Here is a 55,808-nt window from a genome sequence, read left to right as displayed (position 1 = left end):
ATTTCGGCAATGATCCCGAGCAGGAATCCTTCGCGGACGGGTTGACCGAAGACCTGATCACCGACCTGTCCAGGAACGCGGGACTGTTCGTCATCGCGCGCAACTCGGTCTTCGTCTACAAGGGAAAGCCGATGGATGTGCGCGCGATCGCCGAGGACCTTGGCGTGCGTTACCTGCTTGAGGGGAGCGCAAGGCGCGCCGCGGGGCGTGTGCGCATCAACGCGCAGCTTGTCGACGCGGTGAGCGGTGAACATCTGTGGGCGGAACGCTTCGATCGCAGCCTGGAAGATATTTTTGCCGTCCAGGACGAGGTAACGGCCAAGATCGTGGAGGCGCTGCTCGGCCGGCTGCGCACGCAGCCGCCGCGCAATCGGCCCAAGAATCTCGAGGCCTACGATTTGTGCGTGCGGGCGCGAAAACTGATCGACGACTCGCCTCAGACGGCGCGGGAGGCGCATCTGATGCTGACGCGCGCGGTCTCGCTCGATCCGGAATATGCCGAGGCCTATCGCTGGCTCGCCATGAACCATTGGATGGGATGGGTGCATTGGGGCGAGCCCGTCGACCCCAACCGGAGCATTGCCCTGGAGCTGGCCCGCAAAGCCGTGACAATCGACCCAAACGACGCCGGCTGCCGCTGGGTGCTTGCCAACCTGCTTGCCTATGAGCATCGCTTCGGCGAGGCGGATGCCGAATTCGCCAAAGCGTTCGAGCTCGATCCGAACGAGGCCGACGCCTGGGCGACATTGTCCGACATCGAGGTCCTAGCCGGGCGGATCGAGGAAGGCCTTGAGCACATTCGCAAGGCGTTCCGGCTGAACCCGTTTCCGCCGAGTTGGTACTATCTCACGCTCGGCGCCGCGCAATATGCGGCCCGCGACTATGAAGCCGCCATCGAGACGCTGCGCCGGGACGAGACCTATCGGACCAGCTCACGCCGTTTCCTGGCGGCAAGCCTTGCGCAGCTCGGCCGGTTCGAAGAGGCGCGCGCGGAGGTCGAGATGTTCCTTATCGCCAACCCGCATTTCACGACCAGCCACTGGGTCTGGACCGAGCCGTTCCGCGACGACGCGATGCTCGAGCATTTCGTTGACGGGTTCCGCAAGGCCGGGCTTCCGGACTGACGGCCAGAATGGAATGGCGCGACCTATTCTTCGAAGCGGCTCGTCGCCTCGCGATCGCGCTCGTATCGCTTGCTGACTGGAAACGGCGGCAGCCACGACTCGCGACGGATGATCCAGCTTTCGTAGGTCGGGGCTAGCTGGTCTGGGGCGTCCAGGGTCCCGAGATGCACTTCGATCTCGTCCGCGGTGCGTGCGAAAACGGACGAACCGCAGCGCGGACAGAAAAACCGCCCGGCATAGTCGCGCGTCTCACCGTCGATCGTAACCGCGTCCTGAGGGAATACCGCCGAAGCATAAAAGAGCGCGCCATGATGTTTGCGGCAATCGAGACAATGGCAGATGCAGACCCTGTATGGGTGGCCCGACGCCACAAGTCGGACATTGCGACACAGGCAGCCGCCGGTGAATCGGTCCATGTTGCGTCTCCTTCAAATCATGTGGCCGGAATGTTTACAACGAAGCGTGTTGCGCCGTCGATGCAAGCTGCGCCAGCCTTTCGGCTGGCGCCCTGCCCGTCGGCGCCGCATGTTTTCGGCGGCCGTCGCCATCAAGGTTGATACAGTCTCATTTTGCAACCTTTGATTTTATCGCTGTGCGACATAATCGTCACAGCTTAGCCGGCGATACCTTGCTATGATCGCGCTCTCAATGGGGTCTGATTTGGGTCGGAGGAACATTCAGTGAGAACTTTTCTTGCAATCGCCGCGCTGGCTGGGCTCAGCGCGACTGGGGCTTCGGCTGCGGACATGACCGGTCCGGTCGCCGGCTCGGCTTACGACTGGAGCGGCTTCTATGCCGGCGCGCATATCGGCGTCGCCAATGGTGATATCACAGCCACCGACGTCGCGCAGCCGAACGGCGGCTTCTTCACGGATCTGGTCCCCGCCGGAACCGAGGGGTTCCATTTCCGCGACACCAACATAGCTGGCGGCGTGCAGGTCGGCGCTCAGTACCAGTGGAACCAGTTCGTGTTGGGCGGCGAAGCCTCATGGACCGCAACGGGGATCAGGAAGACGATCATCAGTCCATACTTCCCCGATAGCGATACCGAGACGGGCCGGATCCAGCATTATGCGACGGTGGTCGGCCGGATCGGCTACGCGTTCGACCGTGTCTTGGTTTATGCGAAGGGCGGCTACGCCGGCGGCGAGGTCGGTTTCAAAGCGCGCGACAACGACGCCCTAGTCACATACGAGCAGAACGACTGGCACAACGGCTATGCGCTGGGTCTCGGCATCGATTACGCCCTCACCGACAAGCTGAGCCTTGGCGTGGACTACACTCATATTGATCTCGGCTCCAAGACCAGCACGGGCCCCAATGTGTTCGACGACGGTTCGCTGGGGGCCAATCCCGAAACTTACAAGGTCAAGGCCAGGGCCGACGTGGTCATGGCACGGCTAAGCTATAAGTTCGCCGCAAGCGAACACAACTAATCGACTGAATTAGCTGAGGTTTCTTGCTCGGCTAGCGCGCCGGGCCTGTCCCGCGATTAGAAAAACCCATCGAGAAAAGCCGCCGCCTCACGCGAGATGCCGACGATCTTGTTCGTCGCCTGGCGATAGAATTTGAAATTGAGCTCCGTCTCCGGCCGGCCATCGTTCCAGTCCTTAAACCGCTTGAGCTCGTCGCGGCCCAACCGCCTGGTCGCCAGGGCGGCGCGACGGATGGAAACGCTAACACGGGGCGTCTGCCGTTCAAGATCGGGTCGTTTCGCAATTGCCTGCGAGGACGTGACGACACCTCGCGCGATGAGCCCCTGCCCGCCTTCGTTTTCGCTGGCGAACACGAAGATCGTGTCGCCTTCGGCGATATGCTTGCCGCCATACATGGTTTTCTGCGCCGCGAATGAGAATGTCTCGGCCAGCGGATCCTTGACCTCGGCCTTGATCGCGAACGCCATGCCTCACGCATCCCGGCTGATGGTGATCCGGTAGGTCAACTTGCGCTTGGCGGCTGGCGGGATCAGCATCACGCCCGGCTTGTCGGCGAATTCGCCGTCGAAATCGACCGGGCTTGCAACCCCATGCCAGGGCTCGATGCAGAGGAACGGCGCGCCGCCGGGCTTGGACCAGATGCCCAATTCGTTGAATCCCTGCCACGACATTTCGATCGCCGGCCCCCGCCCGGCGGCATAGCGCACGCTGGTGCTGGCGGGCCGGTCCAGAATGACGGCGTCGTCATCGAACAGCCGCTCGGAGAGGGCAAGCGTCTTGCCCTCGACGGGCGTTGGCTGCGGCGTCGCCAGCATGAGCCCGTCCTTCAGGCGCCGTATCGGAGCGGGTTCATCGTCGGCAAAGGTCAGCCGGTAGGCTTCCTTGGGCAATTCCGGCAGCAAAGGCCAGTTGAAGGCCGGGTGGGCACCGACCGAGGCCGGCAGCACCTCGTCGCCTGTGTTGGCGACCTCGAAGGTCACGCCAAGCTGGCTGGGGCCGAGGCTGTAGCTTATGGCCAGCCGAAAGGCGAATGGGTAGCGGGTGCGGGTCTCGGTGTCATCGGTCAGGACCAGCGTGCAGGAGGAAGGTCCCTGCTCCACCCAGGCAAAGCGCCTGTCGCGGGCGAAGCCATGCTGCGTCATTGGATAGGCTCTGCCGCGATGGCGCAACTGGTCGCCTTTCAGCCGGCCGACTATCGGAAACAGCACCGGCGAATGACGCCGCCATTCAGGCCCCGCCTGCCACAGAAGTTGCGTGCCTTCGGCATCGCGCAAGGAGACCAACTCGGCCCCCTGCCCGACGATGGTCGCCGAGATGCCGTCACCGTCAAGCGTCAGCTGTTCCATGCGTCCTCGCGACTGGCTGGTCGGGCCGGCAGGCTAGCAAAAGGCCTCGCCTGAACTCAAGGGCAGCAGGCAGTGCGGCACCCCCTCAAGCAGCCGCCGCAAACGACCGACAGCGTTGCCACGCCAGACACGATGCCAAAAGACAAACCGTGGCCAGCGGTTTACCCGTCGGCCACGGTTCGAAGCTGTTGCCTGCTACGGTCCGGACTATTCGCGTTCGCCGGTGAAATTCAGCAAAAGCTGGAAGATGTTGATGAAGTTGAGATACAGCGAGAAGGCGCCGAAGACGGCGAGCTTCTGTTGCGATTCCGCGTCGAAATTCTCGGCATACTGCTCCTTGATCGTCTGCGTGTCCCAGGCGGTCAGGCCGATGAAGACGGCGATGCCGATCACGGAGATGGCGAACTGCAGCGCGGTCGAGCCGAGGAACAGGTTGACGAGGCTCGCGATCACCACGCCGATCAGGCCCATGATCAGGAAGGACGAGAACTGCGCCAGGTCGCGCCTGGTCGTGTAGCCGTAGAGGCTGGTGGCGCCGAACATGGTGGCGGCGATGAAGAAGGTGCGCGCGATGCTGGTGCCGGTGAACACCAGGAACACGGAAGCCAGCGAAAGGCCCATGACCGCGCAGAAGGCCCAGAACATCGCCTGCGCGCTCGCCGCCGACATCGTCTGCATCTTGAAGGAGAAGAACATGACGAAGGCGAGCGGCGCCAGCATCACCACCCATTTCAGCGGCGTGGAGAAGATCGGGACGTAGAGCGCCGGCGTCGAGGCCACAACAAGGGCGACGAGGCCGGTGACGACGAGCCCGAGGCCCATATAGTTGTAGACGCGCAGCATGTGCCGGCGCAAGCCCTCGTCATAGACGGCACCGGCCCGGACGCCGGTGCCCATTCGGTATCCAAGATTAGGGCTGTTCATTTCGTTTCTCCTTGGTTGGTCGGTTCGATTGGCTGCTTCAATAGAGAGTGCGGGCGAGCTTTTCGGCGGCCCGGTCGAGATCGCCGGCATCGCCTTGTCCGACGACGGCGTAAGCGACCTCGCCGATCTGGAAATAGGCGGACGAAATATCGCCCAAGGGCGCGACGCTGGGCTTCACGACGTCGAACGTGCCTGGCCTGATCGCAAACAGCGACACCAGCCCGAGGTCCTTCGTTTCGAGTGCCATCTCGACGCTCGGCCCGAACCGCGACGGATAGATCTGAACATCGCGGATCCGCCAGTCGTCGGGCAATGACGGCATGACGATCGCGGTCGCGGCGCGGATCTCGTCGGCATTGTAATTTGGCGCTTCGGCCTGGGACGGCATCGTCTCACGCACCAGCGTCGTCCGGTGCGCGCTCACCGCTTCCTCGACATAGGCGGGCGGCTGCGTCGACGCGACCACCTTGCTGACAGCGATCGGCCCGAAGACGCCGTTCGCAAGCCACCCCGCCGCCACCAGCACGGCGGCGGCCGCGGCGCGCCGCAGCACGGAAAAGGCACGGTCCCTGACAAGCACCCTCTCCAGCCGACGCGCCGCGTCGGTCGTCGCCGGGCGCGCCATTGCGCGTGGCCCGGCCAGCGCCACGCGCAACTCGTCGCGCGTTCTGAGATCCGACATCACACGCGCAGCCACTTCGGGACGAGCGGACAGGAACGCCTCGACCTCGATGCGGCGGGCGACGTCGAGCTGATCGTCGACATAGGCGTCGAGATCGGCATCGGTCACCGGATCGACGATGGCGGTCATGATTCACCTCCCACGATCCTCAGGTGATTTTTGCCGCGCGCCGGAGCGCCCTCCTCCATCTCGCGCAGCGCCGCACGAGCGCGGCCGATGCGCGACATCAGGGTTCCGAGCGGGACGCCACTGACGTCGGCGGCCTCCGCGTAGCTCAACCCTTCGATGGCGACGAGATGCAGCGCGGCGCGCTGCTCTTCCGGCAGCGACAGGAAGGCTTCGCGCACCTGCGAAAGGCGCACCGAATGGTCCTGGGACGCCGGCATGTTTTGCTCGGCGAGACGGCCTGCCTGCTCGATGCGCGCTGCCTCGGACCGCCGCGAGCGCATGCGGTCGATGAAGATGTTGTGCAGGATCGCCAGCAGCCAGGCGCGCGGGTTGCCGCCCGACCGAAAGGTGCCGCGCCGCTCATAGGCGCGCACCAGCGCGTCGTGGACCAGATCCTCGGCATCGGCGCTGTCGCGCGTCAGCGAGCGTGCGTAGCGCCGCAGCGAGCCCAACTGCCCGACGATATCGAAGCGTGCCATCGACCGTTTCATGCGCTGTTTACGGAGCATGTGGGGATTTTAATCCCTGGCTGCCGTTTCTTTCTGCGATTCCCGCGAGGAGTTGCGCCGGCCTGGGGTGAGCCAGTAACCGAGCGGGCAAACGGAGGAAACCGCTGGCGAAGCGCGGCCGATTTGCGTATCACTCCGCCGCCACTGGAGCCCTATCGATGTTCGAGACCCTGCAGCCCGCGCCCGCCGACAAGATCCTTGCGTTGATCGGCCTTTACCGCGCCGACACGCGCCCCCGCAAAGTCGACCTCGGTGTCGGCGTCTACAAGGATCGTGACGGCAGGACGCCGGTGATGCGGGCCGTGCGCGAGGCTGAGAAGCGGCTGCTCGCGGGCCAGGACACCAAGACCTATCTCGGCCTCGCCGGCGACACCGGCTTCAACGCCGCCATGATCAAGCTTGCCTTCGGCGAGAGGGCCGATCATTCGCGCATCCGCGCAGCGCAGGCGCCGGGCGGATCGGGCGCCCTCAGGCTGGTGGCCGAGCTTCTGCAGCGCACGCGCCCAGGCGCGACGGTGTGGCTCTCCGATCCGACCTGGCCGAACCACCTGCCGGTGATGCGCGCCGCCGGCCTACAGGTGCGCGACTATCCTTATTTCGACGCTGTTTCCGGCGCTGTCCGTTTCGACGACATGCTGGCGGTGCTCAAGACCGCCAATAGCGGGGATATCGTGCTGCTGCATGGCTGCTGCCATAACCCGACCGGTGCCAACCTGGATGCTGCGCAATGGGCGAACGTTGCCGACGTTCTGCTTGAGCGCGGCCTGCTGCCTTTCGTCGACATCGCCTATCAGGGCTTTGGCGAAGGGCTCGACGCCGATGCCGCCGGCCTGCGGCTGCTCGCCGGCAAGGTGCCCGAGATGGTCGTCGCCTCGAGTTGCTCGAAAAATTTCGCCGTCTATCGCGACCGCGTCGGTGCCGCCATGATCATGGCCAAGGACGGCGCACAGGCCGACGTGGCGATGAGCCAGATGCTGGCAGCGGCGCGAGCGCTCTATTCGATGCCGCCGGACCATGGCGCTGCGGCCGTACGCATGGTGCTGGAAGACGCCGATCTGAAGAAGGTCTGGGAGACGGAACTCGAGGAGATGCGGCTGCGCATGCTCAGGCTGCGTGTCGCCTTCGCCGAGGCGTTGCGTCGGCAATCCAACTCCGATCGCTTCGATTTCGTCGCCAGCCATCGCGGCATGTTCTCCCGCCTGGGGCTCACCGAAGCGCAGGTTGAGCGGCTGCGCACCGAGCACGCCGTCTATATGGTGGGTGACAGCCGCATCAATGTGGCAGGTCTGCCTGAGGACGGCATGGACGAGCTCGCCAAGGCGATCGTTTCGGTGCTCGACTGAGCGCCGGCGCAACTGTGGACAATCGGCTTTTGCCAGCCGGCGGGATTGGTTGCCCGCCGCGGCGCGCGCTAGGGTTTGTTGCATGAAACCCTCCAAAGACATCTCCCGTCTGATCGAGATCATGGCGGCACTGAGAGCGCCGAAGACCGGCTGCCCCTGGGATATCGAGCAGAACTTTTCCACCATCGCCCCCTACACGATCGAGGAAGCCTATGAAGTGGCGGATGCGATCGCGCGCGCCGACTTCGACGATCTGCGCGAGGAACTGGGCGACCTTCTGCTGCAGGTCGTCTACCACGCGCAGATGGCGCAGGAGATTGGCGAGTTCGCGTTCGGCGACGTTGTCGAGGCGATCACCACCAAGATGATCCGCCGTCACCCGCATGTCTTCGGCGACGAGAAGGCGCGCAGCGCCGGCATGGCCAAGGGCATGTGGGAGAAGATCAAGGCGGTGGAGAAGGCCGACAAGCGCAACGCCCGCATCGCGCGCGGCCTCGACCCGGAAGATCACGGCAAGGGCTATCTCGATAGCGTGCCGGTTGCGCTCCCTGCGCTGACCCGCGCGTTGAAGCTGCAGGAGAAGGCTGCGCGCGTCGGCTTCGACTGGAGCGAGGCAGCACCCATCCTCGACAAGATAGAGGAAGAGATCGGCGAGCTGCGCGAGGCGCTGGTCACGGGCGACGCGGCACCCATCAAGGATGAGTTCGGCGACATGCTGTTTGCCGTCGTCAATCTCGGCCGCCATTTGAGACTTGATGCCGAAGCCGCGCTGAGCGGCACCAACGAGAAGTTCCGCTCGCGCTTCCATTATGTCGAGCGGGAGTTGGAGGCTTCCGGGAGGTCGTTGGAACAGGCGACTTTGGACGAGATGGAAACCCTCTGGCAGCAGGCCAAAAACGCAAGATAAGCAGCGGTCTAGCCGTGGTTCCTGCGGTTCAGCCGGGTCTCGATCTCCTGGCGGGCGCTGTGCGTGGCCGTCAGTGAGATGGTGACGCTGCCGTCCTCATTGTCGCTCCGCGAGACGACATCGCCATTGCGATAGAGCCAGTCGACCTGGCCGAGCTCAGCAGGGCTCAACGTCACCGTCATCGTTTCCAACTCGCCCGACACTCTGGCCTCGATGAGCGCCTTGAGCGCATCGATCCCCTCGCCGGTCGCTGCCGATATCGCGATCGGCGGCGCCTTGCCGCCGGCGCTCTCGGCAAGCAGGCGCTCGCGATTGCCTTCGTCGAGCAGGTCGATCTTGTTCCACACCTCGATCACGCGGCTGGTGTCCGCGGCATCGACGCCGAGATCGCCAAGGATGCGCTCGACATCCTCGGCCTGCGCTGCCGTGTCCGCATCAGAGATATCGCGCAGATGCAGCACGAGATCGGCCTCGACGACCTCTTCCAGCGTCGCCCGGAAGGCCGCGACCAGATGAGTCGGCAAGTCCGAGATGAAGCCGACCGTGTCCGACAGGATGATCGGCGTGCCGTGCGGCAGGCGCACGCGGCGCAGCGTCGGATCGAGCGTGGCGAACAGCATGTCCTCCGCCAGCACCCCTGCCCCGGTCAGCCGGTTGAACAGCGTCGACTTTCCGGCATTGGTGTAGCCGACGATCGCAACTACCGGAAATGGCACCTTCTTGCGTTTTGCGCGGTGCAGGTCGCGGGTGCGGCGAACCGTTTCCAGCTCATGTTTGAGCTTGGTGATCTTGTCCTGCAGGATCCGCCGGTCGGATTCGATCTGCGTTTCGCCGGGACCGCCCAGGAAACCCGCGCCGCCGCGCTGCCGTTCGAGGTGGGTCCAACTGCGCACCAGCCGACCCTTCTGATAGTTGAGATGCGCCAGCTCGACCTGCAGGGTGCCTTCCTTGGTCCTGGCGCGCTCGCCGAAGATCTCGAGGATAAGCCCGGTGCGGTCGAGCACTTTGGCGTTCAGTTCCTTCTCGAGATTGCGCTGCTGCACCGGCGTGAGCGGATGGTCGACGATGACCAATTCCGCCTTGCGTTCCTTCACGATGTCGGCGAATTCCGCCACTTTGCCGCTGCCGAGCAGCGTTGCCGGGCGGGGATCGGTGACCGTCACCACCGCGGTGTGGACCGGGTCCAGGTCGATGGCGCTGGCAAGCCCGACCGCCTCGTCGTGGCGGGCATCCGCCGAGCGGCTCAGGCGCGGGCGGCTCGAATCCTCATCGCCGCGCGGCTGGCGCGCAAGCACCGGCACAATGACAACGGCCCGGGTCGGATCCTTGGCTTCCGGCCCGAGTTGATGTCCTTGTTTCCCGCGAACTCTGCGGTCCGCGTCCTGCTCACGTGCCAATCAGGCGCCCTGGCCTTCCTCGCCATCAAACATCTGAACCGGCTGGCTCGGCATGATCGTGGAAATGGCGTGCTTGTAGACGAGCTGGGAATGCCCGTCGCGCCGCAACAACACACAGAAATTGTCGAACGAAGTGACCACGCCGGTCAGCTTCACACCGTTGATGAGAAAGATGGTAAGTGGATTTTTGCTCTTGCGAACTGAATTCAGGAACAGGTCCTGAAGGTTTTGCGATCGTTCCGCCATTGTTTTTGTCTTTCGCCGATCCCCTTCGGTCTGCAGGCCAATGCGCCAAATTACGCGGCGCCTGTCAAGCGCGCAAACCCCCTCTTGCCGCCTAAACGACAAGCAGAACGAGATAGTTGAGGTTCATTCCACCTTTGCGGTTATCAGGCTGGACTTTTTTCCGCAATGTCAAAAAATGCCTGCCGCAACGAAAGTGTCATGGAGCCGGGGTGGCCGTTTGCGATCGGCGCGCCGTCGATTTCGACTACCGGCATGGCGATCGTGGTCGCGGAACTGATGAAAGCCTCGCGCGCTGCCTTGGCTTCGGCGATCGAAAACCCACGCTCCTCGATCTTCAGACCGAGCTTTTCGGCGACGTCGAACAGTGTCGTGCGCGTGATGCCGCGCAGGATGCCGTGTTCGGCCGGCCGCGTCACCAGAACGCCGTCGCGGGTGACGATCCAGGCATTGGACGAGCCGCCCTCCTTGACCGTGCCGTCGGAGTCGACGAACCAGGCCTCCTGGGCGCCGGCTTCCTTGGCCTTCTGCTTGGCGAGCACATTGGCAAGCAGGCCGGTGCTCTTGATGTCGACGCGGTCCCAGCGATTCTCCGGGACGGTGATGACCTTGATGCCGGTCTCAACCCGCTTGGCGGCAGCAGAGGGGTCGGCCTTCCGGGCGGTTATAACCAAGGACGGACGGGTGCCGGCTGCCGGAAAGACGAATTCACGGCTGGCGACGCCGCGCGTCACCTGGAGATAGACGAGGCCGTTGACGACGTTGTTGCGGCGCACCACCTCGCGCAGCAGCATCGGCAGGACGCCTTCCGAGACGGGCCATGCGATCGACAATTCCTTGAGCGAGCGCTTGAGCCGGGCCAGATGGCGCGGCATGTCGACGATAAAGCCGCGCGCCACCTCGCAGACCTCATAGACGCCGTCAGCGAACTGATAGCCGCGATCCTCGATATGGACGCGGGCGTCGGCATGGGCAACGTAGCGCCCGTTGACATAGGCAATGCGCGGCATGGGCTACCTCAGGGAAATGTCCGGCTCTCTTAAGCGATTCCGCCGCTGCCGTAATGAACAATCGCGTGGGCCAGCCGGCTTTGGGCAATTCCGGACGGAAGGCTACGGCGAAGCCGCCGAGCCCAACCGGCGCTGCCCACTTTCCTGGATTGCCTTTACACGCCCAGCGACTTCAGCTTGCGGTGCAAGGCTGATCGCTCCATGCCGATGAACTCGGCCGTCTTCGAGATGTTGCCGCCGAAGCGGTTGATCTGGGCGATCAGATAGTCCTTCTCGAATTGCTCGCGCGCCTCGCGCAGCGGCAGCGCCATGATGTGCTGGTCCGACTGGTTGGGGGTGCGCGGCATGACGTCGCCGATCTCGGAGGGCAGAAGGTCAGCGGTGATCGGCGCGTCGACGTCGCCGCCTCGCGCCAGGATCATCAGCCGCTCGACATTGTTGCGCAGCTGGCGCACGTTCCCCGGCCAGTTGTGCGCCTGCAGCACGGCCAGCGCGTCGTCACCGATGCGGCGCGGCTTGATACCGGCCTGACGCGCGATCTGCTTCATGAAATTGTCGACGAGATACGGAATATCCTCTCGCCGTTCGGCGAGACCCGGCACAGTGACGGGGACCACCGCCAAGCGATGATAAAGGTCCTCGCGGAAGCGGCCATCGGCAATCATGGCCTCCAGGTTTTGCGCTGTGGAGGAGATGATGCGGACGTCGACCTTGACCCGCTTTGTGCCCCCTACCCGCTCGAACTGCTGCTCGACCAGCACGCGCAGAATCTTGTTCTGCGTCTCGCGCGGCATGTCGGCGACCTCGTCGATGTAGAGGATGCCGCGATGCGCCTCCTCCAGCGCGCCGACCTTGCGTTCGGTGCCGTTCGATTCGGTGCCGAACAGCTCGATCTCCATGCGTTCCGGCGTGATGGTGGCGGCGCTCAGCGTCACGAACGGCCCGTTCTTGCGCGCCGAAAGCGCGTGGATGGCGCGCGCCGTCAGTTCCTTGCCGGAACCCGACGGACCGATGATCATGATGCGGCTGTTGGTGGGCGCGACACGCTCGATGGTCTGCCGCAGCTGGCTCATCGCTGACGACATGCCGATCAGGTCGAAGGTCTCGCCGCTGCGCAGCTTGAGGTCCGAGACCTCGCGCCGCAATTTGGAAGTTTCCAGCGCGCGCTCGGCGATCAGGATGAGACGGTCGGCCTTGAACGGCTTCTCGATGAAATCATAGGCGCCGCGCCGGATGGCCGACACCGCCGTTTCGATGTTGCCGTGACCGGAGATCATCACCACCGGCATGTTCGGATGCATCGTCTTGATCTCGTCGAGCAGCGCCAGACCGTCGAGGCGCGAGCCCTGCAGCCAGATATCGAGGAAAATCAGCCGTGGCGCGCGATCGGCAATCGCCGCTAGCGCGCTGTCGGCATCGTGTGCCGTGCGGGTTTCGTGACCTTCGTCGCTCAGGATACCGGCGACCAGTTCGCGGATGTCTTCCTCGTCATCGACGATGAGAATGTCAGACGCCATTACCGACCTTTTCAGTTTCTCGTTCGTGTTCGTCGCGGCCTTCGCCGCGTGGCGGCGCGGGGACGACCGCCGCCGGTGGCAAGATGATCGAGATCATCGCGCCCCGGCCGCCGTGGAAATCGGGCGGCGCGTCGTGCAATTCGAGCCGGCCGCCGTGGTCCTCCACGATCTTCTTGACGATAGCGAGGCCAAGGCCGGTGCCTTTTTCGCGCGTCGTCATGTAGGGCTCGAGCAGTCTCTGCCGATTCTCGCGCGGCAGCCCTTTGCCGTTGTCGATAACATCGATTCTTATGGCGCCATCTTGGCGCCCGGCTTGAATCCGGATTGTGCCGTCGGAACGGTCTTGCGCATCAAGTCCGTCGATGGCCTCGGCGGCGTTTTTGATGACGTTGCCGAAGGCCTGCGCCATCAGGCGGCTGTCGAACGTTCCCTTGAGCGGCTCGTTGTCGAAATCACGCTGGAAAGCAATGTCGGAGCGGCTGACTTCCACCAGGAACGAAGCTTCGCGCAGCGACTCGCGCAGGTCTATCACCTTCATCTCCGGCTTCGGCATGCGGGCGAAGGCCGAGAATTCGTCGACCATGCGGCCGATGTCCTCAACCTGACGGATGATGGTGTCGGTGCACTGATCGAAGACTTCGCGGTCCTCGGTGATGACCTTGCCGTAACGGCGCCTGATGCGCTCGGCCGAGAGCTGGATGGGCGTCAGGGGATTCTTGATCTCATGGGCAATGCGCCGCGCCACATCGGCCCAGGCCGAAGACCGCTGCGCCTGCACGAGATCGGTAATGTCGTCGATGGTGACGACATAGGATTTTTCTTCCGAGCCGTCGTCTCCGGCCTCGACGGTGACCTGGACATTGAAAGTCCGTTCCATGCCGGCGCGGAAGAAGGTCACCTGCTCGCGATAGACCGGCTTGCCGGATTGGCGCCCGATCTCGAAGACGCGACCGACATGCGGCAGGATGGCGGACAGGTTCTGTCCGAGCGCGGCACTCGCCGAGATCGCCAGCATCGTTTCGGCCGAGCGATTGGCGATGGTGATGACGCCGTAGGGATCGACGCCGATGACGCCTGCGGTCACGCCGGCCAGCACCGCCTCCGAGAACCGCCGCCGCTCGTCGATCAGGTCTTTGGCCGACAGCAGCTCGTTGCGCTGCGATTTGAGCTCGAGGATCATGTTGTTGAAGGTCTCGCCGAGCGAAGCGACGTCGCCGTCCGATTGACGCACGGGGACGGCGACGTCGAGATTGCCGGTCGCCACCTCGTCGGCCGCGCCGATCAGCTGGCGGATCGGCCGGACAATGCGATCGGCCACGGCGATGCCGGTCCAGATCGCCGACAGGATGACGATCAGGGTCAGCGACAGATAGGGCAGCGCGAACGCGACTTGCGAAGTGCGACGGTTCTCTTCCAGTCCGCGATACTCGTCGGTGTTCGACCGAACGATCTGCCGCGCCTTGATAACGTCCGGGTCGACGAGCCGGATCGTGTAGAGATAAAGACCTTCGATCTCGCGCAACTTGACGATGGCGCCCATGATGTTGCGGGTGCGCGGCTCGATCAGCACCGGCTTGCCGTCGGCGGCCGTGTTGACCGCGCCAGGGGGCGGCTCCGGCATGGCGAAGTCGGCGTCGGTCTTGGCGCTCATGACGAAGGAGCCATCGGGCTTGATCAGCGCCGCATGCGCCAGTCCGCGGCCAACGGCCTCCTTGTTCATGAGATCGAGGAAGCCGGTGCGGTCGAGCCCGTAGAGCGTGCGCGAGGCGTCGAGGTCGTAGGCCATCGACAGGGTCGTGCCCTGCAGGTTGCGCGCATTTTCCTGGACATAGGCATCGGCGATCGACAGCGACGAATTGACGATCGTTTTGGTGCGGATCTCGAACCAGCGGTCGAGGCCGATATCGAGCGTGATCGAGGCGATGATCGCGACCATGATCGCCGGGATGGCGGCGACCAGCGCGAACATGGCGACGATGCGCACATGCAGCCGCGATGCTGCACGGCCGTGCCTGCGCGCCATGACGATGCGGTGGATCTCGCGGCTGATCAGGGCGATCAGGAACAGGACGAAGACGGCGTTGAGCGCGATCAGCGCCCAGGTGGCGTTTGCATTCGGCGCGATTGGGGTCGCACCGACAAGGATCGCAAACGAGATCGCTGCGGTGATCATGGCGCCGACGATCGCGACCACGCCGGGCAGCGCCAGCAGCCGGCGACCGTCGCGAACGCCGGCCCGGCTGAAAAGCGGTTGGTTCAGTGTCGGAGCCTCAGCAGCCATATCGCCGTCTAGAGTCGGTCATTGCGTCGGATGTATGCAACGCATTGTGGCGATTATGCAACAAGTGTGGCCGGGACGGAAATCTTTCCCCGACTTAATTCCCAAAAGTGAAGGGCAACTCAGGGCTGCCTGGCGGCCTTGTAGACGTTGACGCCAAGCTCGCGGATCTTCTTGCGCAGCGTGTTGCGGTTCAGGCCCAGAAGCTCGGCCGCCTTGATCTGGTTGCCGCGCGTCGCGGTCATCGAAGCCAGCACCAGCGGATATTCGACCTCGGCGAGGATGCGCTGGTAGAGCCCCGACGGCGGCAGATCGCCGGCGAACGAGGCGAAATAGCGCTGCAGGAAATGCTCGACCGCCTGGCCGATCGACAGATCGTCGGGGATCAGCGCGCCGCCGTCCGGCACGACAGATCGCTCGCCGGTCTTCAGTTCGGCCTCGATGATCTCGGCCGAAATCTCGTCCTGCGAATAGAGCGCGGCGAGCCTGCGCACCAGATTTTCCAGCTCGCGCACATTACCGGGCCAGGGATAGCGCTTCATCAGCTCGATGCCACCGGCGGAAATGCGCTTGGTCTGCAGGCCTTCGCTGGCGCCCTGCTTGAAGAAATGCCGGACAAGGTCAGGCACGTCTTCAGAACGCTCTCGCAACGCCGGGAGTCGCAGCGGCACGACATTCAGGCGGTAGAACAGGTCCTCGCGGAACAGACCCTGGTTGATCAGGGTCCGCAAATCCTTGTTGGTGGCGGCGACGATGCGCACGTCGGTCTTGATCGGCGTGCGGCCGCCGACGGTGGTGTATTCGCCCTGCTGGAGCACGCGCAGCAGGCGCGTCTGCGCCTCCATCGGCATGTCGCCGATCTCGTCGAGGAACAGCGTGCCGCCTTCGGCCTGCTCGAAGCGGCCGGTGGAGCGGTTCTGCGCGCCGGTGAAGGCGCCCTTCTCATGGCCGAACAGTTCCGATTCGATCAGGTCGCGCGGGATCGCGGCCATGTTGATGGCCACGAAAGGCCCGCCGCGGCGGCGGCCGTATTCGTGCAGCGCGCGCGCTACCAGCTCCTTGCCGGTGCCGGATTCGCCGCTGATCATCACCGTCAGGTCGGTCTGCATCATGCGGGCCAGCATGCGGTAGATGTCCTGCATGGCCGCCGAGCGGCCGACCAGCGGCATCGTCTCCGGCTGGTCGTCGGCGCGGGAATCCAGCTTCGGCCGCTTCGGCTCGGCAAGCGCGCGATTGACGATGTTGAGCAGCTCGGTCAAATCGAACGGCTTCGGCAGATACTCGTAGGCGCCGGTCTCGGAGGCGCGGATGGCGGTCATAAAAGTGTTCTGCGCGCTCATGACGATAACCGGCAGCTCGGGCCGCGCCTTCTTGATGCGGGGCAGCATGTCGAAGGCGTTCTCGTCCGGCATCACCACATCGGTGATGACGAGGTCGCCCTCGCCGGCAGCCACCCAGCGCCACAGCGTCGAGGCGTTCGAGGTCACGCGCACCTCATGGCCGACGCGCGACAGCGCCTGGTTGAGCACGGTGCGGATCGCCGCATCGTCGTCGGCGACGAGGATATTGCCGCGAACGGTCATTTGCGGTCTCCTTCAGCTTCGTCGCCGGCGTTGGGCAAAGTGTCCTTCCAGGCCGGCATCAAGACGCGGAAAGTGGTTCCACGCTGCGTCGAATCGCATTCGATGATGCCGCCATGCTCGCCGACAATCTTGGCGACCAGGGCCAGCCCGAGGCCCGAGCCGTTCGGTTTGGTGGTGATGAACGGATCGAAGAGGATCGGCAGGATGTCCTCTGAAACACCGGGGCCGTTGTCGTGCACGCAGAATTCCAGCGGCAGCGAGACGCGGTCTTGCGTTCCCGGCACGGAAACGCGGATGCCGGGCCGGAAAGCCGTCGACAGCACGATCTCGCCCTGCGGGTCGGCGCCGATCGCCTCCGCGGCGTTCTTGACCAAGTTGAGGAACACCTGGATCAGCTGGTCACGGTTGGCATAGACTGGAGGAAGCGATGGATCATATTCCTCCAAGATCTTGATTTTTTTTGCGAAGCCGTTCTTGGCGATCGCTTTCACATGATCCAGAACGACATGGATGTTGACGGGAAAGCGCTCGATCGGCCGCTCGTCGGAAAACACCTCCATGCGGTCGACCAGCGACACGATGCGGTCGGTCTCGTCGGTGATCAAGCGGGTGAGCGCACGGTCCTCGTCGGAGGCTGAGAGCTCGAGCAGTTGCGCCGCGCCGCGGATGCCGGAGAGCGGGTTCTTGATCTCATGCGCCAGCATGGCCGCCAGGCCGGTGACAGAACGGGCGGCGCCCCGATGTGTCATCTGCCGGTCGATCTTGTCGGCCATCGACCGCTCCTGGAACATCACCACGACCGAGCCGGGAAACTCCGGCACCGGGGCGACATAGAGGTCGACCATCTTCTCGATGCCGAGGCGCGGCGAAGAGACGTCGACGCGGTATTCGTTGACCGGCGCGCGGCGCTCGCGCACCTGGTCGACTAAGGTCAGCAGCGGACTGCCGAACGGGACCAGCTTGGACAACGTGTTGCGCGCCAGCATGGTCGCGCTGGAGCGGAAGAAATCCTCTGCATCCGCGTTGGCGAAGGTGATGAAGCCGTCGGCATCGACCATGATCACCGGGCGGCGAATGGTGTTCAGCACGATATTGGCGGCATCCGCGGTGTCGGCCGGCTGTGGGAGGTTCGTATTCATGCCGCGCTCCGCAATTCTGGCGATGCCGCGCTTTCGGTAAAAGCTTGACGCAGCCCGGCGATCACTTCAGCCGGCTCGAAGGAAGTGAGGATATGCTTGCGCCGTTCCGCCGAAACACCAGTCGCGTGGCTGTCCAGATACCAGCCGAGATGCTTGCGCGCCTGGCGAAGCCCGCTTTCGACGCCGTAGAGCGAGAGCATGTCCTCGTAATGCGCAACCACGTAGTCGGCGAGCGTCTGGGGCGTTTGGGGAATATCGGTTGCAGACATGCCAGCGGCGGCTGCCGCGATGCTACCGGCGGTCCACGGCGCGCCGTAATGGGCACGGCCGATCATCACCGCGTCGGCGCCTGATTGATCCAGGATCGTCGCAGCCTCTTCCGGCGAGCCGACATCGCCATTGGCCACCACCGGGATCGAGACCGCTTCCTTGACGCGCGCAATGGCGCGCCAATCGGCCTTACCCTGATAGAACTGGCAGCGCGTGCGGCCGTGGACGGTCACCATGCGCACGCCGGCCAGCTCGGCGCGGCGCGCCAACATGGGCGCGTTGAGCGCGCTTTCCTCCCAGCCGAGCCGCATCTTGACCGTCACCGGCACCGAGACCGCACCGACCACCGCCTCGATCAGCGAGAGCGCGTGATCGAGATCGCGCATCAGCGCCGAGCCGGCATAGCCGCCCGTCACCTTCTTTGCCGGGCAGCCCATGTTGATGTCGAGGATGTCGGCGCCCTCGCCCGCCGCGATTCGCGCGCCCTCGGCCATGTGCGCTGCCTCGCGGCCAGCAAGCTGCACCATATGGACGGGCAGCCCGGAATGGCGGATGCGCAGATCGCAGCCGGCCCTGCCCTTGGCCAGTTCGCCGCTCGCCACCATTTCCGACACGACCAGCCCGGCACCATGCGCATGCGCACGCTGACGGAACGGCTCGTCGGTTATGCCGGACATCGGCGCCAGGAACACGCGGTTGCGTATCCTTACGCCGCCGACGTCGAGCGGCGAAGCCAATGTGGTCAATTCAGGCATGCACAAAAACCAAGCATATTCGATTGCTGCACATTGTGTAGCCAGATGCAAGCCATTGTGCAACGCGCAATGACGTCACATTAAGGCGCATTTTGGAAAATGCTGGCCTTCCCTGCGAGCCGCGACTAAGCCTCTCGCCATGACTGACACAAGTGAAAAACCGGACGGCAAGGTCGGCGTGGTCATTGTCGCCGCCGGCCGCGGCGCCCGTGCCGGACAGGCCGAGGGGCCGAAGCAGTATCAGCGCATCGGCGGACGCGCCGTCATTGCGCATACGCTGGAAAGATTCCTGTCACATCCAGCCGTCGGGCCAGTGGTGGTGGCGATCCACGCCGACGACCGCGAGCTGTTCGAGCGCGCGGCGGGAGCTAATGCTACGCGCACGCTCATCGTCATGGGCGGTCCGTCCCGCCAGGCTTCCGTCCGGCTGGGACTTTTGGCGCTGAGGGAGCAGGCGCCGGCAAAGGTGCTGGTGCATGATGCGGTGCGCCCGTTTGTCGATCATGGGCTCATCGACCGAACCATCGAGGCCATCGGCAAGCGCCAGGGAGCCCTGCCGGCGCTGCCCGTCGCCGACACGCTCAAGCGGGAATCGGCCGAGGGCATGATCGAGGAGACGGTGTCGAGGGCCGGCCTGCACGCGGCGCAGACACCGCAAGGCTTCCCGTTCTGGCCGTTGCTGGCGGCGCACGAGAAGGCGCATCATCTCGGCAAAAGCGAGTTCACCGACGACGCGGCGATCGCCGAATGGGCGCATATTCCGGTCAAGATCGTCCAGGGCTCGCCGGACAACATCAAGCTCACCTGGGCAAGGGATATCGCGATGGCCGACCAGCGGCTCTCAAATGCGCTGCCGCGCTTTCCGGACATCCGCACCGGCAATGGCTATGATGTGCACGCGTTCGAAGCGGGCGACCACGTCACTCTGTGCGGGGTCACTATCCCCTATGACCGGAAACTCTCCGGTCATTCGGACGCCGATGTCGGGCTTCATGCGCTCACCGATGCGTTGCTCGCCACCTGCGGCGCCGGCGACATCGGCACGCATTTTCCGCCATCGGACCGGCAATGGAAGGGCGCTGCCTCGAAGATCTTCGTCGAGCATGCCGCGAAGCTGGTGCGCGAGCACGGCGGGCGCATCGCCAATGCCGATATCACGCTGATTTGCGAGGCGCCGCGGGTGGGGCCGCATCGCGAGGCGATGACGGCGGCGCTGGCGGCGATGCTCGGCATTGCGCCGGAACGCATTTCGATCAAAGCGACGACCAACGAGAAGCTCGGCTTTGTCGGGCGCGGCGAAGGCATTGCGGCGATCGCGACGGCCAGCGTCGTCTATCCGGGAGACGTGCCGGCATGAGCAACGCGGAATTAGCCAACGCCCTGCTCCAGGCTTGTCAGCAGCGCGGCATCATGCTGGCTACGGCCGAGAGCTGCACCGGCGGTCTGATCATTGCAGCATTGACCGACATTGCCGGCTCTTCCGCCGTGGTCGATCGCGGCTTCATCACCTATTCCAACGAAGCCAAGATGGAGATGCTCGGCGTCTCCGCGGCAACGCTTGAGGCGCATGGCGCGGTCTCGGGTGAGACGGTCAGGGAGATGGCGGCGGGCGCGCTGACGCATTCGCGCGCGAGCCTCTCCCTTGCGGTCACCGGAATTGCCGGCCCGAGCGGCGGCTCGTCGGAAAAGCCGGTGGGTCTCGTCTGGTTCGGGATAGCATTTGCCGGCCAGCCGGTCGTCGTCGAGTGCCAGCTGTTTGGTCATAAGGGGCGGGAATTCATCCGCCACGAGACGGTCCGGCACGCGCTGCAGCTCGGCCTGCGAGCGCTGGCCTAGGCTATCCGCGGATCAGGCGTGCCTTGCGCTGCGCCGTAGATCACGTTCGCTCGCTTCTCGAATGCTTCGGAAAACATGCGGAAGGCGCGATCGAACATCGTGCCCATCAGCGCGCCGAGAATGCGGCTCTTGAATTCGTAGTCGATGAAGAAATGCACTTCGCAGCCGCCATCGGCCGGATCGAAGCGCCAGATGTTGCTGAGATATTTGAACGGGCCGTCGATGTATTTGACGTCGATGGCGTTCTCGTCGGGCTTGAGCAGCACCTGGGTCGTAAAGGTTTCGCGGATCGCCTTGTAGCCGATGCTCATGTCGGCGACGAGGATGGTGCGGCCGTCGCGCTCCTTGCGCGAGCGCACCGTCAGCGCCTCGCAGAGCGGCAGAAATTGCGGATAGGTCTCGATATCCGCCACCAGCGCAAACATCTGTTCCGGCGTGTAGGCGACGCGGCGGGTGGCTTCGAATTTCGGCATGAAAGCGTCAGCTGGCTTTCTTGAGCTGCGCCTCGCGCGCCGCGCGCAGCCTGGCGAAATCCTCGCCGGCATGATGCGAGGAGCGCGTCAGCGGGCTCGAAGCGACCAGCAGGAAGCCCTTCGTCTTGCCGATCGTCTCAAAGGACTTGAACTCGTCCGGCGTGATGAAGCGGATCACCGGATGGTGCTTCTTCGAAGGCTGCAGGTATTGGCCGATGGTCATGAAGTCGACATTTGCCGAACGCAGGTCATCCATGAGCTGCAGCACTTCGTTCCGCTCCTCGCCGAGGCCGACCATGATGCCGGACTTGGTGAAGATCGACGGATCGAGTTCTTTCACGCGCTGCAGCAGCCGGATCGAGTGGAAGTAGCGGGCGCCCGGCCGCACCGTCAGGTAATTCGACGGCACGGTTTCCAGATTGTGGTTGAAGACGTCGGGCTTGGCGGCAACGACGATCTCAAGCGCGCCGTCCTTGCGGAGAAAGTCGGGCGTCAGGATCTCGATCGTCGTTGAAGGCGCGGCGGCGCGGATGGCGTGGATGACGTCGGCGAAATGCTGCGCGCCGCCGTCGTCGAGGTCGTCGCGGTCGACAGAGGTGATGACGACGTGGCTGAGGCCCATCTGCTTGACCGCACGGGCGACACGCGCCGGCTCATCCGCCTCAAGGGCGGTCGGGATGCCGGTGGCGACATTGCAGAAGGCGCAGGCGCGCGTGCAGATCTCGCCCATGATCATGAAGGTGGCGTGCTTCTTGTCCCAGCATTCACCGATGTTCGGGCATCCGGCCTCCTCGCACACCGTCACCAGCTTGTGCGACTTCACGATCTCGCGCGTCTCGGCGTAACCCTTCGAAACCGGCGCCTTGACGCGGATCCAGTCCGGCTTGCGCAGCACTTCCTGGTCCGGCCTGTGCGCCTTTTCGGGATGCCGCGGGCGCGGCGCATTGGCGATCGTGTCGAGAACAGTGACCATTTCGAACCCTTCGCGGCCGCCCGCATCGCGGCCGCCTGTCTGCGTCATCTAGGACTTTTCGGAATAAAGAAAAAGGCCACGCCGGCGCATGCCGCCACGGCCATTTTCGCATAACGGACTTCGCTGGGGCTCAGCGCCGCACCAGCCGGCCGACAAAGATCAGCAGGCAGGCGCCGATGAAACCGGTGATCAAATACGCGAACCAGCCGGCGCCGAAGGACTGGATGTTGAGAGCCTGTAAGATCGCATTGAGAACGATCGCGCCGACGATACCCAAAATGATGTTCATGAGGATGCCGGTGTTGCTCTTCATGACCATTTCGGCGAGCCATCCGGCCAAGCCTCCAATGATGATGGCTGCTATCCAGCCCACGCCATTCACGTCCATATGCCAATTCCTCCTTGATCAGGTGAAAATGCATCCGGATACGAACTGCTTTGCCCTCAGAATCCTCCGGCTGCCGCGTCTGAGTCTCGCGCAAGCAGTCTATCATGCGTTCAAAGCGCGGCCATAGGCGTCGAGCACGCTTTCCTTCATCATCTCCGACAGGGTCGGATGCGGGAAGATCGTGTGCATCAGCTCTTCCTCTGTGGTCTCCAAGTTCATCGCCACGACGAAACCCTGGATGAGCTCGGTCACCTCGGCGCCGATCATATGCGCGCCCAGCAGCTGCCCGGTCTTCTTGTCGAAGATGGTCTTGATGAAGCCCTGGTCCTCGCCGAGCGCGATGGCTTTGCCGTTGGCGCCGAACTGGAAGCGACCGACGCGGATGTCCTTGCCCTCGGCCTTGGCCCTGGCTTCGGTCAGGCCGACCGAGGCGACCTGCGGGCTGCAATAGGTGCAGCCCGGGATCTTCAGCTTGTCGATGGCGTGCACGCCCGGGATATTGGCGATCTTCTCGACGCAGATCACGCCCTCGTGCTCGGCCTTGTGGGCGAGCATCGGCGGCCCGGCCACATCGCCGATGGCATAGATGCCGGGCACGTTCGTCCTGCCGTAGCCGTCGACCGCGACACAGCCGCGATCCGTCTTGACGCCAAGCGCCTCGAGGCCGAGGCCCTCGATATTGCCTTGCACGCCGACGGCCGAGATCATGCGGTCGGCGGTGATCTTCTCGACCTTGCCGTCCTTCATCTCGACATGCGCGGTGACCGAGTTGGCAGATTTCTCGACCTTGGTCACCTTGGCCTCGAGCAGGATCTTCATGCCTTGCTTCTCGAACTGTTTCTGCGCGAATTTCGAGACCTCGGCATCCTCGACCGGCATCACCGCCGGCAGCAGCTCTACAACCGTCACCTCGGCGCCCATGGTGCGGTAGAAGGAAGCGAACTCGATGCCGATGGCGCCCGAGCCCATCACCAGCAGCGACTTCGGCATCTCCTTCGGCACCATTGCCTCGAAATAGGTCCAGATCAGCTTGCCGTCCGGCTCGATGCCCGGCAGCGCACGCGGCCTGGCGCCGGTCGCCAGGATAATGTGTTTGGCGGTATAGGTTCCCTCGACCTTGACGCCTTTCGGCACCGGCGGCTGCGGCTCCATCGGCTTCTTGGCGGTCTTGGAGACGACGATCTCACCCGGCTTTGAGAGTTTCGCCTCACCCCAAATGACGTCGACCTTGTTCTTCTTCATCAGGAAGGCGACGCCGCCATTCAGCCTGAGCGAAACCTTTCGCGAGCGGTCGACGACGGCAGCGGTGTCGGGGCTGACCTTGCCGTCGAGCTTCAGGCCGTAATCCTTGAGATGGTCCGAATAATGCATGATCTCCGCCGAGCGCAGAAGCGCCTTGGTCGGGATGCAACCCCAGTTGAGGCAGATACCGCCGAGATGCTCGCGCTCGACGATCGCCGTCTTGAAGCCGAGCTGGGCGGAACGCACCGCGGTGACATAGCCGCCGGGGCCTGAGCCGATGATGATGACGTCGTAGTTCTCAGCCACGGGTTTCTCCCTGATTTTTCTTGGGGTTAGAATGAAAGCATCACACGCACGAGGGGGGCCAGTGCCTGACCGATCCGCCGCGTGTTTTCCTCATCGAGATGGACACCGTCGAGCGGCGTGGTCGTCGCCACGGTGCCGGCGTCGAAGAAGCCGCAGCCGGCCTCGTCGGCAAGCGAAGAATACTGCGGCGCCAGCCGCTTCGAGGCGTCATCGCCGCCGGCGAACATTTCCTTGAATTCGGCATTCTCGGTGCGCGTCACCGCGGGCGGCGCGACAATGAGAATCTGCGGAGCCGGCCAGTCGAACGGATAGTCGTGGCCGCGCACGATATCGATCAGGCGCTGCATGCCCTGCTTTGCGGCTACGGGATTGCCGTGGATCCACGGCTTCATGTCGTTGGCGCCCAGCATGATGATGATCAGGTCGAGCGGCGCGTGCGTCGTAAGGATCGTCGGCAGCGTTCTCGCGCCGTTGCGGTCGGCACCGGCGAGGTGATCGTCAAAGGCGGTGGTGCGGCCGTTCAGCCCTTCGGCGATGACCTCGATGCCGTCGCCCAGCGCCGTCTTGAGCACGCTGGGCCAGCGGTCCTCCAGCGCATGGCGCCCGAGGTTGGCAGCGTCGTAGCCCCAGGTCAGCGAGTCGCCGTAACAGAGAATAGTCTTCATGCGCTTGCCCCACCCCTGCCGAACCCCGCCGACGAGCGCTTGAGTTGCCAGCGCACGAACAGCCATTGCACGATGATCGCCGCTGCGCCCGGCAGGATCAGCCCGGCAACGATCGAAAGGTCATTTGCGGTCGCCCGGCTCTCGGCCGGCACCGAAAACGTCCAGCCCACCAGCGCCAGCAGCCCGAGACAGAAAAGCGCAAGCAGCAGCCACAGCATCCCATCGAGCGCCCGCACCGGCTTGCCTCGGAATTGAACGAGGAAGAAGGCGACCGTGACCACAACGACGATCATCACCGTGGCCGCGAAGACCAGAATGCATTCCTCTGTCGCGCCGGTGATGACCGCCAGCTCTTGAACGACAAGTACGCCGGCCAGACCGGAAAGAATGAAGGCGAAAAGGCTGGTGAAGAAATTCCGCACCGCCTTTTTCCCTTCCTTACACCAGCATGCCCATCGGGTTTTCGATCATGCGCTTGAAGGCGCCGAGCAGCTCCGCACCGAGCGCGCCGTCGACGGCGCGGTGATCGGTCGACAGCGTCACCGACATCATGGTGGCGATCTTGATCTCGCCTTTCTTCACGATGGCGCGCTCCTCGCCGGCGCCGACCGCAAGGATCGTGGCGTGCGGCGGGTTGATAACGGCGGCAAAATCCTTGACGCCGAACATGCCGAGATTGGACACGGCCGTGGTGCCGCCCTGGTACTCCTCGGGCTTCAGTTTGCGGCCGCGTGCGCGGCTTGCCAGATCCTTCATCTCGTTGGAGATGACGGACAGCGTCTTTTCGTCGGCATGGCGGATGATCGGCGTGATCAGGCCGCCGGGTATCGACACGGCGACGCCGACATCGGCGTGCTTGTGCTTGACCATGGCGTTTTCGGTCCAGGAGGCGTTGGCGTCCGGCACCGCCATCAGCGCCATCGCCATCGCCTTGATCACCATGTCGTTGACCGAGAGCTTGTAGGCCGGGACCTCGCCCTTCTCGGTTTTCCGCATTGGGGCCGCGGCGTTGAGTTGCGTGCGCAGCGCGAGCAGCGCATCGAGCTCGCAGTCGAGCGTCAGATAGAAATGCGGAATGGTGCTCTTGGCCTCGACCAGGCGGCGCGCAATGGTCTTGCGCATATTGTCGTGCGGAACGAGTTCGTAAGAGCCTTCCGCGAACAGCTTCAGCACCTGATCGTCCGACATCGGCTTCGGCGCGGGGGCAGGAGCGCCTGCGGGCGCACCGGCAGGAGCCTTGGCGGCAGGCGCAGCCTTGGCGCCGCCGGAAGCGATCGCCGCCTCGACATCGGCCTTCACCACGCGGCCATGCGGACCGGAGCCACTAAGCCCCTTCACGTCGACACCGGCATCCTTGGCGATGCGGCGGGCGAGCGGCGAGGCGAACACGCGCTCGCCGCCGGCGTGGCCGTTGGCGACCGGTGCAGGCTCGGCCTTCGCCGGCGCGGGTGCCGGCTTCGGCGCTTCCTTGGGCGCCTCGGCCTTCGCAGGGTCCGCTTTCGGAGCCTCCGCCTTGGGCGCCGCCCCGCCATCGCTCTTTGCGGCAGCACCGGCGTCCTCGCCTTCGCCGGCCAGGATGGCGATCACCGCATTGACCTTGACGCCTTCGGTGCCTGCCGGAACGACGAGCTTGGCGACTGTGCCCTCATCGACGGCTTCGACCTCCATCGTCGCCTTGTCGGTCTCGATTTCGGCGATCACGTCGCCGGGCGCAACATGATCGCCTTCCTTGACCAGCCACTTGGCGAGATTGCCCTCTTCCATGGTGGGCGAGAGAGCCGGCATGGTGATGTTGATTGGCATGTTGTCCTCCCGACCGGCTCAGCGATAGGTGACGGCTTTGACCGCCTCGACGACCTCGCCCACATTGGGCAGCGCCAGCTTCTCGAGATTCGCCGCGTAAGGCATCGGCACGTCCTTGCCGGCGATGGTGATGACCGGCGCATCGAGGAAGTCGAAGGCGCGCTGCGACACCTGGCTGGCGATGTGATCACCGACCGAGCTCTGCGGGAAGCCTTCCTCCACCACGACCAGCCGGTTGGTCTTCTTGACTGAAGCGATGATGGTATCGAAGTCGAGCGGACGGACGGTTCTCAAATCGATGATTTCGGCATCAATGCCCATGCCGCGCAGTTCGGCCTCGGCCTTGACCGCATAGGTCATGCCGATGCCGAAGGAGACGATGGTGACGTCCTTGCCCTGCTTGTGGATGCGCGCCTTGCCGATCGGCAGCACGAAATCGTCGAGCTTCGGCACGTCGAAGGACTGGCCGTAGAGGATTTCGTTCTCGAGGAAGATGACCGGGTTCGGATCGCGGATCGCGGCTTTGAGCAAGCCCTTGGCGTCGGCTGCCGTGTAGGGCATCACCACCTTCAGCCCGGGGATGTGGCTGTACCAGGCGGCGTAGCACTGCGAGTGCTGGGCGGCGACGCGGGCGGCCGCACCGTTCGGGCCGCGGAAGACGATCGGTGCGCCCATCTGGCCGCCGGACATATAGAGCGTCTTGGCGGCCGAATTGATGATCTGGTCGATCGCCTGCATGGCGAAGTTGAAGGTCATGAACTCGACGATCGGCTTCAGGCCTGCCATGGCTGCGCCGACGCCGACGCCGGCAAAGCCGTGCTCGGTGATCGGGGTGTCGACGACGCGGCGCGGGCCGAATTCCTGCAGCAGGCCTTGTGTGATCTTGTAGGCGCCTTGGTATTCGGCAACTTCCTCGCCCATGACGAAGACGTCGCCGTCGCGGCGCATTTCCTCGGCCATCGCGTCACGCAGCGCCTCGCGCACCGTGGTCGAGACCATTTCGGTGCCGGCAGGGATGTCCGGATCGGCCGCGACTTCCGCCTTCGGCGCGGCGGCGACAGGCGCAGCCGCCTCGCTTTTGGCCGCGGCGGGCGCCGGTGCCGGCGCGGCCGCTTCAGCCTTGGGCTCTTCTTCGCCGATGCCTTCGCCGGCCTTGTCGACGTCTTCACCGTCGACCGCAAGCACGGCGATCAACGCGTTGACCTTGACGCCTTCGGTGCCGGCCGGAACAACGATCTTGGCGAGCGTGCCTTCATCGACGGCTTCGACTTCCATCGTCGCCTTGTCGGTCTCGATCTCGGCGATGACGTCGCCGGCGACGACCTTGTCGCCTTCGTTCTTCAACCACTTGGAAAGATTGCCCTCTTCCATCGTCGGCGAGAGAGCGGGCATGAGAATTTCGATCGGCATGTCCGTGCCCTCCTTAGAGTACGATGTCGGTCCAGAGCTCGGACGGATCCGGCTCGGCGTCGTGCTGGGCAAATTCGGCGGCGTCGGCGACGATGTCGCGGACCTCCTTGTCGACGGCCTTGAGATCGTCTTCGCTCGCCCACCTCTTATCTATCAGGCGCGCCTTGACCTGTTCGATCGGGTCGTGCTCCGAGCGCATCTTCTGCACTTCTTCCTTGGAGCGATACTTCGCCGGGTCGGACATCGAATGCCCGCGATAGCGATAGGTCTGCATCTCGAGGATCAGCGGGCCGTTGCCGCCGCGGCACCATTCGGCGGCGACGTCGCCGGCTGCCTTGACCGCGCGAACGTCCATGCCGTCGACCTGGATGCCGGGAATCTTGAAGGAAGCTCCGCGGTTGGAGAAGTCGGTCTCGGCGGATGAGCGCGACACCGATGTGCCCATGGCGTAGCGATTGTTCTCGATGATGTAGATTACCGGCAGCTTCCACAGCGAGGCCATGTTGAAGCTTTCATAGACCTGGCCCTGGTTGGCGGCGCCGTCGCCGAAATAGGTCAGCGAGACATTCTTGTTGTCGCGGTAGCGGTTGGCGAAGGCCAGGCCTGTGCCCAGCGACACCTGCGCGCCCACGATGCCGTGGCCGCCATAGAAATGCTTCTCCTTGGAGAACATGTGCATGGAGCCGCCCTTGCCTTTCGACAGGCCGCCACGGCGCCCGGTGAGCTCGGCCATCACGCCGCGCGGCGACAGATCCATCGCCAGCATGTGGCCATGGTCGCGATAGGCGGTGATCATCTGGTCGCCCTCGATCAGCGCCATCTTCATGCCGGTAACGACGGCCTCCTGGCCGATATAGAGGTGGCAGAAGCCGCCGATAAAGCCCATGCCGTAAAGCTGGCCCGCCTTCTCCTCGAAGCGGCGAATGAGCAGCATGTGCCGGTAGGCGGAGAGCTCTTCTTCTTTGGTGAAGTCGGCTGGCTTGGGGGTGGAAAGGGCCGACGATTTGCCGTCGGATCTGGATTTGGACTTGGCAGGCGCTTTTCTGGCGGCGGTGGCCATACATCACTCCCTGTTGGCGTCTCTTCGCGGACATTCAAGGGAGAGCGACCCGTCTCCCCACCGATTTGAGCGAGGCTAACACGCAAGAATGCAATGCGCCATGCTGAAAAATGCATGGCTGACATGCATCCTAAGCGATTAGAATCATTGCAAATAAGTTTGATTAACCGAAATTCGGTTATTTTGCCGAAGCCGGCAGCATGATGGTGATTTCGTCCGGATGGGACAGATTGAGCGCCTTTCGGGCCTGCTCGTCAAGCATGTCCTTTTCCAGCGTGCCTTCATGCATGAGCTGGACACGACGTTCGAAGTCGATCCGGCGCGCCTTGACCGCGTCGAGCTGAGTCTGGAGTTCGGCCGCCTGGGCCTGCAGCCGATATTTGGAGTAGATGCCGAACTCACCGTGATAGGCATGGAAGCCGAAATAGGCGAGAAACAGCACGCAGAGCGACGGAACGATCAGCTTGCCGGTGTTTCTCTGCTTGTGCTGACGTGTCCACATGACCCGAACCCTTTCGGCCGCGAGCGCAAGCGGCTGTTCGAGTCTTTTTTCGCCCGATTGTGCTTAATGGACGGTTACGGTTGGCTGGACTGAGACTTGCCGAAACAAAAAGAGGCGGGGAAACCCGCCTCTCCGCCTCTTTCAACAACCAAGACAGTTTGTCCGGATCAGCCCTTGACCACCGACTTGCCGGCGTAGCGCGCCTGCCGGCCGAGCTCTTCCTCGATCCGGATGAGCTGGTTGTACTTGGCCATGCGGTCTGAGCGCGACAGCGAGCCGGTCTTGATCTGCCCGCAGTTGGTGGCGACTGCGAGGTCGGCAATGGTCGAATCCTCGGTCTCGCCCGAGCGGTGCGACATGACGGCGGTGTAGCCGGCCTTGTGCGCGGTCTCGACCGCGTCGAGCGTTTCGGTGAGCGAGCCGATCTGGTTGACCTTGACCAGGATCGAGTTGGCGACGCCCATGCGGATACCGTCGCGCAGTCGCGCCGTGTTGGTGACAAACAGATCGTCGCCGACCAATTGGGTCTTCTTGCCGATCAGATCGGTCAGGTATTTCCAGCCCTCCCAATCGTCCTCGGCAAGGCCGTCCTCGATGGTGACGATCGGATAATCGGAAGCGAGCTTGGCGAGGTACTTGGCCTGCGCCTTCGGATCGCGGGTCTTCTTCTCGCCCTCATAGACGTAGTTGCCGTCCTTGAAGAACTCGGTCGCCGCGCAGTCGAGGCCGAGCGCCACGTCCTCGCCCGGCTTGAAGCCGGCCTTCTCGATCGATTCCATGATGAAATCGAGGGCCGACGGCGCGCTCTTCAGGTTGGGGGCGAAACCGCCCTCGTCGCCGACATTGGTGTTGTGGCCGGCATCCTTCAGCTTCTTCCTCAGCGTATGGAAGATTTCAGAGCCCCAACGCACGCCGTCGCGCAGCGTCGGCGCGCCGACCGGCAGGATCATGAATTCCTGAAAGTCGATCGGGTTGTCGGCATGAGCGCCGCCATTGATGATGTTCATCATCGGCACCGGCAGGATGTGCGCCTTGGCGCCGCCGACATAGCGGTAGAGCGGCAGCCCGGCGGCCTCGGCGGCGGCCTTGGCCACCGCCAGCGACACGCCGAGGATGGCGTTGGCGCCGAGCCGGCTCTTGTTCGGAGTGCCGTCGAGCTCGATCATCGTCTGGTCGATATGGATCTGGTTCTCGGCTTCCATGCCGCCGATCGCCTCGAATAACTCGCCGTTCACGGCCTCGACGGCGCCCTGGACTCCCTTGCCGAGATAGCGCGGCCCGCCGTCGCGCAGCTCGACCGCCTCATGCGCGCCGGTCGAGGCGCCCGACGGAACGGCGGCGCGGCCCATCGAGCCGTCTTCCAGCACCACGTCGACCTCGACGGTCGGATTTCCACGGCTGTCCAGGATTTCACGCCCGACAATGTCGATGATGGCGGTCATTGCGATGTCCCCGATTGATCGATTGAAGCGTCGCGCCCCTCTTAGCCAAAGCCCGGCAAAAGGCAATTGGGCGGTCCGCAATAATTGCCGGTGACAAGATTCACGAAGCGCAAATCTTTGTCATCATTAGTCATGCGCACGACTCACCCTTCTGATTTATGGTCGTGTTTGCGCGGGGCGAAACACGAGGAGTTTCGCCATGTCCCAGTTGAGCGGTATCGTGAGTTTGTTCCTGATCGCGGCGGCATTCCTAACGTCCTGCGACACCCAGAAGCCTCAGCAGAACTCCACGGAGCTATCCACCCTTCGGACCGCTGAATAGGTTCCTCAACGCTCGAAGGCCCCCGGACCCGGGGGCCTTCTCGATTCTGGAAGCAGCCGCTCAGGCCGATCAGTGCCAGTAAGGCTTCACGTGGTAGTATTCGAAGGATGCATCGCGGGCCGCTTCACCATCGGCGCCGGTCAATTCCTCGATCGAGTAGGCCGGTGCCGCCTTGAGCTGTTCCTTCGTGAAAGGCACGACGTAGCCGCCCATGTTTTCATCATAGTCGAGGCTTGCCCACGGAATGGCGTGATACTTCTCGCCCATGCCGAGGAAGCCGCCGAAGCCGATGACCGCGAACATGATCCCGTTCGACATCTTGTCGAGCATCACGTCCTCGATGCTGCCGATGCTGTCGCCGGCGGTGTTGTAGACCGAGGTGCCGATGACGCGCGAGGCGGCAATGGCTTCGGTGTGGCCAGACGGAGTGGTCATTGTTGTGCTCCTCTCATTTGCTTGTCCGTTGTGGACAATGAGGGGAGCGGGCGAAGGTTCCAGATTTTCGGCTGCCCTGCTACGGCCTCTTGGCGATCCGATCGAACGCCATCAGCCTTTCCAGCAATGTGGGAAGATTCTTCAAGGGCACCATGTTGGGGCCGTCGGAGGGGGCGTTGTCCGGATCCTGGTGGGTTTCGATGAACACGCCGGCAACGCCGATCGCCACGGCGGCGCGCGCGAGGGTCTCGACGAAGCGTCGTTCGCCACCGGTCGAGCCGCCCTGCCCGCCCGGCTGCTGCACGGAATGGGTGGCGTCGAAGATCACCGGCGCGCCGATCTCGGCCATGATCGGCAGCGCTCGCATGTCCGACACCAGTGTGTTGTAGCCGAAGGAGGCGCCGCGCTCGGTGACCAGCACGTTGGCGTTGCCGGAACCGGTGACCTTGGCGACGACATTCTTCATGTCCCATGGCGCCAGGAACTGACCCTTCTTGACGTTCACCACCTTGCCGGTGCGCGCCGCCGCAATCAGCAGATCCGTCTGCCGGCTGAGAAAGGCCGGTATCTGCAGCACATCCACATGCGGCGCGACCAATGCGCATTGCTCCTCGGTGTGGACGTCGGTCAGCACCGGCAGTCCGAACTCCTTGCGCAGAGCGTCGAAGATCGGCATCGCCGCCTCGAGCCCGGCACCGCGCGCGCCGCCGAGCGAGGTGCGGTTGGCCTTGTCGTAGCTCGTCTTGTACACCAGCCCGATGCCGAGCCTGATGGTCAGTTCCTTCAGCGCGCCGGCCATGTCGAAGGCATGCTGGCGCGACTCGAGTTGACAGGGGCCTGCGATCAGCGACAGGGGCGCATTGTTGGCGAAAACGACCTTGCCGACGCTTACCGCGGCATTGGGCGCAAGGGGCTCGCTCATGGGATCTCCCGAAAGATGAAGGCTGCGCCCTGACCGGGTGCCGACGGCACGACGACATCGTCGCCGCTCATGTCGTGCTCTATGGCGTTGGCCGCAAGTAGCTGGGTGGCTGCGGCGACGCTGTGTATCGCAAAGATGACGGCCGCAAAACGCAGGTCCGAAGGCTGCCCTGCCGAAGCACCGAACCGTGCGACAAAAGCGTCGGGCGTCAGAACGGCCAGGGTCGCGTTTGGCAGGTCAGTCCTGTCGCCGTCGCTCGCGCCCTGGCCGGCAGCGATCGATATCAGTCCCCTCTGGCTCGAAGGCTCGTCGCTCACCGCCACGATCTCGACGATGCCGGTCACGCCATTGGCATGTGCCTGCAGTGCGGTGCGGTCGATCTGCGGCGCGTTGATGCGCTGGCAGGCGAACAGGAATGCGTCCGGTGCTTTTCTATCGGCCGCGAATGCCAGTTTGAACGATGCCGTGTCGCTTTTGCCGGTGGTGTCGGTGAAGGCGCGCGAAAAACTCAACATGTTGCCTGCCGACAGCCCCGCTTCGACATAGCGCGCGTGGTCGGCATCTGCATCGGCGGTCCCGAAGACGACCGCGGAGAAGCCCTCGTCGCCAAGCCTGCTGCGGTAAAGGCGGTCGCGCGCGACGAAGACGTTGCCCTCGCCCATCGCCCGATCGGCCGTTTTGTCATCGCCGACGGCCAGCGGTTCCAGAAAGGTGCCGTCGGCGAAGAAAACACAAGCGTTCTCAGTCCCGAAAGGATGGACGCCGGTCGGCGCGACGAAGAAGCCGAGCGACGAGAGGCGCTGCCTTGCAATGTCGAGGCTCTGCGTGGGCAGAACGAGATGGTCGAGCGGATGGGGCGAAGTTTTCGTCATGCCGGCGCGGTGTGCACCATTGCGGAAATCGGTTCAAGGCCTGGCGTCGAAGGCGAGCGGACGGCGTGGCTCAGGCGGCGGCCACGACGTCGGCCGAATAACGCAGCTCGCGCAACGGTTTAACCCTGCCGGTCGTCTCCGCATAGATCGGATGCGCCCGGTAGGCCGCGAGCGCTGCCTCGTCCTCGAATTCGGCATAGACGACCACGTCGATCGCGTTTGAGAACAAATCGACCTTGGTATTGAGCGTCACCTCGAAGTGTTTCGAATGTGGAATCTTGCCCAGTTCCTGAAGACCTGACCGGACGGCCTCCACATCCTCCTTGCGCCGCACGCTGAAGAAAACGATGTGCCGGATCAACCCAGCCTCCTTGATCGACGGATGAACGCGTTTTGTGGGAGCAAGGCCGTCGCGTCAACCGGCAACGATGTCGCGCCCGCTGTTCGAGCGGCAGCGTCGGGGCCTCAGGCAGCGCCGGTGACGTAACGCACGATGCGCGACATCTCCCTGACGGTCGCGTCGAGATATTGGCCCTGGTTGTAGAGGCCGTCCCAGATCAGGAAGAACGTGATGGCGACGATAACGATCACATAACGCATGGCTAAAGCTAGCGTATGTCCTCAAACGGAACCAGAGCGCCTTCACGGCAATCGTTCCAATTCACCGCTTTGTAATCGACGCACCTTTCCGGCGTCATGGGACCCAGCCAGGGCTACCTGGAGAGCTGCGGTGCGAGCACAAATGTCTCATGCGAACGTGATGCAACCGCGATCGGACATCCGGCATTTTTCCGGCTGTCCGGCGCCGTCACTGCATCCTCGGGCGAGCGCCGAGCGTCGTTCGCAACAGGAGGCTTCCTTGAACCGCACCGTAGCCGTCGCCGTGCTGCTGCTTGCCGTGATCTCGGCAAGTGCGGCTGACGCAAAAGTATCCTTGCCCACAGTCACCAATGACCCGCTGGGCGCGCTGACTGCCCCGACGCTGACACCGGGGGCCAGCGACCTTGTCAACAACACGCCGACATCGACCATCCAGGAGATTCGCCACCCGAGAGGAATGGCGCCGCTGACCGTGCCCAGCGATCCGCTCGGCACGTCGATCCAGCCGGCCTTCCCCGGGCCGCTCACCACGCCCGCGACCACCCCTTCGCCTTAGCCAAATCAGGCCGGCCCGGCCGCGCAACGTCAAAGGGTAATGCGGTATTTGGCAAACCCCGCCTCACCCTCGCCCGCCGGCTCGATCTTCAGCGACTTCACCTGACCGATGAAATCCTTGGCCTTGGGTCCGGTCTCGAAGACAACGCTGGTTCCAGGCAGCGGCGCGAACGACCAGTTGTCGTCCGCCGACGGATTGATCGTGCCCTCGCTGATGACGTAGCGCACGATCACGTCGCGGTTGGTGTCCGGCGCCTCGTAGATGATCTTCGAAGCATTGATATCGGGGAAATTGCCGCCGCCGCCAGCGCGGTAGTTGTTGGTGGCAACCACGAATTTCGCTGCCGGATCGAGCGGCTTGCCGCCGAATCTAAGATCGACGATGCGGCTGGAGCCGGCATTGGCGACGGCGCCCTTCGTATCGTATTTCGGTGGCTGCGACAGGTCGATCTTGTAGGTGATGCCATCGATGACGTCGAAATTGTAGGAGGGGAAATCGGTGTTGATCAGCGGCTGATCCGCCTTCCCGGGCTCGATCCTGTTGAAGATGCCGGCCGACATCTCCAGCCATTCCTTGACTTGCGAGCCGGTGATTTCGACCGCACGCACGGTGTTCGGATAAAGATAGAGATCGGCGACGTTCTTGATGGCGATATCGCCGACAGGGACGTCGGTATAGTAGTCGGCGCCGTTGCGGCCGCCTGCCTTGAACGGTGCCGCCGCAGAGAGGAGCGGCACGTCCTTCCACTCTGTGCTCTTCAAAATATCCTTGAGATACCAGCTCTGCGCCTGATTGACGATCTGCACCGATGGATCGTCGGCGACCAAAGCGAAATAGGAATAGAGCGGCGCGGACGTCTTGCCGACGGGGCGGCGGACATAGGCGAGCGTCGCCTCGTGATCCTGCTCTAGCGCCGCGATGATGCGCTTGTCGTCGCCGACCGTAGCCTTGTTCTTGCTGTCGACGCGCTCATAGATCGGCCGCGCCTCGGAGGTGGCCGAGACGACGCGCCATTTCGAGCCGTCGCGCTCAAGAAGCAGGTCGATCAGGCCCATATGCGAGCCCCAGAAGCCGCCCATCACCGCCGGCTTGCCCTGCAGAGTGCCTTTTTCGGTTTCGACGCCTTCCAGCGCCTGGAAATCCTTCTTGCCGGGGAAGACGAGATGCTGGTGCCCGGTGAAGACCGCGTCGATGCCTTCGACGCCGGCGACGAAGAAGGAGGCGTTCTCCATCATTTCGCCCTGCTTGATATCGATGCCGGAATGCGAAAGCGCAATGACGATGTCGGCGCCCTCCTCGCGGATTTGCGGTACCCAGGCCTTGGCCGCCTGGACAATGTCGCGGGTCTGGACGTTGCCTTCCAGGTTTTTCAGGTCCCAGACCATGATCTGCGGCGGCACGAAACCGATGACCCCGATCTTGATCGGTTGCTCAGCGCCGGAACCGTCCTTGATCTTCTTGTCGAGGATGACATAAGGCTTGAGGTAGAGCTTGTCGTCGCGCGGGTTCGTGGCGAGCGTCGTGCCCCGGATCAGGTTGGCGCACACGAAGGGGAAATTGGCGCCGGCCAACACCTTGTCCATGAAGGACAGGCCGTAGTTGAATTCGTGGTTGCCGAGCGTCGAGCATTCATAGCCGAGCAGGTTCATGCCCTTCATGATCGGATGCAGGTCGCCGTCCTTCATGCCCTTTTCATAGGCGATGTAGTCGCCCATCGGATTGCCCTGCAACAGGTCGCCATTGTCGATCAGCATCGCATTGGTGGCTTGCTTGCGCACCCCGTCGATCAGCGAGGCCGTGCGCGACAGGCCCATCGTGTCGTTCGCTTTGTCGGCGTAATAATCATAGGGCAGCAAATTCACATGGATGTCGGTCGTCTCCATGATCCTCAGATGCGCCTGATTGGCTGCGGCACGGGCGGAGAACGGATGCAGCATGATCAGCGCTCCGCTGGCGGCGGCTCCGGCCAGGAATTCGCGGCGGGAGACGGGCAAAAGTGACATTGTTTCCTCCTCTAAGACAACGCGACATGCCCTGCCCCCCAATCGGAACATGCCGTCGAAGGCATTTCGAGTCCATGTCTGTTGGATGCCTGTTGATCACGACACGGTGACGCGTCGATGAAAAGCAATCAGCTCTTGTCGTCGTCACCCTGAGTGATCAGGCGCGCGCTGCGCTGCCCGGTAAAATATATCCACAGCCAACTGAGCGACACCGCGAGCCGATTGCGAAAATCGATCAGGAAATAAATGTGCGCTATCCCCCAGAGCCACCATGCGAGCCAGCCGGTGAGCTTGATCCAGCCGAAATCGATGGCGGCCGCGCGTTTGCCGATCGTCGCCAGGTCGCCGGCATGCTTGTAGCGGAAAGGGCGTGGCGTTGCGTCGCCATCGAGTCTCGCTTTGATCGGCGCCGCAACATGCCTGCCCTCCTGCTTGGCGGACGGCGCCACGCCCGGTACCGGCTTGCCGTCCGGTCGCAGCAGATGCGCCGTATCGCCGATAACGAATATGTCGGGGCTGCCCGGCACGGTGAGATCGGGCTCGACCAGCACCCTGCCCGCCCGGTCGGCGGGCGCTCCCAGCCATTCCGCCGCAGGCGAAGCGGCGACGCCGGCTGCCCATAAAATCGTCTTTGCCGGCAGGTAGGTATCGCCAAAGACGACGCCCTCGGCATCCAACTGCGTGACGGCACGGCCAAGCTCGACCGTCACGCCAAGCCGCTCCAGCGCTTTTTGAGCATAGGCCGAGAGCTCCGGTGCGAAATTGGCGAGCACACGGTCACCGGCTTCGATCAGCACAACGCGCGCCTGCCGCGTGTCGATATTGCGGAATTCGCCGGGCAGCGTGTCCTGCGCAAGCTCTGCAATGGTGCCGGCAAGCTCCACGCCGGTCGGTCCGCCGCCAACGATGACCAGCGTCAGCAATGCCTGGCGCCTGGCGGGATCGGTCTCGCGCTCGGCTTGCTCGAAGGCGAGCAGGATGCGGCGCCGGATGGTGGTGGCATCTTCCAGCGTCTTCAGCCCGGGCGCGAATGGCTCCCATTCGTCATGGCCGAAATAGGCGTGGCGCGCGCCGGTGGCGAGCACCAGCGTGTCGTAGCTGACTGCGCTCCCGTCATCGAGCAGCACGCGTTTGCCTGCGCGGTCAACACCGATGACCGTACCCAGAAGCGTCGTGACATCCTTGCGCTTGCGTAAAAGATGACGGATCGGCCAGGCGATCTCGGAAGTCGCCAGCGCGGTGGTCGCCACCTGGTAGAGCAGCGGCTGGAACAAGTGGTGATTGCGCTTATCGATCATGGTGATGCGCACCGGTGCGCCAGCCAGCGCGCGGGTAAGTTCGAGACCGCCGAACCCGGCGCCGACGATCACGACATGATGCTTGGCTTCGTCCATTTTCAGCCACCTCGCCCAAAGCAACCCGATTGCTTAGATGTAAGCATTTTTGTGCACCGCAACAACGCCACCGCTGGCCATGTCACTGCCCGGGAGTCGTCGCCCGGTGTCGTGTACGCGCATGTCAGCCTCGGAACGCCGGGTATAGCGTGGAGCAGAACGATAGGAGTGGAGCATGTCTGACAATCGCGATGACGACGGCCCGGCCCAATACGCCTCGCCGCCTTGTTTCATGCATGAGCTCGACCCGGCCTATCAGATGCCGCTGTCCGACTGGACTGATGTCCGGCGCTGGCGCAAGGCGGAGCGTGAGCGGCTGATCGGGGCGCGGCTTGCGGTTTCCGCCGATGCACGCGCGGCAATGTCACAGCGGATTGGCGAGGGCCTCGATACGCTGGTCGGCAACGTTGCCGGCCTTATGGTCAGCCTCTACTGGCCGTTCCGCGGCGAGCCGGACCTGCGCGGCTTTATGGCGTCGATCAATGCGCGCGGCGGCCGCACCGCGCTGCCCGTCGTCATCGAGAAGGGCCAGCCTTTGGTGTTCCGCGCCTACGCGCCGGGCGACCGGCTGGAGAAAGGCGTCTGGAACATCCCGATCCCGGCCGAGGGTGATCCTGTCCTGCCCGATATCGTGATCTCGCCTGTGGTCGGCATCGATCCCAGCAACTACCGGCTGGGCTATGGCGGCGGTTTCTACGATCGTACACTTGCCGCCATGCCGTTCAGGCCGCTGGTGATCGGCGTCGGCTACGAATTGCAGCGCATTCCCACCATCTATCCGCAGCGGCACGACATCCCGATGACCAAGGTGGTAACCGAGGCGACCGGAGCCTAAGGCAGTTCCACGAAAAGTGTGTAGCGGTTTCCGTCCGCAATTGCGCAAAGCAAAGAGATTGAGCGGTTCGGGTTCCGGTGGAACGCTGAAACGCTCTGACCTCAGCTAAGCCATTTCCGGCCTCAACCCCACCGCTGTCCTGTCGACGATCTCGCGCAGGGCGAAGGATGAGTTGATCTTCGTCACATGCGGCATCGCCGACAGCCATTCCTTGTGGATGCGCTCATAGTCGGCAAGGTCCTTGGCCGCTATACGCAGGATATAGTCGTATTCGCCCGACATCAGATGGCAGGAAAGCACGTTCGGGCAGCGTTTGATCGCCGCTTCGAAATCGGACAGCGTCTTCTCGAACTGCCCCGACAACGATATATGCACGATCGCCGTCATTTGATGGCCAAGCGCGGCATTAGACAGCCGCGCGTGATAGCCGCGGATGGTTCCGGATTTCTCCAGATTGTCCAGGCGCCTGGAGCAGGCCGACTGCGACAGCCCAACCTTTTCGGCAAGCGCAGCATTGGGTATCCGGCCATCCTTCTGCAAAGTCTCCAGGATGGCGATATCAATCCTATCGAGCGGCATTTTTCGTGATTCCTGCGAATATTCCGGCATTTTGCGCAACGATTATCGAAGACCGGACGCTACCGCAAGTGCATTCGCAAACACATACGGAACGATTCATGCTTCACTGCGTCTGATGCATGTCGCCCAAAACTGCGCGTCGGTTTTTGGAATGGCGGCATGCCCGGAAAAGTCAGGGAGAGCGCCCTTTCAAGGGCCGGACAGGAGAAGAAGATGCGCGTCGGCTGCCCCAGGGAAATCAAGAACCATGAATACCGTGTCGGTCTGACGCCCGGCTCGGTTCGCGAATATGTCGCGCACGGCCACGAAGTGCTTGTCGAGGCCGGCGCCGGCGCCGGCATAGGCGCCGACGACAACGCCTATCGCGCCGCCGGCGCCACGATCGCCAAGACGGCCGCCGACGTGTTCGCCAGGTCGGACATGATCGTCAAGGTCAAGGAACCGCAGCCCAACGAATGGGTGCAGCTGCGCGACGGCCAGATCCTCTACACCTACCTCCACCTCGCCCCGGATCCGGAGCAGACCAAGGGCCTGCTCGCTTCGGGCGTCACGGCGATCGCCTATGAGACGGTCACCGACGACCGCGGCGGTCTTCCCCTGCTCGCGCCGATGTCGGAAGTCGCCGGCCGCCTGTCGATCCAGGCCGGCGCGACCGCGCTGCAGAAGGCCAATGGCGGCCGCGGCGTGCTGCTCGGCGGCGTTCCCGGCGTGCTGCCCGGCAAGGTCACCGTGCTCGGCGGCGGCGTCGTCGGCCTGCATGCTGCGAAGATGGCTGCCGGCCTCGGCGCCGACGTCACCATCATCGACCGCTCGATCCCGCGCCTGCGCCAGCTCGACGACATTTTTGGCGGCCGTGTCCATACCCGCTATTCGACCGTCGAAGCGCTCGAAGACGAATGCTTTTCGGCTGACATCGTCGTCGGCGCCGTGCTGATCCCGGGGGCCGCCGCACCCAAGCTGGTCACCCGCGAAATGCTCTCCGGCATGAAGAAGGGCTCGGTGCTGGTCGACGTGGCCATCGACCAGGGCGGCTGCTTCGAAACCTCGCACGCCACGACCCATGCCGACCCGACCTATGAGGTCGACGGCGTGATCCACTACTGCGTCGCCAACATGCCGGGCGCGGTTCCGGTCACCTCGGCGCACGCGCTGAACAACGCCACTCTGCATCACGGCCTGCAGCTCGCCGACAAGGGCCTGAAGGCGCTGGTCGACGACCATCACCTGCGCAACGGCCTCAATGTCCACAAGGGCAAGATCACCAATCGTGCCGTCGCCGAAGCGCTGGGTTACGAGATGGTCGAACCGAAGGCGGTGCTGGCCGCCTGAAATTATTTGTCACGTAATTCCGGACGGTACCGCTGCTACAGACCTTTCCTGGAATTGCCCTCGATAAAAGCTTCCTTCTGTCGCCCGCCGGTTCTTCCGGCGGGCGTTTTTTATCGTGTTTCCAACCGGTCCTTTGCGCGAAGAGTCCGGGCAACAAAAAAGCGGAGCCAGAGCCCCGCTTCCTCGATGTTGCGATGTGCCGCCGGTCCATCCGCGGTCGGCCATCGATCAACGACTGCCCTTCTAGCGCGGTTATGCGACGGGAGTACGACAGTTTGCGGGGGCATGCGGGCCGCCGCTCAGCCATGCGAGCGAATCCGGTGCCTCTTTTGTGAAATGCTTCACATTCGGGACCCGAGAAACCTGCCTAGAGAGATTTCGCTACCTGATGGCTACGGTCGCCCTCGGTTCCGGTGAAAACCGGCCCCGCCGGCGGCTCGGGCCGAAGGCTTCTGTCACAGACTTCCAACGGCCCGCTAGACCACCGGCGGGCATTTTTTTGCCGGCGATCAAGCTCGTTCGATGCGGCACTGGTAGCAATTGTTCCGTGCCGAGCGGACGTGAATGTAGGCTATGTCGTCGCGCTCGAACAAAGTCTCGGCGCGGGCCGCGATATCGCCCGTCGGGACGACGGCGCCGCTGCCGTAGACGATGCGGTCGTCCTTGCCATAACCGCGCACTATGTAGTCGCTGCTTTGGAGCATCTCGGGCAGTGCATCCGCCTCCGCGGCGCGTTCACATTCGTCCGCATGCAGGAAGATCGGTCCGGTCTCCGCGTAAGGCTGAAGCTCCGGGAACGGCCGGTAGGCGAGGATGAGATAGCTATCGCCGGTTGCGACGTTCTTCATGCAATGCCGGCACGGCAAGCCATCGCCGTCCGAAATCCTTCGCTCTGGCATGTGGCCGTAAGCGTCGGACCCTCCCCGCTGTAAGGCGCGCACGGCTTCGGTCGGCAGGGCTTTGAACTGGATGCTCATGGCAAAATTCTCCGGTGTCCTTGGTCGGAAACTATGCCGAGCCGACAGCGTCTCCCACCCGATTCCTGCCAAGCGCTTCGTGCGTCGCTCGAAGCGCAGTATCGAAATTCTACGAACCCGAAATCACGACACCAGAGTTACCGGACTCGCATACACGGCGCTCCGCGTCATGATGATCGCAGAAGAAGGCTGTGGCGCGCGGGCGGCTGAGTCTGGCGATGATCCGAGCATGATACGGCCCGCAGCGACGATCCGGACGACCAAGGCGCCCCGCTGGGCTTGCATCGACACGTCGCTGCCGACCTTCGAGGGCCAGCCGCCGCCGCTTGCGTAGGCGTCGAGGCAGCCGACTGCGCCGCGCTTCCCTTTAGCTACGGTCGCATGACGCTTGCCGAGCGCTCGGCGAAGGTCAGCGGATGCACGACCTCTTTCTTTTGCGCAACCGGCGTAAAGCCAAGCTTCTGGTAAAGCGGCAGCGCCGCCGGGTGGTCGAGCGTGCAGGTCTGCACCGTGATGCGCTTCGGCCCATACGACCACGCAGCCGAGATGGCCGCACCCAGAAACCAGCGGCCGATACCCTGGCCGTGCGCATGTTCCATCATACCGAAATAGGCGAGTTCCACTTCCTCGGGCAGATGCGGCTTGAGGTCGAAGAAGCCGGCGGGAGAGCCGTCGAGGTAGAGCACGCTGATGTCGCGGTCCTCACGATGCAGGCCGGCGGCCAGTTCCTCGTCGCTCAGTCTAAGCACGTTGACCCAGTGCCATTTGCGCCCGACGCGATCCATCAGGTAGCGGTAGAAATGCAGCGGAATGTCCTTGGTCCTCAGCAAGGCGATCTGCCGGTTGTAGGGCAACGGGGGAGATGAGGCCGGCGGTGCGTGCATTTCGAGGAATGTGACCGTGACATCGATATCCTTCGGTCCACCGTTTTCCATCGCCGTCATTCCTTGCCCGTCACCACGGGCGTGTCGCTCAGCCCACCCCATTCGGTCCATGAGCCGTCGTACAGCCTATTGTAGGTATGGCCAAGCGTCTCCAGCGCCAACGTGATCGCCGCCGCAGTGATGCCAGATCCGCACGAGGTGACTACCGGCTTTGTAAGATCGATACCGGCTTCCTCAATGACCTTGCGCAAGCGGTCCTTGGGCAGCAGTTCGCCATTCTCGGCAAGCGCGGCAACCGGAACATTGCGAGCGCCCGGCATATGGCCGGAACGGACGCCGGGACGCGGTTCCGGATCGGTACCGGCGAAACGGCCGGGTGAGCGCGCATCGGCGATCTGGCTTTCTCCGCTTCCAACGATCCGGCGCATTTCGTCGAGGCTGACAACCCGGCTTGCATCGAAATCGGCATAAAAGACGCAAGGCGCGATCCGGGTCTGCTCCGCCGTCACCGGCCGCCCTTCCGCCTTCCAGCGGTCGAAGCCGCCATTCAGGATATAGACCTGGAAAACGCCCATGACGCGGAACATCCACCAGGCGCGCGGCGCCGAGAAATAGCCTGGACCGTCATAGATGACGATCGTGTCGTCGGCCGAAACACCCATCGAGCCGACATATTGCGCGAAATATTGGGGCGACGCCAATGTGTGCGGCAGCTTGGAATCCGGGTCCGAAACGGCGTCCTGATCGAGGAAGCGAGCACCGGGGATATGGGCGTCGTCATACTCGGCGCGGGCGTCGCGTTTCTGCGCCGGCAGGTACCAGGACGCGTCAATGATGGTCAGTCCTGGCGTTCCCAACCGCTTCTCGAGCCAATCCGCGTCGACGATGAATGGGCTGTCTTCGGCCATTTTTCCTCTCCTGCCCGCTCCTGGCGACTTTGGTAGGTGTTGCTTGTCAATTCGCCGGCATCGGCCCGAAGCGGATGCGGAAGCGCCGGTTCTCGCGGCCCTTCTTTTCGATCTTGCCGATATGGATCTCGCCGATTTCGCCGGTGCTCTTCACATGGGTGCCGCCGCAAGGCTGACTGTCGATTGAGGCATTCTCGCCGATACAGACCAGGCGAATCCTGCCGGTGCCGACGGGCGGCCGCACGTTCTTCGATTTGACAAGCCCGGGATTGGCCGAAAGTTCCTCGTCGGTGATCAGCCGCGTGAAGACGGGATAGTCGGCCCGCACAAGCTCCATCAATCGCGCTGTCACGTCCTCCTTGCTGAAGCCGGCATCGGGAATGTCGAAATCGACTCGGCTGTCGTCCTCGGCGACCGCTGCCCCGGTGATCGGAAACGGGCAGACGACGGTGAGCAGATGACAGGCGGAGTGCATACGCATCAGAAGATGCCGCCGCCGCCAGTCGATGGCGAGCTTCAGCTTTTCACCGACGGCCGGCAGGGCCTGTTCAGGCGCCGGCACATGGATGATCTCGTCCTTGGTCTCGCCGGTGATGGTGGCGGCGATCGCGATGCGGCCGTCGGCGCGCTCCAACATGCCCGTATCGCCTGGCTGCCCGCCCGACGTGGCATAGAAGATCGTGCGGTCGAGAAGGATGCCGCCGCGGTCATTGATGGCGACGACTTGCGCCTCCGCCGTGCTCAGATAGGCGTCGTCGCGAAACAGCGCTTCGGTCGTCTGCGCCATCAGGCCACCTTTTCGAACGGCACCGGGATGTTGGTTTTTTCGTCCATCCAGCCAGGCACCGGCAGGTTCTTGCTTCGCAGGAACTCGGGATTGAACAGCTTCGACTGGTAGCGCGTGCCGTAGTCGGCGAGGATCGTCACGATGGTATGGCCGGGGCCAAGCTCGCGCGCCAGCCGAATGGCGCCGGCGATGTTGATGCCCGTCGAGCCGCCGACGCACAGTCCCTCTTCCTGGATCAAATCGAAGATGATCGGCAATGCCTCCTCGTCCGGTATCTGGTAGGAGAAGTCCGGCGTGAATCCGTCGAGATTGGCGGTGATGCGACCCTGGCCAATGCCTTCGGTGATCGAGCTGCCGTCGGCTTTCAGCTCACCGCTGGTATAGAAGCTGTAGAGCGCAGCACCCAACGGATCGGCAAGCGCGATCTTTACGTGCCTGCTCTTGGCCTTGAGCCCGAGCGCAACGCCGGCGAGCGTGCCGCCAGAGCCGACGGCGGACACGAAGCCGTCGACCTTGCCGCCGGTTTGGGTCCAGATCTCCTCGGCAGTCGTGCGGATGTGGCCGTCGCGGTTCGCGACATTGTCGAACTGGTTCGCCCAGATCGCGCCGTTCGGCTCCGACCGTGCCATCTGCTCGGCGAGCCGCCCCGAAAGCTTCACATAGTTGTTCGGGTTCTTGTACGGCACGGCCGGCACTTCGATCAGCTCGGCTCCCAGGATCTTGATCGTGTCCTTCTTCTCCTGGCTTTGCGTGTCGGGGATGACAATGACTGTCCGGTAGCCGAGCGCCTTGGCGACCAGCGTGAGGCCAATGCCGGTGTTGCCGGCGGTCCCTTCGACGATGACACCACCGGGCCTCAGCAATCCGCGATGTTCGGCGTCCCTGATGATGAAGAGGCCTGCACGGTCCTTGACCGATTGTCCCGGATTCATGAATTCGGCCTTGCCCAGGATCTCGCAGCCGGTTGCGTCCGAAGCCTTGTTGAGCCGGATCAGGGGGGTGTTGCCGATCGCTTCGATCACATTACGGGGCATGGGGATTCCTTTATGCGTGCGGCGAGACCCTAAAAACCGGAAGCCGCGGTTTCAAGGCAAGATTTTGCCTGGTCCAGTCGCATTCGGGACGCTGCAATGCTCCCGAGCATTTCAACGATGTCATCCAAAAGCGCTCTTTTCATCCCATTTCTTCGCCGCTAGAGCACTAGCCCAGATAATTCGCAGGACTTTCAATGACACTCTACCGGGCCAACCCGAAAGACGGTGTCGCCTGGATCACGGGCGGCAGCAGCGGCCTCGGCCGGGCGCTGGCCAAGGACCTGGCGAGGCAAGGCTATGCCGTCGCGGTGACGGCGCTGGCCAGCGATCCAGCCGATACGCTGCTGGTCGAGACCGCGCAGATGGCCGGCCACGTGAAATCCTTTCCCTGCGATGTGACCGACGAAGAAGGCATGGCACGCACTGTCGCGGCGATCGAGAAAGACATGGGGCCGATCGTGCTCGCCGTCTTCAACGCCGGCAACTACATCGCCACCCCCGGTGAGCATCTCGTGGTGCGCGATTTTCATCGTTCCTTCGCCGTCAATTATTTCGGCATCGTCAACGGACTGGTGCCTGCGGTCGACTATATGCGCACGCGAGGACGCGGGCATGTCGTCCTGGTCGGGTCGGTCACGGCCTATTCCGGCTGGCCGACCACCGCCGCCTATGGCGGCACCAAGGCGGCAATCAACATCTTGGCGGAATCGCTGAAATACGACTTCGACAAGATGAACATCCGCATCCAGGTGATGAATCCGGGCTTCGTCGACACGCCGCTGACCGAGAAGAACATGCTGCCGATGCCGGGCCTGATGCCTGTTCACCGGGCATCGCGCCGCATGGCGCGCGGCATCCGGAGGGGAGGCTTCGAAGTCACCTTCCCCTATCACATAAGCTGGCCGCTGAAGCTGCTGGGCCTGTTGCCGCGACCCGTAGGCCGACTGGTGATCGGGCTGACCACCAGCTGGCGGGGACGGCCGTTGTATTTCGACCGCAAGACGCCGGGCGAAAAAAGTCCAACGGACAAAGCGGCGTAAAGCGCCTCGCGCTGAAACGCATTCAGGCAACGCGCTTTATGCCTTTCTATGCAAGTCGTTTCGCAAAACCGTCGCAGGCTTTTGCACGACATCCGCTGATCCGGGAGAGATTGCCTCTCGGTGGGCACCGCCATAGGTTGAGAATTGTTGCTTGGAGTCGGTCATGGGGCGACGGATCTTGCTTGCGGTACTGGGTCTCGTCGTTATCCTCCTCTCAGGCTTTTACCTCGGCCCACGCGTGGCGGTCGATACGACGATCCGTTTCGATCCTTCGGCGATCGGCGACGATCCGCAGGCCTATCTGGCGCGCGAAGAAGCGGCCGTGCCCAATATCCGTGACGGATTGGACAAGGAGATCATCTGGGCGAACCCGTTGGTTCACGCCAAGACCAAGCTTGCGATCGTCTACATCCACGGATTTTCGGCATCCAAGGGCGAGATCCGGCCGCTGCCGGACGACGTCGCCGGGGAGCTCGAGGCCAATCTCTTCTACACCCGCCTGACCGGCCACGGGCAGGACGGCGCGGCCATGGCCGAAGGCAGCGTGAATGCCTGGATCAACGACTATGAGGAGGCACTGGCGATCGGGCGCGCGATCGGCGAGAAGGTGATCGTTATCGCCACCTCGACTGGCGCCTCACTGGCGACATGGGCTGCAGCCCAGCCTGGTGCTTCCGACGGCGTCGCGGCAATCGCATTCATCTCGCCTAATTTCGGCGTCAAGGCGTCGGGCGCCGAGGTCCTTACCCTGCCTTGGGGCAGAGAGATTGCCGAGCTCGTCGGCGGCAGGGAACGCAGTTTTCCGGCGCGCAATGCGCTGCACGAAAAATTCTGGACCACCAAATATCCGATCGCGGCGGCCTTGCCGATGGCTGCGCTCACCGAGCTCGCCTATCGCGCGCCGGTCGAGAAGGCGACCATCCCTGCCCTGTTCATCTTCTCGGATGCCGACAAGGTGGTGCGGCCGGACCGCACGCGCGAGGTCGCCGGCCGCTGGGGCGGTCCGCACGAACTGGTGCCGGTCGACGATACGGGCGATCCGGACAACCACGTCATTGCCGGCGATGCGCTATCGCCGCAGACCACGGGCTTTCTGACAGAGCGGATCGTGGTGTGGGTGAAGGCGCTGATGCAGCAGCAATCAAGTCCGTGAGACGACCAACGGCCGGAGCGTTGCTTCCGGCCGTTATGCTATTTCAATCAAACCTTGGTGGGACGTTAAGCGGCCCGGTTCGCCGGCCGCTTGCCGCCGAAGCGGCGCTTGTTGTTGCCCTTGAAGCGCTTGAAGCCGTCAGGCTTGTGCTCGCCATTCGGCTTGGCGCCCGCAGGACGTTCGCCTTGCGGCTTGGGCGCGAATTGGCGCTCGCCACCGGGCTTGCCGCCGAAGCGCTTCTTGCCGTTGTTGCCGCTGCCGGGACGGCGGCCGTCACGACGGCCGCCATGGTGCTCGCGGTCATTGGCCGGCTCGAAATGACGCTCGGTCCTTTCCTTCGGATCGCGCTGCGGGTCGGGACTGCCGAGATGATCGGCAATGACCGGAAGCTTCATGCGGATGATGCGCTCGACCTGCCGCAGCTTGCCGTTCTCCGATGGATCGCAAAGCGTGATCGCGATGCCGTCCCTGCCGTTGCGGCCGGTACGGCCGATACGGTGGACATAGCTCTCCGCTTCGTCCGGCAAGTCGAAATTCACGACATGGCTGATGCCTGGGACGTCGATGCCGCGCGCGGCGATATCGGTCGCCACCAAAATACGCACCGAGCCGTCGCGGAAATCGTTGAGCGCCTTCTGACGCGCGTTCTGCGACTTGTTGCCGTGGATCACTGCGGCGTCGAAGCCGTCGCGGGCAAGGTCCTTGGTGACGCGGTCGGCGCCATGCTTGGTGCGCGAGAACACGATGACCGAGCGCATCGCCTCGTCGGCCAGCATCTTGGACAGCACTTGGCGCTTCTGCTTGGTGCGGGCAAGCACCACGCTTTGCACGATCTCGGCCGCCGTCGTGCTCTGCGGGGAGACTTCGATGCGGACGGCGTCCTTCAGCAAGCCCTTGGCGAGTTCCGCGATCTCGTTCGGCATGGTGGCCGAGAACAGCGCGGTCTGGCGGTTCGGCGCGGTCGCCTTGGCGATGCGCTTGACGTCGTTGATGAAGCCCATGTCGAGCATGCGGTCGCCCTCGTCGAGCACCAGCCATTTGGTATCGGCAAGGATGAGGTCGCCTTCCCGCACCAGGTCGGTCAGCCGGCCGGGCGTGGCGATCAGGATATCGACGCCGGGTGCGATCTTCTTCACCTGGCTGTAGCGGGAGACGCCGCCGAGCACGAGCGCGGTCGAGATGTGCGCGCCCTTGGCGAGCAGCTTGATGGTGTCCTCGATCTGTACCGCTAGCTCGCGTGTCGGCGCCAGGATCAGCGCGCGCGCCGTCTTTGGCCGGCGCTTCGTGCCGAGCCCGATGATCTTCGACAGGATCGGCAGCGCGAAAGCCGCCGTCTTGCCCGAACCGGTCTGAGCAATGCCGAATATGTCGCGGCCTTCGATCTGCGGCGGGATCGCCTGCACCTGGATCGGCTTCGGATCCGTGAAGCCGGCGGCATTGGCGGCCTTGAGCAGCGCGCCGGTGATTCCAAGGGTAGCGAAACCGTTCTGGTCCGCCTGATTTTCATTGGTCAAAATAGTCTTCTTTCACGCGGCCTGTGGCCGCAAACATCATGGCGGCAGGGCGCAACCTGCCGTCGAAAAATTGTCAGGAAACGACAAGGCGGCGGACGGCGAGCGTCCGCGCGGCTGCGCTGTCGTGCCCGCGGGCGTCATGCCCCGGGGCTCTTTCGCCAGCTTGCCGATCGGCGGGAGGGCCAACCGGAAAGAGGGAAAACAGACGCAACCAGTCTCAATTAGTCGAGAAAGCCGAAGTTCGGCCCAAGCGCCTATGGGGCCGCATATGGCCGATCCCGCCGCAAAATGCAAGGGTGGATGTTGCAGCGCAACAAAACGGCGAGCGACAAGCGACGCTTGCGCTGCGCCGCCCTCACGATTACCACAAACCACCTTTCTATTGTGGGGGCAGCGATGAAGGACGTGCTGAAGGAACTCGAGCGCCGCCGCGAGATCGCCCGGATGGGCGGCGGCAAGCAACGGATCGAGGCCCAGCACAAGAAGGGCAAGCTCACCGCCCGCGAGCGCATCGACGTCTTCCTCGACGAGGGTTCGTTCGAGGAGTTCGACATGTATGTCGAGCACCGCTCAACCGACTTCGGCATGGAGAAAACCAAGATCGCGGGCGACGGCGTCGTCACAGGCTGGGGCACCGTCAACGGCCGTCCAGTCTACCTTTTTGCCAAGGATTTCACCGTCTTCGGCGGCTCGCTGTCTGAGGCGCATGCCGAGAAGGTGGTCAAGGTGCAGGAGATGGCGCTGCGCAATCGCGCGCCGATCATCGGCCTCTACGACGCGGGCGGCGCACGCATCCAGGAAGGCGTGGCCGCGCTCGGCGGCTATGCCGAGATTTTTCAGCGCAACGTGCTCGCCTCGGGCGTCATCCCGCAGATTTCGCTTATCATGGGCCCGTGTGCCGGCGGCGATGTCTATTCGCCGGCCATGACCGACTTCATCTTCATGGTGCGCGACACCTCCTACATGTTCGTCACCGGGCCGGACGTGGTGAAGACGGTGACCAATGAGACGGTGACGGCCGAAAGCCTCGGCGGCGCCACGGTACACACGACCCGATCCTCCATCGCCGACGGCGCCTATGACAACGACGTCGAGGCGCTGCTGCAGATGCGCCGGCTAATTGACCTGTTGCCGGCGTCCAATACGGCAGAGATTCCCGAGATCGAATGCTACCAGTCGGTGACGGACCATGACATGTCGCTCGACCGGCTGATTCCGGACAACGCCAACAAGCCTTACGACATCAAGGAACTGATCCTGAAGGTTGCCGACGAAGGCGACTTCTTCGAAATCCAGGCGAGCTTCGCCAAGAACATCGTCACCGGCTTCGGCCGTGTGGAGGGGCGAACCGTCGGCTTCGTCGCCAACCAGCCGATGGTTCTGGCCGGCGTGCTCGACTCCGACGCCAGCCGCAAGGCGGCGCGCTTCGTGCGCTTCTGCGACTGCTTCTCGATCCCGATCGTTACCTTGGTCGACGTTCCAGGCTTTCTGCCAGGCACCGCGCAGGAATATGGCGGGCTGATCAAGCATGGCGCAAAACTGCTGTTCGCCTATGCCGAAGCCACCGTGCCGAAGATCACCGTGATCACCCGGAAAGCCTATGGCGGCGCCTATGACGTGATGGCGTCGAAGCACCTGCGCGGCGACATGAACTATGCCTGGCCGACGGCGCAGATTGCGGTGATGGGCGCAAGGGGGGCGGTCGAGATCATCTACCGCAAGGACATCGGCAACGCGGAGAAGATCGCCGCCCACACCAAAGCATACGAGGATCGGTTCCTGTCGCCCTTCGTCGCGGCCGAACGCGGCTATATCGACGAGGTGATCATGCCGCATTCGACGCGCCGCCGGATCGCGCGGGCGCTGCGCATGCTGCGCAACAAGGATATGCAGAACCCCTGGAAGAAGCACGAGAACATTCCGCTGTGAGGCGGTGGTGTCGCGACTGGTCCTTGTAGCTGGCAAGCATTTCGGCAGGTTCGCCGTTATTCTCGTTGCTTAGCCCCTCTCCTTCCGCTTGGCCTCGCGACGGGGAGTCGCCGACCATCTCAATCGGTGGAACCTCGAAAGCCGGCCGGCGGCTGGAACTCTGGCTTACGCAATCCGTCGTCGGAGGTTGACAACTGGCAACCTCTAATCACATTGAAATCACATCAATGTGATGACGGTGCTGAATGCTAATAACCCTTGCAACAAAGGGCGTCGTTCCGTGCAAAGGCTACGGCGGGATAGAACGTCAGGTCGACTGGCTGGCCACTGAACTGGTCAGGCAGGGCCACCATGTCGTCCTCGTGGCGGGCCCTGGATCGTCACATCCACTGTGCGAAGTCCGGCATGCTGTGAGCGATGCCGAGTGCCGCGCGGCGATCCCCAAGGACACCCAAATCGTCCACCTTCATGCGTGGAAGGTCGAGGTTGATCTCCCGACCCTCAACACCGAGCGGGGCCATTTACCGGATTATCCGCGGCCGCAACCGAACTGGAGCTTCATCAGCGCACGGCACGCCCAGCTGCACGGCCGCAAGACCTTCGTCTACAACGGCTTTCCGGTGGATGACTATCGGCTGGCCGAATCGAAGAGCGATCGCCTCCTCTTCATGGCGGCCATCGCACGCGCCGGAAAGGGCTTGAACCGGGCAGTCGAGCTCGCCAGGAAATTCGACTTTCCCCTCGATATCGCCGGCGGCTCGCGGTGGAAATTGCTCGGCCGAAGTCGGACCCGCCGCGAGGGGGTCTTTTTCAAGAGTCTTTCCCGCCGCTATCGCTTCAACGGCGTCGTCGACGGCGACGACAAGCTGCGCCTGCTGGGCGCATCGAAGGCCTTCCTCAATCCGATCGCCTGGGAAGAGCCTTTCGGCAATGCGCCGGTCGAGGCGATGCTGTGCGGCACGCCCGTTTTGACCACAGCGCGCGGCGCCCTGCCGGAGACGGTGGACACGGATACGGGCCGATTCTTCGAGAGCGACGAGGAGTTCGCTGAAGGTCTTGCCGAGGTCGCAGACCTGTGCATTCGCAAATGCCGTGAATCTGCCGCCGACAGATTTCCGGTCGCGAAAACCGCGAAGGCCTATCTGGAACTCTATGCCCGCATCCTTGATGGCGAAGCGCTTCCGTGACAAGGAACCGGCATGCTCGCCGTTCGCGGCGACTGTGTCGGATCGAAAAGGTATCGCGCGTTGCGCCCCATTCTCGTGTTCTGCTTGCCGGCAATCGGCGACTTCATCCGCTGCCATTCGGCAATTCAAATCATAGCAGCGACGTTTCCTGGACAGCCGATCGACGTCATCACCTCGCCGCTCGCCGCGCCGCTGGCGCGCTTGATGCCGCATGTCCGGAAGGCCTGGACCGTCGAGAGGCATTGGAACCCCGGTCTCAAGGAGCGGGCGCGGCTGGCGCGCGAACTCCGCCAGGAGAATTATCAGGCAGCCTATCTGCTCACCAGCAGCACCAAGGCGGCCCTGGTGCCGTGGCTGGCGGGCATTCCCGAGCGCATCGGATATCCGCGCGAGCTCCAGTTCGGCATCGTCAACCGGCTGCCCGCGGGATGGCTGAAAACCTTCGTGGCCTTCGGCCCGCGCAAGACAAGGCTCGTCGAACAGGTCTGTGCGATCGCGCTCCTCGGCAAGCAGCCCGCCGAGGAAAAACAGCTGCCGGCCCCGCGGCTGGCGATTTCGTCCGAAGACGTTGCCAAGTGGCGCCGGCGCAACGGCATCGATCCGGCAAGGCCGGTGCTTTCCCTCTATACTTCCGATTTCGAGAACATGCGCTCCTGGCCGCCCGAGCGCTTCGTCTCGGTCGCGCGAAAGCATATGGAACGGGGCTGGTCCGTCTGGCTTGTCGGCGGTCCGCGCGAACGCCAGGCTGCCGCCCAGATTCGCGCCTTGTTGCCTGAGGCGATCGACTTCACCTCGACGCCCGACATTGCAGAGGCCATGCACCAGATCGCGGCCTCCACCGTCTTTCTCGGTGTCGACGGCGGTGTGTCCCATGCAGCCGGCGCCTTAGGCATTCCAAGCGTGCTCATCTTCGGCACGAACCGATCCTACGTGCATGGACCCTTGAACGAGCAGGTAACCTTCATCGAGCCTCCGATCTCGATACCGAGCTGGGTCCTGAACACGCGCGGTATCAGTGAGCAGCGTGTGCTCGAAGCGCTGGCGGCAAGCGTCGAAAAATACGCACCCCAACCGGTATGACCGCTTACTCCTCTGTGGCGCCAAAGCCCGCGCTCATGCTGGCGCGGGCGGTGTTCGTCCACGGCGTCGCATGATTGTCGATGCGCATCTGGAACAGGAAATAGGTCGGCGAGCAGAAGCCGATGCCCTTGACCCTGGCAGCACCCGGCGTGTCGGACGGCAGCGACTGGCACATATAATCCTCGCGGCAGAAACGATCGGCCGAGCAGGCCGGACGGTTACCGCGATTGACGGCTCCGCCGAGGCATTGGTCGAAATTGTTGGTCGCCACGCAAATATCGAACTTCTTGCCGCCGACCAGGCCGCAGATTTCGCTCGGCATCGGCTTGCCAGCCTTGAAAGCGGAGAAGGCCAGATCCTTCGCGTCGCAGCCGCGATAGGCGAAGCCGCCTGGCACACCGATCTTGGGCGGCCGGCAGGTATAGGCGGTGCGTGAAATGGCGGGCGCGAAGGCCGCGAACTGGCCGGTGACCTTGTAACGGTCGTTGAAGGGTTGCCCGGTGTCGCTGGCAATCGTTCCGGCAAGGCAGGGATGGCCGGAAAAGATGTTCCGGCTCTCCTTCGGCAGCAGGCATTGCGCCAGTTTCGTCCTAACCCCTGTATCGGTCGCGATCGGTGTGCAGACCGTGCCGGCTCCGCATTGCCAGCTGCTGCCGAAGCGGGCGGCGTCTTCCGGCACCAGGCACGGCATGGTCGTCTCGGCCGGCGTATAGGCGATCTCGCCGGTGTCTTTCCACGCGGCGGGTGGTGCGAAGGACAACGGGCGAAACCCGTTCGCTTCTTTGCCTTCCGCAGTCGCCTGCAGCCACGCCTCGCGGCGCGGAATCTCGGCATGGAGATGCGGCGGCGAGATGCCGACTTCGATGCGGTTGAGCGGCGAGGTCGTGCTATCGTCGAGGCCGATGAAATTGAATCCGGCGGTCGAGCCCGCCTGATGGCAACCTTGGCAGGCGCCATTGTCGAGCCGCTCGATCAAGGCTTCGGCCGTGCGCGCCAATGTCAGTTTCGAATAGTCGACCCCGGCAAGCGCCTCCGGTTCGAACAGTGGCGTGAATGGATGATTGGCCTGCCTGGCACTGCCGAAGGTCGACCAGGAGATGACCTTCTTCGCTAGGAATTCATCCGGGATTTCGTAAACGCCGACGATCGATTGCACCGGCATTGGCGCGGACATAGTCCGTAAGCCTCGCCTTCAACCGCGCGTCTTGCGCAAGGCGGATGGTGTCCGGCGTATTTTCGAGCGGTTTCTGGCTGATTGTGGTGCCGTCGATAGGCGGCCTGACCGCCAAATTCGGTCTCCTGGCCGGAAGGAAAGCGCACCACCTGAGCGTTGAGTTCGAGCTGCTTGAAGGAGAGGCTCGCTTTATCCAGCGGTCCGCCGGACAGCCACCCGGCATCCGCCGCTTCGTCGATCTGCGGCGTCCAGCGCCCGGCGACGCCGGTACAGCCGCCGTCGGTGTCGGGAGCTGCGCGGTAGATGGCATTGCAATTGAACGGCAGCTCGAGGCCAACACCTTGCCGTTCTTCCTGAAACTATAGGCAAGGCGGTAGATGAAGCGCACCTCGCCGCAGCCCGCTTCCCCACCGAGCTTTGCGAAGTCACGCCGGTCGAGCCGGTTGACGACGCCGACCTGCCGGAAACGCGCCGCGTCGGTCTTCAGCCAGCGCATGTCGATGATGCGGCCGACATTGCCGTCGGTCACCTCATAGAGCGGCCGGCCGCCTGCTTTCAGGTCGGCGCGCAGTGCTGCGACATCGGCCGCTACGGTGTCGACGATGGCGTGGTAGGCCGGCGCCGCGTCATAGAGCGTTTTCAGATCGTCCTTGCCGCTGATGCCAAAAATATCGGCGAATCCGAAGCCATCGGCGTCGAGCTTGGCGAGCACCTGCGGATCGTCCACGACCGTGACCGGACGACCGGCAGCATCAGCCGCCCGCACGCCAAGAACAGCGATGGCAGCGACCGCGACAAGGATCGCCAGCCTCATCATCGGGCAGCCATCCCATTCTCGACCAACGCGTGCAGCACAGGCACCATCGCCAAAGGCAAATCCTCGGCGATCAGGCCGGGTCCGAACCGGCTGCCGGCTTCGGCGTGTATCCAGACAGCCGCGCAGGCCGCTTCGAACGCCGGCATGCCTTGTGCCAGGAGTCCGGCGATGATGCCCGCCAGCACGTCGCCCGAACCCGCGGTGGCAAGCCACGGCGCGCCATTGCCGTTGATCGCGGCGCGGCCGTCTGGTGCTGCGATCACCGTGTCGGCGCCTTTGTAGACGATGACGGCGTTGGCTCGCGCCGCCGCCACGCGGGTCTTGCCGAGTTTGGAAAGAGCCTTGTCGCCCGCGATCTCAGGAAACAGCCTGCCGAACTCGCCTTCATGCGGCGTCATCACCAGCGCCGGAGCGCCGGACTTTCGGGCAGCCTGGAAAAGCGTCTCAGGCTCGTCGCGAAACGAGGTGATGCCGTCGGCGTCGAGCACCAGCCCTTCAACGCCGGTGTCCTGCGCGTGCCCGGCGCCGAGCAGCGCAACGGCAAAATCGCGCGCCTTTTCGCCGATGCCAAACCCCGGGCCGAGCACAAAGGACGAGGGGCGGCTGTCGGCAAGGAACGCACCGAGATCGGCAACCGCGTCGACCTTGCGCAGCATGATCGATGTCAGATGAGCGGCATTGACCTGCATGGCGTTCGCCGGCGACAGCACCGTCACCGCCCCGGCCCCGCTTCTTGCGGCTGCGAG

The 55,808-nt window shown here is 63.5% G+C and carries 56 protein-coding genes (2 of these 56 only partly in view); 14 read left to right on the top strand and 42 right to left on the bottom strand.

The features are described from left to right. Positions 1–1,124, top strand: partial view of a winged helix-turn-helix domain-containing protein gene (locus CK221_RS10485; protein ID WP_245430610.1) — the 3' portion only. Its footprint begins 394 nt before the window's first position; the window shows 1,124 of its 1,518 coding nt (coding positions 395–1,518); its start codon lies beyond the left edge, outside the window; it ends in the stop codon at positions 1,122–1,124. 23 nt (positions 1,125–1,147) lie between these two features. On the opposite strand, the gene CK221_RS10480 is transcribed toward CK221_RS10485, so the two are convergent. Next, positions 1,148–1,540 carry a GFA family protein gene (locus tag CK221_RS10480; protein ID WP_095777660.1) on the bottom strand — a complete coding sequence of 131 codons (393 nt, stop codon included), beginning with the start codon at positions 1,538–1,540 and terminating at the stop codon, positions 1,148–1,150. Positions 1,541–1,804: 264 nt separating this feature from the next. Between CK221_RS10480 and CK221_RS10475 the strand changes: the two genes are divergently transcribed. Next, positions 1,805–2,560, top strand: a complete 756-nt coding sequence (locus CK221_RS10475) for an outer membrane beta-barrel protein (RefSeq protein WP_095777659.1) — start codon at positions 1,805–1,807, stop codon at positions 2,558–2,560. Positions 2,561–2,616: 56 nt separating this feature from the next. Here the strand turns inward: CK221_RS10475 and CK221_RS10470 are convergent, their stop codons facing one another. The 5 genes from CK221_RS10470 to CK221_RS10450 form a co-directional block, all read right to left on the bottom strand. Next, positions 2,617–3,027: a hypothetical protein gene (locus CK221_RS10470; protein ID WP_095777658.1), complete on the bottom strand. Its 411-nt coding sequence runs from the start codon at positions 3,025–3,027 to the stop codon at positions 2,617–2,619. Between the two features lie 3 nt (positions 3,028–3,030). Beyond that, positions 3,031–3,906 (bottom strand): aldose 1-epimerase family protein, encoded by an 876-nt coding sequence (locus CK221_RS10465; protein ID WP_095777657.1) that lies wholly within the window; start codon positions 3,904–3,906, stop codon positions 3,031–3,033. 207 nt (positions 3,907–4,113) lie between these two features. Then, complete coding sequence (locus CK221_RS10460) at positions 4,114–4,830, bottom strand: Bax inhibitor-1/YccA family protein (RefSeq protein ID WP_095777656.1); 717 nt, start codon at positions 4,828–4,830, stop codon at positions 4,114–4,116. 37 nt (positions 4,831–4,867) lie between these two features. Next, a complete protein-coding gene (locus CK221_RS10455; RefSeq protein ID WP_095777655.1) occupies positions 4,868–5,641 on the bottom strand; it encodes an anti-sigma factor in 774 nt (257 codons plus the stop codon). After that, positions 5,638–6,159 (bottom strand): sigma-70 family RNA polymerase sigma factor, encoded by a 522-nt coding sequence (locus CK221_RS10450; protein WP_245430608.1) that lies wholly within the window; start codon positions 6,157–6,159, stop codon positions 5,638–5,640. The genes CK221_RS10455 and CK221_RS10450 overlap by 4 nt, the downstream gene beginning before the upstream one ends. A 188-nt stretch (positions 6,160–6,347) precedes the next feature. Between CK221_RS10450 and CK221_RS10445 the strand changes: the two genes are divergently transcribed. Both CK221_RS10445 and mazG read left to right on the top strand, forming a co-directional pair. Continuing rightward, entirely contained in the window at positions 6,348–7,532 is a 1,185-nt protein-coding gene (locus tag CK221_RS10445) for an amino acid aminotransferase (RefSeq protein ID WP_095777653.1), read from the top strand. 82 nt (positions 7,533–7,614) lie between these two features. Further along, a complete protein-coding gene (gene mazG, locus CK221_RS10440) occupies positions 7,615–8,439 on the top strand; it encodes a nucleoside triphosphate pyrophosphohydrolase (protein ID WP_095777652.1) in 825 nt (274 codons plus the stop codon). A gap of 8 nt (positions 8,440–8,447) precedes the next feature. Here the strand turns inward: mazG and hflX are convergent, their stop codons facing one another. From hflX to dusB, 8 genes are all read right to left on the bottom strand, one after another. Continuing rightward, complete coding sequence (gene hflX / locus CK221_RS10435) at positions 8,448–9,836, bottom strand: GTPase HflX (RefSeq protein WP_095777651.1); 1,389 nt, start codon at positions 9,834–9,836, stop codon at positions 8,448–8,450. After that, entirely contained in the window at positions 9,837–10,082 is a 246-nt protein-coding gene (gene hfq, locus CK221_RS10430; protein WP_066989720.1) for an RNA chaperone Hfq, read from the bottom strand. A gap of 143 nt (positions 10,083–10,225) precedes the next feature. Then, positions 10,226–11,089, bottom strand: a complete 864-nt coding sequence (locus CK221_RS10425) for a D-amino-acid transaminase (RefSeq protein ID WP_095777650.1) — start codon at positions 11,087–11,089, stop codon at positions 10,226–10,228. Between the two features lie 155 nt (positions 11,090–11,244). Then, on the bottom strand, positions 11,245–12,606 hold the full coding sequence (locus tag CK221_RS10420) for a sigma-54 dependent transcriptional regulator (RefSeq protein WP_066989715.1): 1,362 nt from the start codon (positions 12,604–12,606) through the stop codon (positions 11,245–11,247). Then, positions 12,596–14,887, bottom strand: a complete 2,292-nt coding sequence (locus CK221_RS10415; RefSeq protein ID WP_095777649.1) for a PAS domain-containing sensor histidine kinase — start codon at positions 14,885–14,887, stop codon at positions 12,596–12,598. The genes CK221_RS10420 and CK221_RS10415 overlap by 11 nt, the downstream gene beginning before the upstream one ends. A 119-nt stretch (positions 14,888–15,006) precedes the next feature. After that, positions 15,007–16,467: a nitrogen regulation protein NR(I) gene (gene ntrC / locus CK221_RS10410; RefSeq protein WP_066989709.1), complete on the bottom strand. Its 1,461-nt coding sequence runs from the start codon at positions 16,465–16,467 to the stop codon at positions 15,007–15,009. Beyond that, complete coding sequence (locus CK221_RS10405; RefSeq protein ID WP_066989706.1) at positions 16,464–17,606, bottom strand: nitrogen regulation protein NR(II); 1,143 nt, start codon at positions 17,604–17,606, stop codon at positions 16,464–16,466. Before CK221_RS10405 ends, ntrC begins: the two co-directional genes overlap by 4 nt. Continuing rightward, positions 17,603–18,631: a tRNA dihydrouridine synthase DusB gene (gene dusB / locus CK221_RS10400; protein WP_095777648.1), complete on the bottom strand. Its 1,029-nt coding sequence runs from the start codon at positions 18,629–18,631 to the stop codon at positions 17,603–17,605. The genes CK221_RS10405 and dusB overlap by 4 nt, the downstream gene beginning before the upstream one ends. A 139-nt stretch (positions 18,632–18,770) precedes the next feature. Here dusB and CK221_RS10395 point away from each other — a divergent pair, with 139 nt between their 5' ends. Continuing rightward, positions 18,771–19,988: a bifunctional 2-C-methyl-D-erythritol 4-phosphate cytidylyltransferase/2-C-methyl-D-erythritol 2,4-cyclodiphosphate synthase gene (locus tag CK221_RS10395; RefSeq protein WP_066989699.1), complete on the top strand. Its 1,218-nt coding sequence runs from the start codon at positions 18,771–18,773 to the stop codon at positions 19,986–19,988. Next, positions 19,985–20,467 (top strand): CinA family protein, encoded by a 483-nt coding sequence (locus CK221_RS10390; RefSeq protein ID WP_066989696.1) that lies wholly within the window; start codon positions 19,985–19,987, stop codon positions 20,465–20,467. The genes CK221_RS10395 and CK221_RS10390 overlap by 4 nt, the downstream gene beginning before the upstream one ends. Here CK221_RS10390 and CK221_RS10385 read toward each other — a convergent pair. The 16 genes from CK221_RS10385 to CK221_RS31065 form a co-directional block, all read right to left on the bottom strand. After that, complete coding sequence (locus tag CK221_RS10385; RefSeq protein WP_066989693.1) at positions 20,464–20,940, bottom strand: type II toxin-antitoxin system RatA family toxin; 477 nt, start codon at positions 20,938–20,940, stop codon at positions 20,464–20,466. The genes CK221_RS10390 and CK221_RS10385 overlap by 4 nt on opposite strands. Before the next feature lie 7 nt (positions 20,941–20,947). Then, entirely contained in the window at positions 20,948–21,913 is a 966-nt protein-coding gene (gene lipA, locus CK221_RS10380; protein WP_095777801.1) for a lipoyl synthase, read from the bottom strand. A gap of 130 nt (positions 21,914–22,043) precedes the next feature. Beyond that, on the bottom strand, positions 22,044–22,301 hold the full coding sequence (locus CK221_RS10375; protein ID WP_066989685.1) for a GlsB/YeaQ/YmgE family stress response membrane protein: 258 nt from the start codon (positions 22,299–22,301) through the stop codon (positions 22,044–22,046). Positions 22,302–22,403: 102 nt separating this feature from the next. Beyond that, on the bottom strand, positions 22,404–23,849 hold the full coding sequence (lpdA, locus tag CK221_RS10370; protein ID WP_095777647.1) for a dihydrolipoyl dehydrogenase: 1,446 nt from the start codon (positions 23,847–23,849) through the stop codon (positions 22,404–22,406). 26 nt (positions 23,850–23,875) lie between these two features. Then, entirely contained in the window at positions 23,876–24,514 is a 639-nt protein-coding gene (locus tag CK221_RS10365) for an SGNH/GDSL hydrolase family protein (RefSeq protein WP_095777646.1), read from the bottom strand. Beyond that, positions 24,511–24,936 (bottom strand): hypothetical protein, encoded by a 426-nt coding sequence (locus CK221_RS10360; protein ID WP_095777645.1) that lies wholly within the window; start codon positions 24,934–24,936, stop codon positions 24,511–24,513. The genes CK221_RS10365 and CK221_RS10360 overlap by 4 nt, the downstream gene beginning before the upstream one ends. A 16-nt stretch (positions 24,937–24,952) precedes the next feature. Then, positions 24,953–26,317 carry a pyruvate dehydrogenase complex dihydrolipoamide acetyltransferase gene (locus CK221_RS10355; RefSeq protein WP_066989676.1) on the bottom strand — a complete coding sequence of 455 codons (1,365 nt, stop codon included), beginning with the start codon at positions 26,315–26,317 and terminating at the stop codon, positions 24,953–24,955. 18 nt (positions 26,318–26,335) lie between these two features. Then, entirely contained in the window at positions 26,336–27,727 is a 1,392-nt protein-coding gene (locus CK221_RS10350; protein ID WP_066989674.1) for a pyruvate dehydrogenase complex E1 component subunit beta, read from the bottom strand. A gap of 13 nt (positions 27,728–27,740) precedes the next feature. Next, positions 27,741–28,787, bottom strand: a complete 1,047-nt coding sequence (gene pdhA, locus CK221_RS10345) for a pyruvate dehydrogenase (acetyl-transferring) E1 component subunit alpha (RefSeq protein WP_095777644.1) — start codon at positions 28,785–28,787, stop codon at positions 27,741–27,743. Between the two features lie 178 nt (positions 28,788–28,965). Continuing rightward, positions 28,966–29,289 carry a septum formation initiator family protein gene (locus CK221_RS10340; protein ID WP_066989670.1) on the bottom strand — a complete coding sequence of 108 codons (324 nt, stop codon included), beginning with the start codon at positions 29,287–29,289 and terminating at the stop codon, positions 28,966–28,968. 167 nt (positions 29,290–29,456) lie between these two features. Beyond that, the gene (gene eno / locus CK221_RS10335) at positions 29,457–30,731 is read right to left on the bottom strand and encodes a phosphopyruvate hydratase (RefSeq protein ID WP_066989668.1); all 1,275 of its coding nucleotides are present in this window, start codon (positions 30,729–30,731) and stop codon (positions 29,457–29,459) included. Positions 30,732–31,122: 391 nt separating this feature from the next. Further along, the gene (locus CK221_RS10330) at positions 31,123–31,488 is read right to left on the bottom strand and encodes a PRC-barrel domain-containing protein (protein ID WP_066989666.1); all 366 of its coding nucleotides are present in this window, start codon (positions 31,486–31,488) and stop codon (positions 31,123–31,125) included. Positions 31,489–31,567: 79 nt separating this feature from the next. After that, positions 31,568–32,410 (bottom strand): 3-deoxy-8-phosphooctulonate synthase, encoded by an 843-nt coding sequence (kdsA, locus tag CK221_RS10325; protein ID WP_066989664.1) that lies wholly within the window; start codon positions 32,408–32,410, stop codon positions 31,568–31,570. Further along, a complete protein-coding gene (locus CK221_RS10320; protein WP_095777643.1) occupies positions 32,407–33,282 on the bottom strand; it encodes a VOC family protein in 876 nt (291 codons plus the stop codon). The genes kdsA and CK221_RS10320 overlap by 4 nt, the downstream gene beginning before the upstream one ends. A 70-nt stretch (positions 33,283–33,352) precedes the next feature. Continuing rightward, entirely contained in the window at positions 33,353–33,643 is a 291-nt protein-coding gene (locus tag CK221_RS10315; RefSeq protein WP_066989660.1) for a Dabb family protein, read from the bottom strand. A 104-nt stretch (positions 33,644–33,747) separates the two neighbouring features. Further along, complete coding sequence (locus CK221_RS31065; RefSeq protein ID WP_259979787.1) at positions 33,748–33,882, bottom strand: hypothetical protein; 135 nt, start codon at positions 33,880–33,882, stop codon at positions 33,748–33,750. Positions 33,883–34,141: 259 nt separating this feature from the next. Here CK221_RS31065 and CK221_RS10310 point away from each other — a divergent pair, with 259 nt between their 5' ends. After that, a complete protein-coding gene (locus CK221_RS10310) occupies positions 34,142–34,438 on the top strand; it encodes a hypothetical protein (protein ID WP_095777642.1) in 297 nt (98 codons plus the stop codon). Positions 34,439–34,467: 29 nt separating this feature from the next. Here the strand turns inward: CK221_RS10310 and CK221_RS10305 are convergent, their stop codons facing one another. Both CK221_RS10305 and CK221_RS10300 read right to left on the bottom strand, forming a co-directional pair. Next, a complete protein-coding gene (locus tag CK221_RS10305; protein WP_095777641.1) occupies positions 34,468–36,441 on the bottom strand; it encodes a bifunctional 2',3'-cyclic-nucleotide 2'-phosphodiesterase/3'-nucleotidase in 1,974 nt (657 codons plus the stop codon). Between the two features lie 128 nt (positions 36,442–36,569). Next, entirely contained in the window at positions 36,570–37,835 is a 1,266-nt protein-coding gene (locus CK221_RS10300; protein WP_095777640.1) for an NAD(P)/FAD-dependent oxidoreductase, read from the bottom strand. A gap of 175 nt (positions 37,836–38,010) precedes the next feature. Here CK221_RS10300 and CK221_RS10295 point away from each other — a divergent pair, with 175 nt between their 5' ends. Then, positions 38,011–38,670, top strand: coding sequence for a 5-formyltetrahydrofolate cyclo-ligase (locus CK221_RS10295; protein ID WP_095777639.1), 660 nt, complete (start codon positions 38,011–38,013; stop codon positions 38,668–38,670). A 105-nt stretch (positions 38,671–38,775) separates the two neighbouring features. On the opposite strand, the gene CK221_RS10290 is transcribed toward CK221_RS10295, so the two are convergent. Beyond that, positions 38,776–39,249: an Lrp/AsnC family transcriptional regulator gene (locus tag CK221_RS10290; RefSeq protein WP_059188527.1), complete on the bottom strand. Its 474-nt coding sequence runs from the start codon at positions 39,247–39,249 to the stop codon at positions 38,776–38,778. 213 nt (positions 39,250–39,462) lie between these two features. Between CK221_RS10290 and ald the strand changes: the two genes are divergently transcribed. Further along, complete coding sequence (ald, locus tag CK221_RS10285) at positions 39,463–40,578, top strand: alanine dehydrogenase (RefSeq protein ID WP_066989922.1); 1,116 nt, start codon at positions 39,463–39,465, stop codon at positions 40,576–40,578. Between the two features lie 509 nt (positions 40,579–41,087). Here the strand turns inward: ald and CK221_RS10280 are convergent. The 5 genes from CK221_RS10280 to CK221_RS10260 all read right to left on the bottom strand — a co-directional run bounded on the left by CK221_RS10280 (position 41,088) and on the right by CK221_RS10260 (position 45,168). Continuing rightward, entirely contained in the window at positions 41,088–41,555 is a 468-nt protein-coding gene (locus CK221_RS10280; RefSeq protein ID WP_095777638.1) for a DUF1203 domain-containing protein, read from the bottom strand. A gap of 371 nt (positions 41,556–41,926) precedes the next feature. After that, positions 41,927–42,490: a GNAT family N-acetyltransferase gene (locus CK221_RS10275; RefSeq protein ID WP_067321624.1), complete on the bottom strand. Its 564-nt coding sequence runs from the start codon at positions 42,488–42,490 to the stop codon at positions 41,927–41,929. Positions 42,491–42,495: 5 nt separating this feature from the next. Next, positions 42,496–43,347, bottom strand: a complete 852-nt coding sequence (sseA, locus tag CK221_RS10270) for a 3-mercaptopyruvate sulfurtransferase (RefSeq protein ID WP_095777637.1) — start codon at positions 43,345–43,347, stop codon at positions 42,496–42,498. 46 nt (positions 43,348–43,393) lie between these two features. Next, a complete protein-coding gene (locus CK221_RS10265; protein ID WP_095777636.1) occupies positions 43,394–44,134 on the bottom strand; it encodes an alanyl-tRNA editing protein in 741 nt (246 codons plus the stop codon). Further along, complete coding sequence (locus tag CK221_RS10260) at positions 44,134–45,168, bottom strand: cysteine synthase A (RefSeq protein ID WP_095777635.1); 1,035 nt, start codon at positions 45,166–45,168, stop codon at positions 44,134–44,136. The genes CK221_RS10265 and CK221_RS10260 overlap by 1 nt, the downstream gene beginning before the upstream one ends. A 194-nt stretch (positions 45,169–45,362) precedes the next feature. Between CK221_RS10260 and CK221_RS10255 the strand changes: the two genes are divergently transcribed. Together CK221_RS10255 and CK221_RS10250 are read left to right on the top strand one after the other, a co-directional pair. Then, positions 45,363–46,208, top strand: coding sequence for an SDR family oxidoreductase (locus CK221_RS10255; protein WP_066989643.1), 846 nt, complete (start codon positions 45,363–45,365; stop codon positions 46,206–46,208). 163 nt (positions 46,209–46,371) lie between these two features. Further along, positions 46,372–47,361 (top strand): alpha/beta fold hydrolase, encoded by a 990-nt coding sequence (locus CK221_RS10250; RefSeq protein ID WP_095777634.1) that lies wholly within the window; start codon positions 46,372–46,374, stop codon positions 47,359–47,361. A gap of 65 nt (positions 47,362–47,426) precedes the next feature. On the opposite strand, the gene CK221_RS10245 is transcribed toward CK221_RS10250, so the two are convergent. Further along, positions 47,427–48,875 (bottom strand): DEAD/DEAH box helicase, encoded by a 1,449-nt coding sequence (locus CK221_RS10245; protein ID WP_066989639.1) that lies wholly within the window; start codon positions 48,873–48,875, stop codon positions 47,427–47,429. A 396-nt stretch (positions 48,876–49,271) separates the two neighbouring features. On the opposite strand from CK221_RS10245, the gene CK221_RS10240 reads away from it, so the two are divergent. From CK221_RS10240 to waaF, 3 genes are all read left to right on the top strand, one after another. Continuing rightward, entirely contained in the window at positions 49,272–50,804 is a 1,533-nt protein-coding gene (locus tag CK221_RS10240; RefSeq protein ID WP_095777633.1) for an acyl-CoA carboxylase subunit beta, read from the top strand. Positions 50,805–51,214: 410 nt separating this feature from the next. Further along, on the top strand, positions 51,215–51,991 hold the full coding sequence (locus CK221_RS10235) for a glycosyltransferase (RefSeq protein ID WP_245430607.1): 777 nt from the start codon (positions 51,215–51,217) through the stop codon (positions 51,989–51,991). A gap of 12 nt (positions 51,992–52,003) precedes the next feature. After that, a complete protein-coding gene (gene waaF, locus CK221_RS10230; protein ID WP_245430606.1) occupies positions 52,004–53,071 on the top strand; it encodes a lipopolysaccharide heptosyltransferase II in 1,068 nt (355 codons plus the stop codon). 4 nt (positions 53,072–53,075) lie between these two features. Here the strand turns inward: waaF and CK221_RS30750 are convergent, their stop codons facing one another. The 3 genes in view from CK221_RS30750 to CK221_RS10220 are tightly spaced (each overlapping or abutting the next) and all read right to left on the bottom strand, a layout consistent with a single transcriptional unit that may run on beyond the window. Then, positions 53,076–54,245, bottom strand: a complete 1,170-nt coding sequence (locus CK221_RS30750; RefSeq protein WP_245430605.1) for a hypothetical protein — start codon at positions 54,243–54,245, stop codon at positions 53,076–53,078. After that, positions 54,190–55,062, bottom strand: coding sequence for a hypothetical protein (locus CK221_RS30745; protein ID WP_245430604.1), 873 nt, complete (start codon positions 55,060–55,062; stop codon positions 54,190–54,192). Before CK221_RS30745 ends, CK221_RS30750 begins: the two co-directional genes overlap by 56 nt. Next, on the bottom strand, positions 55,059–55,808 hold the 3' portion of the coding sequence (locus CK221_RS10220; protein WP_095777799.1) for an NAD(P)H-hydrate dehydratase. It continues 777 nt past the right edge of the window; only the last 750 of its 1,527 coding nucleotides appear in the window; the start codon falls outside the window, past its right edge; the stop codon is at positions 55,059–55,061. The genes CK221_RS30745 and CK221_RS10220 overlap by 4 nt, the downstream gene beginning before the upstream one ends.

It is taken from the genome of Mesorhizobium sp. WSM3868 (assembly GCF_002294785.1).
Classification (GTDB): domain Bacteria; phylum Pseudomonadota; class Alphaproteobacteria; order Rhizobiales; family Rhizobiaceae; genus Mesorhizobium.
Note: the sequence above shows the minus strand (reverse complement) of the source record. Positions and strands in the feature narration are given on the sequence as shown.

What these genes read in the sequence shown, in the direction of transcription:
- CK221_RS10425 (WP_095777650.1), bottom strand. Translation starts at nt 11,089, where the DNA reads ATGCCGCGCATTGCCTATGTCAACGGGCGCTACGTTGCCCATGCCGAC.
- CK221_RS10365 (WP_095777646.1), bottom strand. Translation starts at nt 24,514, where the DNA reads ATGAAGACTATTCTCTGTTACGGCGACTCGCTGACCTGGGGCTACGAC.
- CK221_RS10415 (WP_095777649.1), bottom strand. Translation starts at nt 14,887, where the DNA reads ATGGCTGCTGAGGCTCCGACACTGAACCAACCGCTTTTCAGCCGGGCC.
- CK221_RS10395 (WP_066989699.1), top strand. Translation starts at nt 18,771, where the DNA reads ATGACTGACACAAGTGAAAAACCGGACGGCAAGGTCGGCGTGGTCATT.
- CK221_RS10340 (WP_066989670.1), bottom strand. Translation starts at nt 29,289, where the DNA reads ATGTGGACACGTCAGCACAAGCAGAGAAACACCGGCAAGCTGATCGTT.
- sseA (WP_095777637.1), bottom strand. Translation starts at nt 43,347, where the DNA reads ATGGCCGAAGACAGCCCATTCATCGTCGACGCGGATTGGCTCGAGAAG.
- CK221_RS10405 (WP_066989706.1), bottom strand. Translation starts at nt 17,606, where the DNA reads ATGAATACGAACCTCCCACAGCCGGCCGACACCGCGGATGCCGCCAAT.
- CK221_RS10385 (WP_066989693.1), bottom strand. Translation starts at nt 20,940, where the DNA reads ATGCCGAAATTCGAAGCCACCCGCCGCGTCGCCTACACGCCGGAACAG.
- mazG (WP_095777652.1), top strand. Translation starts at nt 7,615, where the DNA reads ATGAAACCCTCCAAAGACATCTCCCGTCTGATCGAGATCATGGCGGCA.
- lipA (WP_095777801.1), bottom strand. Translation starts at nt 21,913, where the DNA reads ATGGTCACTGTTCTCGACACGATCGCCAATGCGCCGCGCCCGCGGCAT.
- ald (WP_066989922.1), top strand. Translation starts at nt 39,463, where the DNA reads ATGCGCGTCGGCTGCCCCAGGGAAATCAAGAACCATGAATACCGTGTC.
- CK221_RS10280 (WP_095777638.1), bottom strand. Translation starts at nt 41,555, where the DNA reads ATGAGCATCCAGTTCAAAGCCCTGCCGACCGAAGCCGTGCGCGCCTTA.
- CK221_RS31065 (WP_259979787.1), bottom strand. Translation starts at nt 33,882, where the DNA reads ATGCGTTATGTGATCGTTATCGTCGCCATCACGTTCTTCCTGATCTGG.
- CK221_RS10290 (WP_059188527.1), bottom strand. Translation starts at nt 39,249, where the DNA reads ATGCCGCTCGATAGGATTGATATCGCCATCCTGGAGACTTTGCAGAAG.
- CK221_RS10250 (WP_095777634.1), top strand. Translation starts at nt 46,372, where the DNA reads ATGGGGCGACGGATCTTGCTTGCGGTACTGGGTCTCGTCGTTATCCTC.
- kdsA (WP_066989664.1), bottom strand. Translation starts at nt 32,410, where the DNA reads ATGAGCGAGCCCCTTGCGCCCAATGCCGCGGTAAGCGTCGGCAAGGTC.
- pdhA (WP_095777644.1), bottom strand. Translation starts at nt 28,787, where the DNA reads ATGGCCACCGCCGCCAGAAAAGCGCCTGCCAAGTCCAAATCCAGATCC.
- CK221_RS10470 (WP_095777658.1), bottom strand. Translation starts at nt 3,027, where the DNA reads ATGGCGTTCGCGATCAAGGCCGAGGTCAAGGATCCGCTGGCCGAGACA.
- CK221_RS10300 (WP_095777640.1), bottom strand. Translation starts at nt 37,835, where the DNA reads ATGGACGAAGCCAAGCATCATGTCGTGATCGTCGGCGCCGGGTTCGGC.
- ntrC (WP_066989709.1), bottom strand. Translation starts at nt 16,467, where the DNA reads ATGACCGTTCGCGGCAATATCCTCGTCGCCGACGACGATGCGGCGATC.
- CK221_RS30750 (WP_245430605.1), bottom strand. Translation starts at nt 54,245, where the DNA reads ATGTCCGCGCCAATGCCGGTGCAATCGATCGTCGGCGTTTACGAAATC.
- CK221_RS10350 (WP_066989674.1), bottom strand. Translation starts at nt 27,727, where the DNA reads ATGCCGATCGAAATTCTCATGCCCGCTCTCTCGCCGACGATGGAAGAG.
- CK221_RS10255 (WP_066989643.1), top strand. Translation starts at nt 45,363, where the DNA reads ATGACACTCTACCGGGCCAACCCGAAAGACGGTGTCGCCTGGATCACG.
- CK221_RS10390 (WP_066989696.1), top strand. Translation starts at nt 19,985, where the DNA reads ATGAGCAACGCGGAATTAGCCAACGCCCTGCTCCAGGCTTGTCAGCAG.
- CK221_RS30745 (WP_245430604.1), bottom strand. Translation starts at nt 55,062, where the DNA reads ATGATGAGGCTGGCGATCCTTGTCGCGGTCGCTGCCATCGCTGTTCTT.
- CK221_RS10320 (WP_095777643.1), bottom strand. Translation starts at nt 33,282, where the DNA reads ATGACGAAAACTTCGCCCCATCCGCTCGACCATCTCGTTCTGCCCACG.
- CK221_RS10420 (WP_066989715.1), bottom strand. Translation starts at nt 12,606, where the DNA reads ATGGCGTCTGACATTCTCATCGTCGATGACGAGGAAGACATCCGCGAA.
- dusB (WP_095777648.1), bottom strand. Translation starts at nt 18,631, where the DNA reads ATGCCTGAATTGACCACATTGGCTTCGCCGCTCGACGTCGGCGGCGTA.
- CK221_RS10305 (WP_095777641.1), bottom strand. Translation starts at nt 36,441, where the DNA reads ATGTCACTTTTGCCCGTCTCCCGCCGCGAATTCCTGGCCGGAGCCGCC.
- CK221_RS10295 (WP_095777639.1), top strand. Translation starts at nt 38,011, where the DNA reads ATGTCTGACAATCGCGATGACGACGGCCCGGCCCAATACGCCTCGCCG.
- CK221_RS10445 (WP_095777653.1), top strand. Translation starts at nt 6,348, where the DNA reads ATGTTCGAGACCCTGCAGCCCGCGCCCGCCGACAAGATCCTTGCGTTG.
- CK221_RS10355 (WP_066989676.1), bottom strand. Translation starts at nt 26,317, where the DNA reads ATGCCAATCAACATCACCATGCCGGCTCTCTCGCCCACCATGGAAGAG.
- CK221_RS10330 (WP_066989666.1), bottom strand. Translation starts at nt 31,488, where the DNA reads ATGACCACTCCGTCTGGCCACACCGAAGCCATTGCCGCCTCGCGCGTC.
- CK221_RS10465 (WP_095777657.1), bottom strand. Translation starts at nt 3,906, where the DNA reads ATGGAACAGCTGACGCTTGACGGTGACGGCATCTCGGCGACCATCGTC.
- CK221_RS10455 (WP_095777655.1), bottom strand. Translation starts at nt 5,641, where the DNA reads ATGACCGCCATCGTCGATCCGGTGACCGATGCCGATCTCGACGCCTAT.
- CK221_RS10260 (WP_095777635.1), bottom strand. Translation starts at nt 45,168, where the DNA reads ATGCCCCGTAATGTGATCGAAGCGATCGGCAACACCCCCCTGATCCGG.
- CK221_RS10450 (WP_245430608.1), bottom strand. Translation starts at nt 6,159, where the DNA reads ATGGCACGCTTCGATATCGTCGGGCAGTTGGGCTCGCTGCGGCGCTAC.
- CK221_RS10375 (WP_066989685.1), bottom strand. Translation starts at nt 22,301, where the DNA reads ATGGACGTGAATGGCGTGGGCTGGATAGCAGCCATCATCATTGGAGGC.
- eno (WP_066989668.1), bottom strand. Translation starts at nt 30,731, where the DNA reads ATGACCGCCATCATCGACATTGTCGGGCGTGAAATCCTGGACAGCCGT.
- CK221_RS10265 (WP_095777636.1), bottom strand. Translation starts at nt 44,134, where the DNA reads ATGGCGCAGACGACCGAAGCGCTGTTTCGCGACGACGCCTATCTGAGC.
- CK221_RS10460 (WP_095777656.1), bottom strand. Translation starts at nt 4,830, where the DNA reads ATGAACAGCCCTAATCTTGGATACCGAATGGGCACCGGCGTCCGGGCC.
- hfq (WP_066989720.1), bottom strand. Translation starts at nt 10,082, where the DNA reads ATGGCGGAACGATCGCAAAACCTTCAGGACCTGTTCCTGAATTCAGTT.
- CK221_RS10480 (WP_095777660.1), bottom strand. Translation starts at nt 1,540, where the DNA reads ATGGACCGATTCACCGGCGGCTGCCTGTGTCGCAATGTCCGACTTGTG.
- CK221_RS10240 (WP_095777633.1), top strand. Translation starts at nt 49,272, where the DNA reads ATGAAGGACGTGCTGAAGGAACTCGAGCGCCGCCGCGAGATCGCCCGG.
- waaF (WP_245430606.1), top strand. Translation starts at nt 52,004, where the DNA reads ATGCTCGCCGTTCGCGGCGACTGTGTCGGATCGAAAAGGTATCGCGCG.
- CK221_RS10275 (WP_067321624.1), bottom strand. Translation starts at nt 42,490, where the DNA reads ATGGAAAACGGTGGACCGAAGGATATCGATGTCACGGTCACATTCCTC.